At 51.0% G+C, this 57671-nt stretch carries 51 protein-coding genes and 1 pseudogene (2 of these 52 cut by a window edge); 27 read left to right on the top strand and 25 right to left on the bottom strand.

Annotated elements, in window-relative coordinates; genetic code table 11:
- The 10 genes from rimP to ACJJIO_RS05680 all read left to right on the top strand — a co-directional run.
- Window positions 1-125, top strand: the final stretch of a protein-coding gene (gene rimP / locus ACJJIO_RS05725) for a ribosome maturation factor RimP (protein ID WP_252083179.1). 340 nt of this gene lie to the left of the window's left edge; only the last 125 of its 465 coding nucleotides appear in the window; its start codon lies off the left edge, out of view; its stop codon occupies window positions 123-125.
- 42 nt (window positions 126-167) lie between these two features.
- Window positions 168-1670, top strand: coding sequence for a transcription termination factor NusA (nusA, locus tag ACJJIO_RS05720; protein ID WP_444899942.1), 1503 nt, complete (start codon window positions 168-170; stop codon window positions 1668-1670).
- A gap of 64 nt (window positions 1671-1734) precedes the next feature.
- On the top strand, window positions 1735-4608 hold the full coding sequence (infB, locus tag ACJJIO_RS05715; RefSeq protein WP_444883900.1) for a translation initiation factor IF-2: 2874 nt from the start codon (window positions 1735-1737) through the stop codon (window positions 4606-4608).
- Between the two features lie 90 nt (window positions 4609-4698).
- Window positions 4699-5094, top strand: a complete 396-nt coding sequence (gene rbfA / locus ACJJIO_RS05710) for a 30S ribosome-binding factor RbfA (RefSeq protein WP_252083176.1) — start codon at window positions 4699-4701, stop codon at window positions 5092-5094.
- Between the two features lie 3 nt (window positions 5095-5097).
- Entirely contained in the window at window positions 5098-6039 is a 942-nt protein-coding gene (gene truB, locus ACJJIO_RS05705) for a tRNA pseudouridine(55) synthase TruB (RefSeq protein ID WP_252083175.1), read from the top strand.
- 144 nt (window positions 6040-6183) lie between these two features.
- The gene (gene rpsO, locus ACJJIO_RS05700; protein WP_252083174.1) at window positions 6184-6453 is read left to right on the top strand and encodes a 30S ribosomal protein S15; all 270 of its coding nucleotides are present in this window, start codon (window positions 6184-6186) and stop codon (window positions 6451-6453) included.
- A gap of 263 nt (window positions 6454-6716) precedes the next feature.
- Entirely contained in the window at window positions 6717-8840 is a 2124-nt protein-coding gene (pnp, locus tag ACJJIO_RS05695) for a polyribonucleotide nucleotidyltransferase (RefSeq protein WP_444899944.1), read from the top strand.
- A 139-nt stretch (window positions 8841-8979) separates the two neighbouring features.
- Window positions 8980-9630 carry a hypothetical protein gene (locus tag ACJJIO_RS05690; RefSeq protein ID WP_444910395.1) on the top strand — a complete coding sequence of 217 codons (651 nt, stop codon included), beginning with the start codon at window positions 8980-8982 and terminating at the stop codon, window positions 9628-9630.
- Window positions 9623-10033 (top strand): GFA family protein, encoded by a 411-nt coding sequence (locus tag ACJJIO_RS05685; protein ID WP_444910394.1) that lies wholly within the window; start codon window positions 9623-9625, stop codon window positions 10031-10033. The genes ACJJIO_RS05690 and ACJJIO_RS05685 overlap by 8 nt, the downstream gene beginning before the upstream one ends.
- Window positions 10034-10154: 121 nt before the next feature.
- Complete coding sequence (locus ACJJIO_RS05680; RefSeq protein ID WP_444910393.1) at window positions 10155-11123, top strand: zinc transporter ZntB; 969 nt, start codon at window positions 10155-10157, stop codon at window positions 11121-11123.
- A 40-nt stretch (window positions 11124-11163) separates the two neighbouring features.
- On the opposite strand, the gene ACJJIO_RS05675 is transcribed toward ACJJIO_RS05680, so the two are convergent.
- The 11 genes from ACJJIO_RS05675 to dksA all read right to left on the bottom strand — a co-directional run bounded on the left by ACJJIO_RS05675 (window position 11164) and on the right by dksA (window position 23960).
- Window positions 11164-12201, bottom strand: coding sequence for an endonuclease/exonuclease/phosphatase family protein (locus tag ACJJIO_RS05675; protein WP_444910392.1), 1038 nt, complete (start codon window positions 12199-12201; stop codon window positions 11164-11166).
- A gap of 432 nt (window positions 12202-12633) precedes the next feature.
- Window positions 12634-13425, bottom strand: a complete 792-nt coding sequence (locus ACJJIO_RS05670; RefSeq protein WP_444910391.1) for an acyl-CoA thioesterase — start codon at window positions 13423-13425, stop codon at window positions 12634-12636.
- An 89-nt stretch (window positions 13426-13514) separates the two neighbouring features.
- Window positions 13515-14327, bottom strand: coding sequence for a 3-methyl-2-oxobutanoate hydroxymethyltransferase (gene panB / locus ACJJIO_RS05665; RefSeq protein ID WP_252083167.1), 813 nt, complete (start codon window positions 14325-14327; stop codon window positions 13515-13517).
- Window positions 14328-14332: 5 nt separating this feature from the next.
- Window positions 14333-15019 (bottom strand): deoxynucleoside kinase, encoded by a 687-nt coding sequence (locus ACJJIO_RS05660; protein ID WP_252083166.1) that lies wholly within the window; start codon window positions 15017-15019, stop codon window positions 14333-14335.
- A 108-nt stretch (window positions 15020-15127) separates the two neighbouring features.
- Complete coding sequence (gene folK / locus ACJJIO_RS05655) at window positions 15128-15604, bottom strand: 2-amino-4-hydroxy-6-hydroxymethyldihydropteridine diphosphokinase (RefSeq protein ID WP_444903053.1); 477 nt, start codon at window positions 15602-15604, stop codon at window positions 15128-15130.
- Window positions 15604-16983, bottom strand: coding sequence for a polynucleotide adenylyltransferase PcnB (pcnB, locus tag ACJJIO_RS05650; protein ID WP_252083164.1), 1380 nt, complete (start codon window positions 16981-16983; stop codon window positions 15604-15606). Before pcnB ends, folK begins: the two co-directional genes overlap by 1 nt.
- 856 nt (window positions 16984-17839) lie before the next feature.
- The gene (locus ACJJIO_RS05645) at window positions 17840-19231 is read right to left on the bottom strand and encodes a sigma-54-dependent transcriptional regulator (protein WP_252083163.1); all 1392 of its coding nucleotides are present in this window, start codon (window positions 19229-19231) and stop codon (window positions 17840-17842) included.
- A gap of 127 nt (window positions 19232-19358) precedes the next feature.
- Window positions 19359-22319 (bottom strand): ATP-binding protein, encoded by a 2961-nt coding sequence (locus tag ACJJIO_RS05640; RefSeq protein WP_444903052.1) that lies wholly within the window; start codon window positions 22317-22319, stop codon window positions 19359-19361.
- Window positions 22309-22485, bottom strand: a complete 177-nt coding sequence (locus tag ACJJIO_RS05635) for a hypothetical protein (protein ID WP_252083161.1) — start codon at window positions 22483-22485, stop codon at window positions 22309-22311. The genes ACJJIO_RS05640 and ACJJIO_RS05635 overlap by 11 nt, the downstream gene beginning before the upstream one ends.
- 86 nt (window positions 22486-22571) lie before the next feature.
- On the bottom strand, window positions 22572-23492 hold the full coding sequence (gluQRS, locus tag ACJJIO_RS05630) for a tRNA glutamyl-Q(34) synthetase GluQRS (protein ID WP_444910390.1): 921 nt from the start codon (window positions 23490-23492) through the stop codon (window positions 22572-22574).
- Between the two features lie 30 nt (window positions 23493-23522).
- Window positions 23523-23960 carry an RNA polymerase-binding protein DksA gene (dksA, locus tag ACJJIO_RS05625; protein ID WP_152454721.1) on the bottom strand — a complete coding sequence of 146 codons (438 nt, stop codon included), beginning with the start codon at window positions 23958-23960 and terminating at the stop codon, window positions 23523-23525.
- Between the two features lie 254 nt (window positions 23961-24214).
- Between dksA and sfsA the strand changes: the two genes are divergently transcribed.
- Window positions 24215-24913, top strand: a complete 699-nt coding sequence (gene sfsA, locus ACJJIO_RS05620) for a DNA/RNA nuclease SfsA (protein ID WP_444910389.1) — start codon at window positions 24215-24217, stop codon at window positions 24911-24913.
- A 49-nt stretch (window positions 24914-24962) separates the two neighbouring features.
- Here sfsA and ACJJIO_RS05615 read toward each other — a convergent pair whose 3' ends face one another.
- The 4 genes from ACJJIO_RS05615 to ACJJIO_RS05600 form a co-directional block, all read right to left on the bottom strand.
- On the bottom strand, window positions 24963-25307 hold the full coding sequence (locus ACJJIO_RS05615; protein WP_252083158.1) for a Rieske (2Fe-2S) protein: 345 nt from the start codon (window positions 25305-25307) through the stop codon (window positions 24963-24965).
- Window positions 25308-25404: 97 nt separating this feature from the next.
- Window positions 25405-26460 carry a S1C family serine protease gene (locus ACJJIO_RS05610; RefSeq protein ID WP_252083157.1) on the bottom strand — a complete coding sequence of 352 codons (1056 nt, stop codon included), beginning with the start codon at window positions 26458-26460 and terminating at the stop codon, window positions 25405-25407.
- A gap of 124 nt (window positions 26461-26584) precedes the next feature.
- Complete coding sequence (gene htpX / locus ACJJIO_RS05605) at window positions 26585-27469, bottom strand: protease HtpX (protein WP_444910388.1); 885 nt, start codon at window positions 27467-27469, stop codon at window positions 26585-26587.
- A gap of 205 nt (window positions 27470-27674) precedes the next feature.
- Window positions 27675-27959: a TfoX/Sxy family protein gene (locus ACJJIO_RS05600; RefSeq protein ID WP_252083155.1), complete on the bottom strand. Its 285-nt coding sequence runs from the start codon at window positions 27957-27959 to the stop codon at window positions 27675-27677.
- 243 nt (window positions 27960-28202) lie between these two features.
- On the opposite strand from ACJJIO_RS05600, the gene ACJJIO_RS05595 reads away from it, so the two are divergent.
- The 3 genes from ACJJIO_RS05595 to ACJJIO_RS05585 all read left to right on the top strand — a co-directional run bounded on the left by ACJJIO_RS05595 (window position 28203) and on the right by ACJJIO_RS05585 (window position 30426).
- The gene (locus tag ACJJIO_RS05595; protein WP_444910387.1) at window positions 28203-28919 is read left to right on the top strand and encodes a M15 family metallopeptidase; all 717 of its coding nucleotides are present in this window, start codon (window positions 28203-28205) and stop codon (window positions 28917-28919) included.
- 142 nt (window positions 28920-29061) lie between these two features.
- Window positions 29062-29886 carry a serine O-acetyltransferase gene (cysE, locus tag ACJJIO_RS05590; protein WP_252083153.1) on the top strand — a complete coding sequence of 275 codons (825 nt, stop codon included), beginning with the start codon at window positions 29062-29064 and terminating at the stop codon, window positions 29884-29886.
- 51 nt (window positions 29887-29937) lie between these two features.
- On the top strand, window positions 29938-30426 hold the full coding sequence (locus ACJJIO_RS05585) for a hypothetical protein (RefSeq protein WP_444910386.1): 489 nt from the start codon (window positions 29938-29940) through the stop codon (window positions 30424-30426).
- Between the two features lie 120 nt (window positions 30427-30546).
- Here ACJJIO_RS05585 and ppa read toward each other — a convergent pair whose 3' ends face one another.
- On the bottom strand, window positions 30547-31083 hold the full coding sequence (gene ppa, locus ACJJIO_RS05580; RefSeq protein WP_020412430.1) for an inorganic diphosphatase: 537 nt from the start codon (window positions 31081-31083) through the stop codon (window positions 30547-30549).
- A gap of 162 nt (window positions 31084-31245) precedes the next feature.
- Between ppa and ACJJIO_RS05575 the strand changes: the two genes are divergently transcribed.
- The 6 genes from ACJJIO_RS05575 to ACJJIO_RS05550 all read left to right on the top strand — a co-directional run bounded on the left by ACJJIO_RS05575 (window position 31246) and on the right by ACJJIO_RS05550 (window position 37799).
- Window positions 31246-32619, top strand: coding sequence for a glutamine synthetase family protein (locus tag ACJJIO_RS05575; RefSeq protein WP_444910385.1), 1374 nt, complete (start codon window positions 31246-31248; stop codon window positions 32617-32619).
- A gap of 81 nt (window positions 32620-32700) precedes the next feature.
- Window positions 32701-34089 (top strand): aldehyde dehydrogenase family protein, encoded by a 1389-nt coding sequence (locus ACJJIO_RS05570; RefSeq protein ID WP_444910384.1) that lies wholly within the window; start codon window positions 32701-32703, stop codon window positions 34087-34089.
- Window positions 34090-34113: 24 nt separating this feature from the next.
- Window positions 34114-34578, top strand: coding sequence for a hypothetical protein (locus tag ACJJIO_RS05565; RefSeq protein WP_444910383.1), 465 nt, complete (start codon window positions 34114-34116; stop codon window positions 34576-34578).
- Between the two features lie 233 nt (window positions 34579-34811).
- Window positions 34812-35996, top strand: a complete 1185-nt coding sequence (locus tag ACJJIO_RS05560) for an iron-containing alcohol dehydrogenase (protein WP_444889528.1) — start codon at window positions 34812-34814, stop codon at window positions 35994-35996.
- Window positions 35997-36059: 63 nt separating this feature from the next.
- On the top strand, window positions 36060-36656 hold the full coding sequence (msrA, locus tag ACJJIO_RS05555) for a peptide-methionine (S)-S-oxide reductase MsrA (RefSeq protein WP_444887072.1): 597 nt from the start codon (window positions 36060-36062) through the stop codon (window positions 36654-36656).
- A 132-nt stretch (window positions 36657-36788) separates the two neighbouring features.
- Window positions 36789-37799: an alpha/beta fold hydrolase gene (locus ACJJIO_RS05550; RefSeq protein ID WP_444910382.1), complete on the top strand. Its 1011-nt coding sequence runs from the start codon at window positions 36789-36791 to the stop codon at window positions 37797-37799.
- Window positions 37800-37914: 115 nt separating this feature from the next.
- Here ACJJIO_RS05550 and pdxR (ACJJIO_RS05545) read toward each other — a convergent pair whose 3' ends face one another.
- Window positions 37915-39396, bottom strand: coding sequence for a MocR-like pyridoxine biosynthesis transcription factor PdxR (pdxR, locus tag ACJJIO_RS05545; protein WP_444910381.1), 1482 nt, complete (start codon window positions 39394-39396; stop codon window positions 37915-37917).
- A gap of 345 nt (window positions 39397-39741) precedes the next feature.
- Between pdxR (ACJJIO_RS05545) and ACJJIO_RS05540 the strand changes: the two genes are divergently transcribed.
- Window positions 39742-42162 carry a ricin-type beta-trefoil lectin domain protein gene (locus tag ACJJIO_RS05540; RefSeq protein ID WP_444910380.1) on the top strand — a complete coding sequence of 807 codons (2421 nt, stop codon included), beginning with the start codon at window positions 39742-39744 and terminating at the stop codon, window positions 42160-42162.
- Window positions 42163-42819: 657 nt separating this feature from the next.
- Here ACJJIO_RS05540 and ACJJIO_RS05535 read toward each other — a convergent pair.
- Both ACJJIO_RS05535 and ACJJIO_RS05530 read right to left on the bottom strand, forming a co-directional pair.
- Window positions 42820-43261: pseudogene (locus ACJJIO_RS05535) on the bottom strand (IS30 family transposase); the annotation flags it as partial.
- Window positions 43262-43930: 669 nt separating this feature from the next.
- Window positions 43931-44092, bottom strand: coding sequence for a LysR family transcriptional regulator (locus ACJJIO_RS05530; RefSeq protein WP_444910974.1), 162 nt, complete (start codon window positions 44090-44092; stop codon window positions 43931-43933).
- A 135-nt stretch (window positions 44093-44227) separates the two neighbouring features.
- Here ACJJIO_RS05530 and ACJJIO_RS05525 point away from each other — a divergent pair, with 135 nt between their 5' ends.
- Window positions 44228-44605 carry a YybH family protein gene (locus tag ACJJIO_RS05525; protein ID WP_444910379.1) on the top strand — a complete coding sequence of 126 codons (378 nt, stop codon included), beginning with the start codon at window positions 44228-44230 and terminating at the stop codon, window positions 44603-44605.
- Between the two features lie 11 nt (window positions 44606-44616).
- A complete protein-coding gene (locus tag ACJJIO_RS05520; protein WP_444910378.1) occupies window positions 44617-45528 on the top strand; it encodes an alpha/beta hydrolase in 912 nt (303 codons plus the stop codon).
- Window positions 45529-45933: 405 nt separating this feature from the next.
- Here the strand turns inward: ACJJIO_RS05520 and ACJJIO_RS05515 are convergent, their stop codons facing one another.
- A complete protein-coding gene (locus ACJJIO_RS05515) occupies window positions 45934-47274 on the bottom strand; it encodes a hypothetical protein (RefSeq protein ID WP_444910377.1) in 1341 nt (446 codons plus the stop codon).
- Window positions 47275-47588: 314 nt separating this feature from the next.
- Window positions 47589-49061 (bottom strand): MocR-like pyridoxine biosynthesis transcription factor PdxR, encoded by a 1473-nt coding sequence (gene pdxR, locus ACJJIO_RS05510; protein ID WP_444910376.1) that lies wholly within the window; start codon window positions 49059-49061, stop codon window positions 47589-47591.
- A gap of 103 nt (window positions 49062-49164) precedes the next feature.
- On the opposite strand from pdxR (ACJJIO_RS05510), the gene ACJJIO_RS05505 reads away from it, so the two are divergent.
- Entirely contained in the window at window positions 49165-49764 is a 600-nt protein-coding gene (locus ACJJIO_RS05505) for a pyridoxamine 5'-phosphate oxidase family protein (RefSeq protein WP_444910375.1), read from the top strand.
- On the opposite strand, the gene ACJJIO_RS05500 is transcribed toward ACJJIO_RS05505, so the two are convergent.
- The 3 genes from ACJJIO_RS05500 to ACJJIO_RS05490 are packed head-to-tail and all read right to left on the bottom strand — an operon-like array spanning window position 49757 to window position 51775.
- On the bottom strand, window positions 49757-50227 hold the full coding sequence (locus ACJJIO_RS05500) for a GNAT family N-acetyltransferase (protein ID WP_444910374.1): 471 nt from the start codon (window positions 50225-50227) through the stop codon (window positions 49757-49759). The genes ACJJIO_RS05505 and ACJJIO_RS05500 overlap by 8 nt on opposite strands.
- Window positions 50228-50282: 55 nt before the next feature.
- Complete coding sequence (locus tag ACJJIO_RS05495) at window positions 50283-51239, bottom strand: S41 family peptidase (protein WP_444910373.1); 957 nt, start codon at window positions 51237-51239, stop codon at window positions 50283-50285.
- A complete protein-coding gene (locus ACJJIO_RS05490; protein WP_444910372.1) occupies window positions 51236-51775 on the bottom strand; it encodes a MarR family winged helix-turn-helix transcriptional regulator in 540 nt (179 codons plus the stop codon). Before ACJJIO_RS05490 ends, ACJJIO_RS05495 begins: the two co-directional genes overlap by 4 nt.
- A gap of 195 nt (window positions 51776-51970) precedes the next feature.
- Between ACJJIO_RS05490 and ACJJIO_RS05485 the strand changes: the two genes are divergently transcribed.
- The 3 genes from ACJJIO_RS05485 (at window position 51971) to ACJJIO_RS05475 (ending at window position 55858) form a co-directional block, all read left to right on the top strand.
- Window positions 51971-54817, top strand: a complete 2847-nt coding sequence (locus ACJJIO_RS05485; protein ID WP_444910371.1) for an ExeM/NucH family extracellular endonuclease — start codon at window positions 51971-51973, stop codon at window positions 54815-54817.
- 265 nt (window positions 54818-55082) lie between these two features.
- Window positions 55083-55457 carry a hypothetical protein gene (locus tag ACJJIO_RS05480; RefSeq protein ID WP_444883934.1) on the top strand — a complete coding sequence of 125 codons (375 nt, stop codon included), beginning with the start codon at window positions 55083-55085 and terminating at the stop codon, window positions 55455-55457.
- 35 nt (window positions 55458-55492) lie between these two features.
- Window positions 55493-55858, top strand: coding sequence for a VOC family protein (locus ACJJIO_RS05475; RefSeq protein ID WP_444910370.1), 366 nt, complete (start codon window positions 55493-55495; stop codon window positions 55856-55858).
- Window positions 55859-55974: 116 nt separating this feature from the next.
- On the opposite strand, the gene ACJJIO_RS05470 is transcribed toward ACJJIO_RS05475, so the two are convergent.
- Window positions 55975-57671: the 3' portion of a hypothetical protein gene (locus ACJJIO_RS05470; RefSeq protein ID WP_444910369.1), read on the bottom strand. 115 nt of this gene lie beyond the right edge of the window; the window shows 1697 of its 1812 coding nt (coding positions 116-1812); its start codon lies beyond the right edge, outside the window; it ends in the stop codon at window positions 55975-55977.

Below are 57671 nucleotides of genomic sequence, written 5' to 3'. Positions count from 1 at the left end.
GGCGCGGCCTGCTGGCCGGTGTGGAAGGGGATGAAGTCGTTCTGCGCGTGGACAGTGAAAATGAATACCTGCTGCCGATCGACAGCATCGAGAAAGCAAATATTATTCCCCAATTTACCAAGTAACCTGTAGGAGCCTGAGCTCAGGCGATTTTGAGGCACAGTTGCATGAACAAAGAGATCTTGCTGGTAGCCGAGGCGGTATCCAACGAGAAGGGCGTTGACCAGGAGATTATTTTCCAGGCCATCGAAGCGGCATTGGCAACGGCCACGAAGAAGCGCTACGACGAAGATTCAACCATTGAGGTTATCATTGATCGTCGTTCGGGCGATTACGAGACTTTCCGCAGCTGGGAAGTAGTCGGTGATGAAGTCCTGGCGGAGCTGGGTACCCAGTTCACCCTGGAAGAAGCCCATGAAAAAGATGCTGAGCTGAAGGCCGGTGATATCTACCGCGAGCAGGTAGAGAATGTAGAGTTCGGCCGTATTGCCGCGCAGACCGCAAAGCAGGTTATCGTGCAAAAAGTACGTGAAGCCGAGCGCGCCAAAGTTGTAGACGAGTACCGCGATCGCGTAGGCGAGATGGTCAGCGGCACTGTGAAAAAAGTGACGCGCGACTTTATTGCTGTGGACCTGGGGAATAACGCCGAAGCGCGCCTGCCCCGCGACCAGTTGGTTGGCCGTGAAATTTTCCGACTCGGTGATCGTGTGCGCGCAATTCTGTTGGAAATCCAGCCGGAAGCCCGGGGCCCTCAGCTAATGCTGAGCCGCTCTTGCCCGGAAATGATTATCGAATTGTTCCGCATTGAAGTGCCGGAAATCTCCGAGCAGGTAATCGAAATTAAAGGCGCGGCCCGCGATCCCGGCCTGCGTGCAAAAATCGCAGTAAACACCAATGACGGCCGTATCGATCCTGTCGGTGCTTGTGTGGGCATGCGCGGTGCGCGTGTTCAGGCAGTCTCCAATGAGCTGTCTGGTGAGCGTGTAGATATCGTGCTGTGGGACGAAAATCCGGCCCAGTTTGTAATCAACGCCATGGCGCCGGCGGAAATTGAATCCATCGTTGTCGACGAAGACACCGGTTCTATGGATGTGGCGGTAGCTGAGGAAAATCTCGCTATGGCTATCGGCCGCAGTGGCCAGAATGTTCGCTTGGCTTCAGAGCTGACTCAGTGGCAAATCAATGTCATGAGTTCCGACGAGTGGCAGAATAAGCAGGAGGCTGAATCCAGCTCCATCATGCAGGTGTTTATCGATCGCCTGGATATTGATGAAGATGTCGCCGCTGTACTGGTGGAAGAGGGCTTTACCTCCCTAGAGGAAGTGGCTTACGTGCCCATCGAAGAGATGCTCGGAATCGAGGGCTTCGATGAGGATATCGCCGAAGAATTGCGCGCCCGAGCCAAGGATTCCCTGCTCACCCAGGCCCTGGCCTCTGAAGAAAAGCTGGATGCTTCTGAGCCCCAGGAAGATCTGTTGAATATGGATGGTATGGAGCGCCACCTGGCCTTCCAGCTGGCCAGCCGCGGTATTTCCACGATGGAAGACCTGGCGGAACAAGCGGTGGATGACCTGCTCGATATCGAGGGTCTCGATCAGGAGCGCGCCGCAGCGCTGATTATGAAAGCGCGTGAGCCCTGGTTTGCCGACGATGATGGCGAGCAGGCTTAAACACACCGCAACAAGTATTACGTATAAGTAACCCCCTCCGACCAAGTGACTTTTAGGAGAGAGAATGGCCGAAGTAACAGTTAGCGAACTCGCCAAATCGGTTGGTGCCACCGAAGACCGTCTGCTCAAGCAGATGAAAGAAGCGGGTTTGCCTCACACCTCTGCGAATGCAGTGGTGTCAGATGAGGAAAAGCAGGTCCTGCTCAGTTTCCTGAAAAGCAGTCACGGGGAGCAGGGCGCTAGCCCACGCAAGATCACCTTGAAGCGCAAGACCACAACCACGCTGAAAACCGGCTCTGGCACCGGCCGTAAAACTGTAAACGTGGAAGTGCGCAAGAAGCGCACTTATGTGAAGCGTCCACAGGCTGAGCTTGAAACAGGAGCTGGTACCGAGAGCGCTGCCGAGGTGGAAGAGGCTCTTCAGGGCGCGGATGCTACTGCTATCACAGAAGCGGAAGCCAAAGCAGCCGCTGAAGCTAAAGCAGCAGCGGAAGCCAAGGCTGCCGCTGAAGCTGAGGCCGCTCGTCGCGCTGCTGAGGAAGAGGAAGCACGTTTGAAGGCTGAGGCAGAGGCGAAGGCCGCTGCCGAGGCAGAAGAGAAGGCTCGCGCGGAAGCTGCCGCAGCGGAAGCCGCTAAAGAAGCACAGAAAGCCGATAATAAGGCAGAGGGTAAACCCGTAGATAATGTAGCGAAAAAGGCGGAACCCGCCGCACCCATCCGCTCAACGTATGTAGACGATATTGAGGCGATGCGTATCGCCGCGATGGAGCGTCGCAAGCAGCAGGCTGAGCAAGAGAAGCGCGAGTTAGAAGAGAAGAAGGCGAAAGTAGAAGCCGACCGACGCGCCGCCCAAGAGAAAAAAGAGAAGGCTGCTCAGGCCTCTCAGGCTGCTAAGGCGAAGCCCACCAAAGCTACGGAGAAAACCGAAGAGGTTAAACCCTCTTTGCGCCGCAAGCTAGAAGCCGCCCCAAGCGAAGCTGCTCGTGCTGAGGACGAGCCCCGCAAGCGTCGAGGTCGTCGCTCCAAGTCCGGCCCGAAGAAGTCCAGCAAAACCTCTCTGTACGAGCAGGCACTGGAAGTATTTGAGGAAGATGAAGCCAGCAAGCGCAGCACGCGCTCCCTGTCTCGTCCGAATCTGAAAATTAAACCGACTCATGGGTTTAAACGGCCCACGGAGAAGCAGGTGTACGAAGTACAGTTGGGCGATACCATCACCGTCGCAGAACTGGCCAAGCAGATGAATGTGAAGGCTGGGGAGCTGATCAAGCGCCTGATGAAAATGGGCGAGATGGCTACCATCAACCAGAGCCTGGACCGTGAGACTGCACAGTTGATCATCGAGGAAATGGGCCACAAAGTCGTAATGCGCTCCGAGACCGAGCTGGAAGACAGCTTGGTGGCGCATGCCAAGGCTCAAGAGGGCACCGAGGTTACCCGCGCACCGGTAGTAACCGTAATGGGGCACGTCGACCACGGTAAAACCTCTTTGCTCGACTATATCCGCAAGACCAAGGTGGCTTCTGGTGAGGCTGGTGGTATTACCCAGCATATCGGTGCCTACCGAGTGAAAACCAGCCAGGGCGAGATCGCCTTCCTAGATACTCCGGGACACGCCGCCTTTACTGCCATGCGTGCCCGCGGTGCTCAGGCCACCGACGTGGTAATCCTGGTAGTGGCCGCCGATGATGGCGTTATGCCGCAGACCGAGGAAGCCGTGAATCACGCCCGCGCCGCCGGTGTACCGCTGGTTGTTGCCGTGAACAAGTGCGACAAAGAAGCCGCGGATCCCGATCGCGTGAAAAATGAGTTGGCCGCAAAAGACGTAATCCCAGAAGACTGGGGCGGCGATACCCAGTTCATCAACGTATCCGCGCATACTGGCCAGGGTATTGATGACCTCCTGGAAGCGGTGTCCCTACAAGCGGAAATGCTGGAGCTGAAGGCCAAGGTAAATGTACCGGCCACTGGCGTTGTGATTGAGTCCCGCCTGGAAAAAGGCCGCGGTGTTGTTGCTACCCTGCTGGTGCAGAATGGCGAATTGAAGCGCGGCGACATTATCTTGGCTGGTCAGAGCTATGGTCGCGTACGTGCCATGACCAACGAGCACGGCAAGCAGGTGAAGGAAGCTGGTCCGTCCACCCCAGTAGAGCTGCTGGGTCTGGATTCCACCCCGAATGCCGGTGACGAGTTCATGGTGGTTGCCGATGAGCGCAAGGCCCGTGAGGTGGCTGAACAGCGCGCTGACAGCGAGCGACGCGATCGTATGCAGCGCCAGCAGGCAGCCAAGCTGGAAAACATGTTTGCGGATATGGAAGCTGGCGAGCGCAAGGTGCTGCCGGTTGTCATCAAGGCCGACGTGCGTGGTTCCCTGGAAGCTATTCTGGGTGCACTGGCGGATATCGGTAACGAAGAGGTTTCTGTAAATGTAGTCTCCAGTGGTGTGGGTGGTATCGCCGAGAACGATATCAACCTGGCACTGACCTCTGGTGCTATCGTACTGGGCTTTAACACCCGTGCCGATGTTGCAGCGCGTAAAACTGCAGAGACCGAAGGCGTAGAGATTCGCTACTACAGCGTGATCTACAACCTGCTCGACGAAGTGAAGCAGGCACTGTCTGGTATGCTGGAGCCGGAAGTTCGCGAAGAGATTGTGGGTATTGCCCAGGTTCGCGATGTATTCCGCTCACCGAAGTTTGGCGCGATTGCCGGTTGTATGGTTACCGAGGGTACCGTTTACCGCAACAAGCCGATCCGCGTGCTGCGCGACAACGTTGTAATCTACCAGGGCGAGCTGGAATCCCTGCGCCGCTTCAAAGACGATGTGCAGGATGTGCGCAACGGTATGGAGTGTGGTATCGGGGTGAAGGACTACAACGACGTTAAGTCCGGTGACCAGATCGAAGTTTACGATATCGTCAAGGTTGCCCGCGAACTGTAAAGCGTTCCGGCACCTAGTGAAGGAAAACCCGCGCGGCTTTGGCCGTGCGGGTTTTCCTGTCTTTAAACCGCCATTCTCAATAGGTAAACAATGGCAAGAGAATTCCAACGCGCCGACCGCGTCGCCGATGCTATGCGTCGCGAGCTGGCCCAGCTGATTCAGCAGGAAGTGCGCGACCCGCGTCTGGGCATGGTCAATATCAACGATGTTGAAGTCAGCCGTGATCTGACCACCGCAAAAGTGTTTGTCACCTTTGTGGGTGAGGACGACCGCAGTAAGATCAATACCTCGATGGAAGTGCTTAACAAGGCCGCAGGTTTTCTGCGCAGCCAGTTGGCGCGCGCCATCCAGATACGCACCATCCCGCGTCTGTATTTCCGCTACGACGAGACCTCGGTGCGCGGCCAGGAGCTCTCCGCTCTGATCGACAAGGCGGTGCGCGCCGATCGCAAGCACCAAGACGACAGCGACTCTAACGAAGATTGATCCATGGGCCGCAGACCAAAATGGGGCCGGCCGGTTCACGGCGTGCTGTTATTAAACAAGCCCGCCGGTATTACCGCCAATGACGCCCTGCAGAAAGCCAAACGACTCTTTTTTGCCAATCGCGCCGGTCATACCGGGGCCTTAGATCCACTGGCAACCGGTGTGCTGCCGATCTGTCTTGGCGAAGCCACCAAGTTTTCCCAGTACCTGCTCGATGCTGACAAGCGTTACCGCAGCACCTTTGTCTTCGGTATGACCACTGCCAGTGGCGATGCCGATGGTGATGTACTGGAAACCAAAGATGCTTCCGGTTTGACCGAAAAAGCAGTGCTCAAGGCCATGGAAGCCTTTCGCGGCAGCATCAAACAGGTGCCCTCCATGTATTCCGCCCTTAAGCACAAGGGGCAGCCCCTATATAAGCTGGCGCGCCAGGGCTTGGAAGTGGAACGCGAAGCGCGTGAAGTGGAAATTTTTGAGTTTGAACTGCTGAGCTTTACGCCGGGCGCACAGCCTCGTGCGGAAGTTGAGGTGCACTGCTCCAAGGGAACCTATATTCGCAGTATTGCCGAGGACCTGGGTCAAGCTCTGGGTGTAGGCGCCTATGTGGAAGTACTGCACCGCAGTGCCGCCGGCCCCTTCGATGAAGCCGACGCAGTGACCCTGGATGAGCTTACAGAAGAACGCGGTGAAGATAAGGCAGAAGTGCTTGATCACCACTTGTTGCCGATGGATTCTCCAGCGTCTTCACTGCCCAAACTCGTCCTGCCGGACGACTCTGGTTACTATGTGCGTCAGGGGCAACCGGTAATGGATTTGCAGGTCTACCGTATCGGTACAGAAGGTGATATGGTGCGCCTCTTCCTGGAAAACGGTGATTTTCTGGGCGTAGGAGAAATTACCGACGAAGGGTGCGTGGCACCACGACGTCTGGTAAGTGGCACCTGAATGGAAGCTGCTTTTTGGTGAAAGCCAACATTCGGTAACCCGCAAGGTGCCCGCGCGGCGCAGCCGCATTCACGATTAGCTGGTCTGTAAATATGCACGGGCCAGCCGAATCTTTTAAAGCATATTACGACGAGGTAATTCGTTATGGCACTGTCTGCAGTTGAAAAAGCAGCCATCCTGAAAGAGCACGGCCAATCTGAAGGCGATACCGGTTCTCCGGAAGTCCAGGTAGCCCTGCTGACCGCTAACATCAACAAACTGCAGGGTCACTTCTCTGCGCACAAGCAGGATCACCACTCTCGTCGTGGTCTGATCCGCATGGTAAACCAGCGCCGTAAGCTGCTGGACTACCTGAAGCGCAAGGATCTGAATCGTTACGCACAGCTGATCGCCAAGCTCGGCCTGCGTCGCTAAGACCCTGGAATGCCCGCCTCTGGCGGGCATTCTTTTTTAATGCTTGCTGAAAAGTGGCCTTACTGTCATTTTTCAGAAGTCGCACTGCACAGGCCGGCGGAAAACAACCCGAGCTGGATGTGTAGTGTTTGCACCGGCCACCCCAGGTCGGTGGTGGCACATCCCCGTGCCGCCTCGGGTGAGGCTTTCGGAACTCTCTCCCGGGCAACTATGTAGGGGTTACTGGAATGGGCCAGTAACCGTAAGGAAATAGGAAAAAACTAGTGAATCCAGTAAGCAAAACTTTCCAATACGGACAACACCAAGTCACCATCGAGACCGGCCGCATCGCGCGCCAGGCAACCGGTGCTGCCCTGGTTAGCATGGGTGAGACCGTCGTCCTGTGTACTGTTGTCGGCGCTAAAGAAGCCAAGCCAGATCAGGGCTTCTTCCCGTTGTCCGTGCATTATCAAGAAAAAGCCTACGCGGCTGGCAAAATTCCCGGTGGTTTCTTCAAGCGTGAAGGCCGTCCGTCTGAAAAAGAAACCCTGACTTCCCGTCTGATCGATCGCCCGATCCGCCCGCTGTTCCCGAATGGCTTTATGAACGAAGTTCAGGTGATGTGTACCGTTCTCTCCGCTGAGAAGGACATGGATCCGGATATCGCTGCCATGATCGGCACTTCTGCAGCGCTGTCTGTTTCCGGTATTCCTTTCGCAGGCCCAATCGGTGCTGCGCGCGTGGGTTACACCCAGCAAGACGGCTACCTGTTAAACCCGGGTTATGAAGCTCTGAAGACCTCCGAGCTGGACATGGTCGTTGCCGGTACCAAAGACGCTGTGTTGATGGTGGAATCTGAAGCGCAAGAGCTGCCGGAAGACATCATGCTCGGTGCCGTACTCTACGCACACCAAGAGATGCAGGCCATCATCAAGGTTTGTGAAGAACTGAAAGCGGAAGCGGGCAAGCCCCAATGGGACTGGCAGGCACCTGCAGAAAATACCGAGCTGAAAACTGCCCTGGAAGGTCAGTTCGGCGAGAAGGTTGCCGAAGCCTACCGCATCACCAACAAGCAAGAGCGCAGCACCCGCCTGGCGGAACTGCGCAGCGAAGCCGCTGAAGCCCTGGCTACTGAAGAAATTAGCGCCGATTTGGTAAAAAGCTACTTCGGCAAGCTGGAGAAGAAACTGGTGCGCGGCGCTGTAGTGCGCGGCGAGCCCCGTATCGACGGTCGCGACAGCAAAACTGTACGCTCGATCGCAGTGGAAGTTGGTGCTCTGCCCAAGTCCCACGGCTCTGCGTTGTTCACCCGTGGTGAGACCCAGGCTCTGGTAGTGGCTACCCTCGGTTCCACTGGCGATGCACAGATCATCGACGCCCTGGAAGGTGAGCGCAAAGACTACTTTATGCTGCACTACAACTTCCCTCCCTACTCTGTAGGTGAAGCGGGTCGTGTAGGTGCTACCGGTCGTCGCGAAATCGGTCACGGCCGCCTCGCTCGTCGCGGTATCGCTGCAGTTCTGCCGAGCCCGGACAGCTTCCCCTACACCGTACGTGTGGTTTCCGAGATCACTGAATCCAACGGTTCCAGCTCCATGGCTTCAGTATGTGGTTCCAGCCTGGCGCTGATGGATGCGGGTGTTCCGCTGAAGGCACCGGTAGCCGGCATCGCTATGGGTCTGGTGAAGGAAGACGAAGGCTATGCGGTTCTGACCGATATCCTCGGTGACGAAGACCACCTCGGCGATATGGACTTCAAAGTAGCGGGTACCGCCTCTGGTGTAACCGCGCTGCAGATGGACATCAAGATCGAAGGTATTACCGAAGAGATCATGGAAACCGCTCTGGAGCAGGCCCTGCACGCACGTCTGCACATCCTCGCGGAAATGAACAAGGTGATCGACTCTTCCCGTACCACCGTGAATGAGAACGCACCGCGCTACGCGACCCTGAAGATCCATCCGGACAAGATCCGCGACGTGATCGGTAAGGGTGGTGCGACTATCCGCTCCATCACTGAAGAGACCGGCGCCTCCATCGATATCGAAGATGACGGCACTATCAAAGTCTTCGGTGAAGACGGTGAGAGCCTGGAAGCGGCGGTAACCCGCATCGAGGAGATCACTGCGGAAGCTGAGATTGGCGCTATCTACGAAGGTACCGTGGTACGCATCGTAGACTTCGGTGCATTCGTTAACTTCCTGCCGGGCAAAGACGGTCTGGTGCATATCTCCCAGATCGCTGAAGAGCGTGTAAATGCCGTAACCGATTACCTGAGTGAAGGTGAGAAGATTAAGGTTAAGGTGCTCGACGTTGACCAGCGCGGACGTATCAAACTGTCCATCAAGGAAGCCAAGGCTGACCAAGCCGCTTCCGAAGAGGCGAAACAGGGTTCCGAAGAGGCGTAAACCTCTCGAGCTGATGAAGCCTGAAAAAACCCGGCCCAGTGCCGGGTTTTTTTGTAGCTTTTCAAAGTGGCTTCACACGGAATAAAGGCACTTGCCCCAGGGATTTTTCGGTTAGAATTTGTCGAAAAAGGGGAAAATTTTGCACAACTACTGGCTTCTCGATGCACTCCTTGGTCTCGCTAGCCTACTGGTTGCCAACCAGTATTGGTATCTCACCCGCGCGCGCTTTCAATCGGCAGCTCTGATAATCGTGGCCGCCCTGATGATTATGGCCCTGGCCGCCCTGGTGGGCGCTTATCGCTATGGCATCGATCCCGGAGTGACAGAGCTGCATCGGGCACTTGCGCAGATCTCCGGTTTTGCCTCTTTCCTGTTGATCGGCATAGGTCTTGCCTGGGCACGTCTGGAAATCTCTTGGGGCCGAGATACTCGCGCGCCGGCTTATCTGGTAATGGTTTTGATATTGGCTGGGGCAATTGGTCTCGCGCAAAGTAGCAGCATGTCAGCCCTTACAGTGATCGACCTCTTTTCTACTGTGGGGCTGGTACTGTGGTTATTGGTAGCATTATTGGAGCTGATAGCGCCGCGCCGGCTCAAGCGCAACCAAGCCCTGGTAATTGGCGCTGGTGCACTGTTAGTGGTGTTCAATGGGCTCTTTATTGGCACCGGAGCTTCACGACTGTTGGGCCTTGCCCGTACTAATTGGTTCCACCTACTTCTTGCCCTCTCAATTTTATCCCTATTGTGGGCACGTCCATTATTTAATCTGGATCAATCTAATAATGAGTGAAGTTACCTTGCCACTGCAGGGCGGTTGCCACTGTGATGCTGTGCGCTTTCGTGCGATACATCGTCGCCAAAATGGAGAGCCGCTGGTGGCGCACGCCTGTAATTGCTCTATGTGCGAAAAGGTGGGTTACTTACATCTGATCGTACCTGCGGCAAACTTCCAGCTGGAGCGGGGAGAGGAAGCCCTCACTTGTTACACTTTTAATACGGGTGTGGCAAAACACTATTTTTGTCGTCATTGCGGTGTAAAGCCCTTTTACATACCGCGCTCCAATCCCGATGGTTACAGCCTCAATGCGCGTTGTCTCGATATTGTGCCGCAGGAATTAGAGGTCGAGCCATTTGATGGGCAAAACTGGGAACAGAATGCTGCCGGATTAGCGCACTTGAGTCAGGCCGAGTAATCCGTATGCGTTATGTCTGGATGTTCTTGTAACTTAATTTTGTTTGTTGGGTGAGGTTTAAGAGCGCTCCTATGGGGTGCAATTTTTTAAATGAAAGTTCAGTAAATGGAAGTCTATGTCCATGGAATCTGAGCACGTTCGTGCAACCTTGCTCGATCGAAATGGATCGGGCCGAGAAGTGGCTTGGCCGGAGGTGGAGTCTTGGCATCCCCGCCAGGGGGTGTTGTGGCTCCATTTTGATAGTGCTTGCGAAGAGGTTTTAACTTGGATAAGCGATAGTAGTGAATTGCCTACTGTGGTTAAAGAAGCATTGCTGGCCAAAGAGGTGCGACCGCGTACCCTGGCTGTAGGTGATGGATTATTTCTAGCTTTGTGTGGAGTCGATCCAAAGCATAAAGCACGGAGAGAGAGCCGGGTCTCTATTCGAATATGGGTGGAAGAGAATCGTGTCATCAGTATTGGTAAGAGACGCCTGTTGGCCGAGGAGGATTTGATCTCCCGGTTGTGCAGTGGTTGTGGGCCACGGGGGACAGCGGCATTGGTAGTGTCCCTGGCAGATTTACTCGTGCTGCGTATGGGAGACCGGGTTGATGACTTTGAGGAAAAGGTCGATGAACTTGAGGATCAATTACTCGAATGGTCGGTGAAAGATCTGGGGGCGAACCTGGTTCAGTTTCGTAAGAGGACAATAGCATTGCGCCGATACCTCTGCCTACAGAGGGAGGTTTTAACTCGTATGCAGCAGGAGTCGGCTCCCTGGTTTGATGAAGGGAGCCATATCCTACTAGCGGATATTAATGAGCGCCTGCAGCGGCATATCGATGATATAGATACAATTCGTGAACGGGCGGCAATTGCTCAGGAGGAACTACTAAGCCGTAGCTCCGAACAGCTGAATAGTCGTATGTATGTATTGTCGATGGTTGCAGCAATTTTCCTGCCTCTGAGCTTTTTAACTGGATTGTTTGGAATTAATGTTGGTGGGATTCCATGGGCTCAAGCTCGAGAGGGATTCTTGGTATTTTGTATTTTGTTAGTAGCTGCACTTGCCGGACAAATCGCCTTTTTTTATTGGAAAAAATGGCTCTAAGGCTCCCTCCACGTTGCAGTGGAAGGAGCCCTTTTAGGGATTAGTTTTTAACCCAGGAAAAATCTACAAAAACTGGGTCGTGGTCGCTTAACCCAGAATAAGTTGCAGAACCGATAAAATAATCAGTGACTTCCAGTGTGTAGTTGGGATTATTGTTGATGATTACTACATGGTCTGTGTCATTTTGTAGCTCATCGGAGCAGGCTTCCAGGCTGGTGTCATTGCCAGAGAGCATATATTGGCAGGCGTGCTTACCGCCGGTTTTTTCGAAAAAGGCCTTCCAGGTTTGGTAGTTAACGCCGCGCCAGCCATCATCATTTTCATCGAATGCCATATTGAAGTCCCCTGCCAAAATAACAGTGGCATTATTTGAGTGGGAGACAATCATATCGGCGATTTGATCAAGTTGCTTTGCCTTGGCGTTTAGGTCGGCATCTTGATGGCCCGCATCCATGTGGGTGTTATAAATATGTACATGATAGTTCTCCGTCACTTCAACGTTGGCCACGGTGAAACCTTTCTCGGTATCACAATCGTTGCCTGAGCATTTATCAAAAGTTTCCTCTTCATAAGTGGCAAAGGAATAATCGTTATCGTCGCGATTGTCCCGGTCAAAGGGGAATTTGGAAAAAGTCAGCAAGCCGTTACCAAAAGAGGTGCCGCCACCTTTCCAGTGTTTTGAACGATAGGGAACCGTATCGTTGCTCAGTTTGTCATCGTCATCCAGGAAGTTGGCTTTGGTTTTACTCCACACCTCCTGCATTAACCAGAGATCCTTGGGGTCGTCATTAAAAGTGCGGATAATTTGTTTGAAATCTGACTTACTGTTGCCACCAATACATTGTAAAAATCCATCCATGTTATACACCATCATGTCAAAGTTGCCTGAGTTGGCATCTTCGAAGCTGGTGTCACCATACTCGTAGCCATCCAGATCTTTTGAGCCCGTGTCATCCACATCATCGATAAATTCGAACCAGTTGCATGAGGTGATCGCATCCCATACATCTTCAAAATCTGCTGCGCTAGCGGGATAGCTGATCAGTAGAGCAAGGGATATACAGATTTTTCTTATCATTTTTTATTCTCCATGGTTCTTATCGCCGGTGGATTGAAATTAAAAAGGCGAGGCCTTTTTGTCTCGGTCTTTGATTTTTCGAGGGTGGGATGATGGATAGCGTAGATTACAAATTGGAGTAAGGAAGGTTTTTTTTATTTTATTTTTTACTTTAATTGACGTTAATTTGTACGCTTTGCCAGGAAAATACCCAGCGTCAGAAAAGTTAGACACTAACAGGCCGGTCAGTTGAGATTATCCTGACAATAAAGCGGCGCCAGCTACACGATTGCTCACAGGTTTTTCTGCATCAGTATTTTCTGGTTGGCAATTAAGTAAAGAACTTAGTCGCAGAGCACTTTCTTTAACTTTATTAGAATATGGCCCTGCGTGGTATTGGGTGTGGTTTCTATATGGCGCGCCTAAAAGAAGGGAAGTCAGTAGTGAGTTTGCTTAAGCAAAAATAGTCACCATTTGCCGGGATAAAGCGACGAGTCTGCCCGCGTTATCCCAAAGGCGCGCCTGGATCACCGCATAGCCATCTTCAGCCTGCTCCACCTCTGCCAAATATTGCCACCAATCCGATGCGCTGCGTTGTGGTAGCGGTTCCATCAGCTCCAGCGTCCAGGTGAGCGAGCTGGCCGGTGCTGGAACTTTTAGCATCGGTAGAGTAGCTGGTGGCCAGGCGTCGATGAGTGTGAGTAGATGGCTAATACCTACAGTAGATTCGCTGCCGTCTTTGAAACGCACCCAACCACCCAGTTGCCGCTCCGTGGTGCCGCTGAAGGGGAGTTGGCCACGAGCGATGCGATAGTCATATTTCTGAGTGAATTCTGGCACCACACCCTCGATATAAGGTAGGGCGATACATTTATCCGGGCTGGCAAACTCAGGAGCGGCAGGGGTGTCGACTTTAACGGAGGATTCCCTGCTGCTGCCAAAACTGGCAAGTCCAGCGAGTACAGTCGCGTTATTTTGCAGTAATTGGCCCTGCACCTGGGTGACAGAGCGGCCTGCGCGCAGTAGCTGCGCTTCGACTTTTACCGCATCCGCGCTAACCGGGCTGACGAAGGAGAAGGTGAGTGAGCGTAAACTGCTTTCTGCAATCACCTCCGCTGCCATTTTCTCATAGAGCATGGCAGCAACCAGGCCGCCAAAAGTAGCGCGGCCCTGGCTCCAGCCTGTCGGTACCACATTGGCGCCATGTTTATCGCGCCAATCAAGGAGAAGTTCATCAAAAGTCATAGTGTTACCGCTGGGAGAGCGGGCTTTGTGCAGTCCGCGGGAGGAGATGTCTGGGCCACTGCACTGTCGTTAAGTGGCCCCGTAGAAACTTAATTGAAAGTGTGGCTGTCTTCTGGGAATACGCCGAGTTTAACGTCCCCTGCATACTTGCGCAGGGCACCGGGGATATCGCCGGCCTCCACTAAAAAGTTCTTGGAAAATTTCGGCGGCTGTTCGGTAAGGCCAAGGATATCGTTGATAACCAGGACTTGGGCATCGGTATCGCGCCCAGCGCCGATGCCGATTGTGGGCATGGAAACTGATTCTGTGATGCGTTTGGCCAGGGCGCTGGGCACGCATTCGAGCACGAGCAGATCGGCGCCAGCCTGATCTAGGAGGATCGCATCTTCCAACATTTGTTCGGCGTGTTTTTCGTCGCGCCCCTGAACCCTATAGCCGCCCAGCTTGTGAACGGACTGAGGAGTGAGCCCCAGGTGAGCACAAACAGGGATACCGCGGTCTGTCAGCATTTTGACTGTGTCGGCAAGCCAGGCGCCGCCCTCAATCTTCACCATATGGGCGCCAGCCTGCATGATACGGGTGGCGTTTGTGAGCGCTTGCTCCGGTGTGGCATATGTCATAAATGGCATATCACCCATGATCAGGGATTTTTTATTGCCCCTTGCCACTGCTTCCACGTGGTAGATCATCTGTTCCATGGTGACCGGCACTGTGCTGTCGTAGCCCAGTACGGTCATACCGAGGGAGTCGCCTACCAGCACGGTTTCCACTCCGGTTTTCTGCGCCATGGCCGCCATGGGCGCATCGTAGAGGGCGACGGTAATAAATTTCTCGCCGTTCGCTTTCATTTTGCGCAGGGTTTGCACGGTAACGAGCTTTTCTAATTCTGAAGGTGCATACATAGCGGTTAACTTCCTGGGTTGTAGTAATGACGGCCCTTGGTGACGGTGAGCATATACTCCACCAGTTGTTGGTAATCCTCGGGGCTATCGACGATATCGATTTCCTCACTGTTGACAATCAACAGCGGTGAGCTGTCGTAAAAGTGGAAAAATTGCGTGTAGGCGTCATTGAGTGTGGCCAGATATTCGGTGCTGATAACGCGTTCAGCTGGGACGCCTCGATTGCGGATACGAGCCTGTAGGACTTCCAGTGGGGCCTGTAAATAAATAACCAAGTCGGGCTTGGGGGCCTCTAGTGTGAGGTGCTGAAATACCTGTTGGTAGAGCGCGAGTTCATCCGCGTCCAGCGTGACTTGGGCAAACAGTTGGTCTTTCTCGATAAGAAAGTCTGCCACCCGCACGGGTTCAAACAAATCATCCTGGCGCAGGGCCTGAATCTGTTGAGAGCGTTGCAGCAAAAAATGTAACTGGGTGGGTAGTGCGGCGTTTTTGGGGTCGCGATAGAAGCGTTCGAGAAAGGGGTTTTCCTCGGGTAGCTCCAACAGAGTGTCGTAATTGAAGGTACAGGCCAGTTTTTTGGCGAGGGTAGTTTTGCCCACTCCGATATTACCCTCAACGGCAATAAATTTCGGTGGCGTTCTCTCCGGCTGGCCAAACTCACACGAACTGGTTTCGCTGTTGTCGATAACCACGTGCTTGACTCCTCTGGTTGGGGCGTCTTCCCTGATGGGTTACAGGCGCCAAAATACTATCAAGCGGGGCGGCCAGTCGAGTACTTTTAGCGCTGTATTTGAGGCTGTTTAGAATTTCTCCAGGCGGTTTTGTGGGCAATCCTGCAGCAACTGTTGCAATAGCTCCCCCGATGGCAGTTGCAATTGTGGATCGAGCTCAGCGAGTGGCTGCAGTACAAAATTGCGCTCAGCCATACGCGGGTGCGGTACCTGCAGACGCGTCTCGTCTAATTGCTGTTCGCCAAACAAAAGTACATCCAAATCGAGGGTTCGCGCTCCCCAGCGCACCGAGCGCTCGCGCCCGTGAGCCTGCTCAATCGTTTGCAGCTGGTCGAGTAACTCAATGGGCGTTAGTGCGCACTCCAGCTCAGCCACGGCGTTGACATAATCTGGCTGCTCGCCAGGGCCTATGGGCGCACTGTGATAAAAGCTGGAGCAGCGCAGCAGGCGGCAGTCGGGGATTTCCTCCATAGCCGCCAGGGCACTGCGCAGCTGCTTCTGTGGCTCAGACAGATTACTGCCGAGCCCGATAAAAACCCTTTCCATTATTCGGCAGCCTTTGGCTTGCGTCGGCGTCCGCCACGGGAATTGCGGCCACGTCGATTGTTGCCGCCGCTGCGCTGGAGTTTGCGCACCATTTGCTGGCGTTGTTCATCATCGGCTTGCTGAAAGTCGGTCCACCAGTTACCCAGACCGGGTTCAATTTCTCCACACTCTTCGCGCAATAGCAGGAAGTCGTAAGCGGCGCGGAAGCGGGGGTGCTCCAGCTGGCGCTGGGCGCGACTGCCGCCGCGTTGTGGCAGGCGATGCTGGAGATCCCATATCTCGCGCATGGGGATAGAAAAGCGCTTGGGAATAGCGGTGTGGGCCAGTTGGTTACTGGTAATTTTTTGAGCCGCCTGGGCCAGTGCCGGCGCCGGTGGAATCCCTTTCTCGATGAGCTTTTTCTGCTCCTCGTCCACAGCCGGCCACAACAGGGCAGCGTATAGGAAGGCGGGGGTCACGCGCATATCAGCCTGGATGCGCTGGTCGGTATTACGAAGGGCGCGCTTTGTCAGCTCCAGTGCTGCGGGGTTCTTTTCAATTTGGGCTGCATTATCTGGGAACAGGTGCTGCCACAGATGATAGCGGCGCAATAGTTCGAAAGTGCGCTCGCCCTGGCCGCTCATCAGCAGTTTGAGGATCTCGTCAAACAAGCGCGCGGGGGCGATATTGCGCAGTAGAGGAGCCAGCTCTTTTAGCGGGGCCTCGGTAGCGGGTTCGATGGCAAAATCCAGTTTGGCTGCGAAGCGCACCGCACGCAGCATCCGCACAGGGTCTTCTTTATAGCGGGTAGCGGGAGCCCCGATCATGCGGATCAGGCGATTATTAATGTCCTCAACACCCCCGGTGTAGTCGTGAACAGCGAAGCCATCGGTGGTGTAATAGAGAGCATTGACTGTAAAGTCGCGGCGCATGGCATCGCTTTCCAGGTCGCCGTAGACGTTGTCGCGCAGCAACATACCGTGTTCGGATTGTTTTGCTTCGTGCGTCTCGCCATCGCTGTGGTGGCCCCGAAAAGTGGTGACCTCAATAACCTCGCGGCCAATACGAGCGTGCAGGATTCGAAAGCGCCGACCGACAATGCGTGCGCCGCGAAACAGTACTTTAGCCTGTTCTGGTGTAGCGTCAGTGGCAACATCGAAGTCTTTGGGGTGGCCGCCGAGCATTAGATCCCGCACGCCCCCCCCGACAATGTACGCTTGGTAACCTGCTTCCTGTAGGCGTTTCATGACCGTTAGGGCTGCGCGGCTGATATCCCGGCGGGATATATTGTGGTCGTTGCGGGCGATAACCCTGGGGCCTTTCTTGGCCGGCTTGCGCCAGCGTTTGATACTACTAATCAAATTATTGAGCATACGGCTGTCTGTCTTGACTGCTGCCATCTGTTGGTGACCGAAAATGCCCTGTTGGTGCTGAGGCCACATCTCCGGTGGCGACAGGCATTACACCTGCACTTTCCTCCCCAACGAAGTTGGGGCATGTTGTTGCACTACTGGGGCCTCTGTACCTGGGCGGGCCCAGGGGGCGAAGTCCAAAACAGGGGGCGGCAATGGCATCTGCTGTCAGTGTGGAGGACTCGCTGGCGCGATTCTAACACACGCAAAGCAATGCGCCCGCAATCTGCGGGTGCCGGAAAGTTGGGGAAAAGTTTGGGAATTATTATTACAGGTATGAAGGCAGCGGCTTCCTTGCGCTCTTAATTTGCTATCAAGCAAACACCCTCTCCCAGGTATAAATCAGTCAGTTTGCAACGCGCTTGTTGTTATTTTTATTCTTCTTTCGAAATTATTGTTATTGTTTATTGTTGTTCTTGCGGTTTTGGCCACTCATTGCTTTTGTTATCGGCCGCCCCATTATTTTTATTGTGTTTCGCCCACTTATTTTGAGTAGTTATAGGGCTTTTAACGGTCATTTATTTTTATTGTTGGCCGTTTTTAATTTTTGTACTAAGAGTAAAGCATTTAGTGTGCCAACTTTTAAAAACCCTTATAAATCAACAGCTTATAATCTTTACGAAAATTGATGGAACTTTTCTGGGTGGCATTGCGTTACGTAAGGTGCGGCAACTGTTACTTGAGGTAGGTCTTGGGTAACACTTCCCTCTGTTACCGGTGATGTAACAAAGTGGGACAGCGGTAATGGACGCGGCTAAAGCCTGTTGAAGAGAAGTTTAAGGGGCTACTTGTTAAGGAAGTGTGGCGTAGGTGAGGGAGGGGGCTCAGCCCCCAAGAAAGTTGATCAGGCTTCGGCAACCGCGCTGCGGCGGGTTTTCTTGCGGGGAATGCCCAGTTTTTGGCGGCGCTCCCACAGGCACTTGCGGCTGACCCCCAGCTTTTTCGCCAGCTCGGTCTCGCTCATGGTGTCCTGGTGCTCGATTACGAAGCGAGCGAAGTAGTCCTCCAGCGAGAGATCCTCGCGGGGATCAGTATGCAGGCTGCGCGGGCGAGGCTCGCCGATGGCCTCCTCCACGGGGACCAGGTCCAAGTCTATATCTAGGGTTTTGTGGTCGATTTCCCGGCTGTCACGGTCGGTGAGGATGACCGCGCGTTGTATGGCGTTCTCCAGTTCGCGAACGTTACCAGGCCAAGTGTACGTGGTGACTGCCTGAACTGCCTCGGGAGAGAGGCGCAGCAGTGGGCGCTCAATTTTGGTGCAGAACTTTTCCAGAAGGTGCTCTGCCAGTGCAAGGACATCGCGGCCGCGCTCGCGCAGCGGTGCCAGAGTCATCTGCACCACGTTGATGCGGTAGTAAAGGTCTTCGCGGAACTTGCGTTCAGCGGCGAGTTGACGCAGGTTGCGGTGGGTGGCCGTAACCAGGCGCACATCCACTTTGTGCGACTCGATAGAGCCAATCGGGCGCACCTCCCCCTCTTGTATCACCCGCAATAGCCGTGCTTGAGCCTCTAGCGGGAGTTCACCGATTTCATCGAGAAACAGGGTACCGCCATCAGCGGCGGCAACCAGTCCCTCGCGGGCACTCTGGGCGCCGGTAAAAGCGCCTTTTTCGTAACCAAACAGCTCCGATTCGATCAATGTCTCAGGAATGGCGGCACAGTTGACCGAGATCAACGGCTTGCCAGCGCGGCGGCTCTCTTCATGGATAGCTTTGGCCACCAGCTCTTTACCGGTGCCGGTTTCTCCATGTACCAGTACGGTGGCGTCTGTGGGTGCCACTTTGTGAATGCGCCTGTAGAGTTCGCGCATAGCCATGCTGTCGCCAATCATTCCGGCGATAGTGCCTGGGTTACTTTTATCCAAAGGCGCTTGGGCGCGACTTTGTTCGGCCTTGCCGATGACGCGGCGCACGGTGGCGAGCATCTCGTCGTGGTCGAATGGCTTGGCGATATAGTCCGCGGCGCCCATGCGCATGGAGTCCACAGCGGAGCGCAGGCTGGCGTAACTGGTCATGATCAATACCGGTACTTCACCGGCATGTTTGAGCAAGTCGGTGCCCGGTGCACCGGGTAGGCGCAGGTCTGAGATAACCAGGTCAACTTCATTGACCCGGTGCTTACTAAGGGCCTCCCTAACTGAGCCCGCCTCACTGACCTTATATCGGTGCCGCTCTAACAGTTTGCGCAGCGCCGTTCGAATAATGGCTTCATCTTCGACGATCAGGATGTGGCTCATATGTTACGCCTGGTTACAAAATGCTCAATAAACGCCTAGTTTTACCCGGCCGCCGTTTCGATGCAACTCAAAAACGGATAACCGGGTTATTTTTGCCCAGTTCCTGGCCGGTTTGCCGGCTGGAGTCTTAGCCTGCCAAGGGCAGCTGTACAGTAAATCTGGCGCCGCGGCCGGTCTCCGGATTGGCTGGGCTCTCCAGTTCTAGCTGCCCTCCGTGCTCCTCAACAATGCTGTACACCATGGCCAAGCCCAGGCCTGTACCTTCTCCGGGTTCCTTGGTCGTGAAGAAGGGTTCCAGAATACGCTCGCGGTGTTGGGCAGAGATACCGGGGCCGTCGTCGGTGACTGACACACAGGCACAACCTTTGGCTTCTCGACCTTCAATGCGGATGAGCCCGCCATCCGGGCTGGCGTCGCGGGCATTGCTGAGCAGGTTGATAAATACCTGGATCAGACGCTGGTTATCCCCGGGGGCGATCAGATCTGCTGGGACTGCATTTTCGAAGCGCACCTCGGTTTTATCCCGTTGCAGGGATAGCAGGTGCACCGCTTCCTGCACACAGGCGTAGAGGTCTACCGGAGCCCGCTCGCTCTCTTGGCTGCCACTGTGAGAGAAATTCACCAGTGAGTGTACGATGCGGCTGATGCGCTGGGTCTGGCTGAGGATTTGGTCGGCGGTTTCCAGCACTTCCGGGTTGTCGCAATCGAACTGGAGGTTCTGTGCCAGGCAGGCGATGCCGGTCACTGGGTTGCCCACCTCGTGGGCGACACCGGCGGCGAGGCGTCCTACCGAGGCCAGGCGCTCGCTGTGAATCAGCTCCTGCTCCAGAGTCTGGGTCTCGGTGATGTCCTCGAGCAGTAACATCTGCCCATCGCCTCGCTGGTTGCGGGCCCGCCCGCTGCGGCTGCGTTTCTGCCGGGTTTTGTGCAGGTTGAGCCAGTGGCTGTTGCCGCCGAGACTGACTTGCTGCTTGAAGCGGCTGGCATCGCTGGATTCGGCAAACTCCGCGAGCAGACTCCGCCAGGGCTCTGCCAGATATTCCAGCTTGGAGCCAATTACCTCAACGGCGGCAATCCCGGTGAGATCCTGCATGGCGTAATTCCACAACAGTATCTCGCCGTCGCGCCCCAGGGAGCAGGCGGCCATGGGCAGCTCCTCCAGCATTTGCCGGTGGTACAGCCGCAAATTGTTTAGCTCTGCGGCCAGCCCGGTCAGCTGGTGCTTGTAACGCCCCAGGCGTGTCTCAATCAGGTGGATATCCTTGTTGGCCGGTTGATCGCTGTTCTGGAAGGGAAAGTGGCGATCGATAATCTGGCCGGCCAGTACCCGTCCGAGCAGTCCGGACAGGTTGGATTCAATACGATTGCGCAGCTGGCGCAGGGCGTAGGGGCGACGCTCGTTATCGGGCAGGTTGAGCTGATTGAGGGCGCGCTTCACTTCGGTGTTGGCGGTGGCCGCCCCTAGGCTCTCCGCCAGGCGCAGGCGAAAGTCCGCTGCGGACTGCACATCGAGCCCCAGGCGCAGAGCCTGGGCGATGGTGTCGTCACTGCATAGGTCGGCGGCATATTGCTCCAGGCTGCTCGTTGACGTGAACAGTGAGAGGCTGACGAATAGGAGTATGTTGACACCGAGAGACAGGGTAGTGACCTGGGTCCAGATGGACATGCCCAGGGGTATCTGCAGAGAAGTACCCGGTAGGGTAATACCGGTTAGTTCGAACACCGATGGCAGCAACAGGCCGCAACCCCAGATCAACATCCCCGCCAGAAGTCCGCCAATCAGTCCGCGTCGATTGCCTCGCGGCCAGTGAATAACAGCGAAGATACCCGGTAGGAATTGAAGGGAACCGATAAAGGCCAGCAGGGCTAAATCCGACAGGGTTAGGCGATTGTCCAGCAGCAGATAAAAAGCAAAACCCGCAATAAACAATGCAGCGATTAAAGCGCGACGCAGCCACACCAACTGGCGGTACATATTGTCTTCGGAGTCCCAGCGAGTGCCCGGTAGCAGCCAGTGATTCATGACCATGGTAGATAATGCCAGGGTGATCATAATCAGTGCGCCGGTTGCGGCGGAGAGCCCGCCGATAAAGGCCAGTGTTGTGAGCAACGCTGAGCCACTGGCACGCGGCACCGCCAGCGAGAAGTACTGTACCGGTTCAGCCACATCCAGGGCGAAGCCCGCCCACATAATCGGAAAGATCGGCAGCGCCATTAGCAACAGGAAAAGCGGAAAACCCCAGCTGGCGGTGCGCAGGGCCTGACCGGTGGGGCGCTCGGCGATGCTGAGGTAAAAGATATGTGGCATGGCCACGGCAGTAGCGATAAAGACTAACAGCAGCGTATGCGAGGAGCCCTGTTCAATGGGGGTGTAGAGCAGCTGCTGCATATCATTGTTTTCCAGCAGCCACTGGTCGAGCCCCGAGAAACCGCCGAACACACCGTAAACGGCATAACCACCGACCGCGGTCAGTGCCACCAGTTTAACCAGGGATTCCAGTGCCATGGCACTGGCGAGGCCCTCACCGCGCTCGCGGGTGGCGCCGTACATACTGGTGAAGACTGCCAACAGCACACAGTAGAAAAAGGCGATCAGGTTTTTACTGGAAACACCACTGTCGGGTAGGCCGAGGGCAGCGACGCTGTCTCGTGACAACAGTGCCAAGGTTTCCGACACCGCCTGGATCTGTAGGGCGACCAGTGGTAGCAGCGCCAATAGCATAAACAGGGTGGCCAGGGTGCCCACCTGGCGGCTGTGGTAGCGGAAAACCAGTAGATCTGCGGGGGAGTAGAGCTGGTAGCGTTGGGCCAGGCGCGCCAGGGGCTCCAGTGCCACTGGCGCAAATAAGAACATGGCACCGGTGCCCAGGTAGTAGGCAAGCACCCCGTAGCCGTATTGCCAGGCGAGGTCGACAATGCCATAGAACGTCCAGGCGGATAGAGAGACCCCCAGCGAGAGTACGTACACCAGTGGATGGCGCACCCAGCGTGCGGGCAGCCAGCCCTTGGAAGTGGCGAAAGCGACAAAGAACAAGGTAGCGATATAGGCAACCCCGATCAGGGCGATATGGGCGATCTCAAAGCTCATTCGAGTTGCGCCTCCACTGGATAAAAATCGCCAGCAGGATCAAAACGAACCAAAGGATAAAGGGCCGGTACCAGGCGCCAACGGGGTTGATCATCCAGGTAAATATGGTGGGGGAGAACACATAGCCCACCAGCACGAGCAGGATTAGCAGGGTGCGGTTGCTCATAGGTTGTTATGTAAATCCGCGTGGAGGGTGAAAAGTTAAATGGCGAGCCTGTCGGCTGGCGCAAAAATGTTAATTGCCTCCAACGATCAGTGCAATTGTCGGTCGCGTTTATCGATCTGATGACGCTGCCAGCGTGCAGCAGCCCACTTGAGAATATGTTCTGGCGCCTCGCCCTCCAGCCCATCCGCGACATGAAAGCCGAGAAAATCCAGTGCGGAGCAGAGATTGTTGGCGGCTCGGTTGTCGTCGATGGCCGGAGCGTGGTTTTGTTTGCTGAGTTTTTGCGCCCCCCCCGGCCCCATGACCAGCGGCAGGTGGCCGAAGATCGGTGCTCTGTTATCGAGCAGGTGAAACAGGCGAATTTGTGCAGCAGTGGTGTCGAGCAGGTCCGTTCCGCGCACGATATGAGTAATGCCCTGGGCAATATCATCGACCACTACCGCCAGCTGATAGGCGTAGAGGCCATCGCGGCGCTTGAGAATGGTGTCTTCACGCACTGGCTGGGATTGGGGCCCGCGCCAGATATCTTCGAAGTGCTCCTCACCTCCGGCACAGGAGAGGCGCAGGGCGCAGGCACCTGTGCCCTCGTCTTTTATCCGGCAGGCTTGATTGTCGTGCCCACCATTTTGACGGATCTGGCTGCGTGAGCAATAACATGGATATAGGAGTCCGCGTTGGCGTAACTGTGACAGAACTGCCTCGTACTGGGCGTGGCGCTTACTTTGCCACACCACAGGGCCGTGCCAGTGCAGCCCATGGGATTCCAGGGATTTCAGTATTCGAGTGGCTGCGCCGGGCTCCTCGCGCGGGGGGTCGAGATCTTCCATACGCACGAGCCAGTGCCCACCATGCGCAAGGGCGTCCAGATAGCTGCCGAGAGCGCACACTAGCGAGCCGAAATGCAGAGGACCGCTCGGCGAAGGCGCGAAGCGACCGAAATAGGGCGTTTTACTATTCAAAGTGATAGGGGCGGTCCCGTCGACCGCCCTGTCGAGCTGGGCGATCAAGGGTGATCGCCGCAATACGATGGGGAAAAATCAGCCGGAAAGCTGTTTTTCTTTGATTTCCGCCAGGGTTTTGCAGTCCACACACAGGGTTGCGGTGGGGCGCGCTTCAAGACGGCGGATACCAATATCGACCCCACAAGCTTCACAGAAACCGTAATCATCCTGGTCGATCAGTTCCAGGGTGGCGTCGATTTTCTTAATCAGCTTGCGCTCGCGATCGCGGGTGCGAAGTTCAAGGCTGAACTCCTCTTCCTGGCTCGCACGATCAGCGGGATCGGGAAAGTTTGCAGCCTCGTCTTTCATGTGGGAAACGGTGCGGTCCACTTCCGCCATCAGTTCGGCCTTCCAGGCCAACAGCAAGTTGCGGAAATGCTCCTGCTGCTTCTCATTCATGTACTCTTCGCCCTTAGTCTCCTTGTAGGGCTCAAAGCCGTGCAGAGAATCGGTGCTCGCAGCAGTTTTGGGCATAGTCGTTGCCTCTCTTTCTTTACGGGCCCCCGATAATGGGGGCGATACCACCAAATTCAATCTAGCCTAGACCGGAATCTTTTTGGGTGATGCTTTTTTCACCTATCAAATCAGTTGCGGTGGCAGGCTAATCCTTGCCCCGATTGCCGGTACCCCGGCGACCGAGAGCGAGGAAGCTATCAAATCTGCGCGATTCGCGCCACAAATAGTTGTCTGCTATTTTGTGGCGCTGAAATGTACAAGAGTGCCAGCCAGTGAAGTTTTCCCCTGAGTTACAAAAGGCCACCCTGTTGCGTCGCTACAAACGTTTCCTCGCTGATGTGGAGACGGCTGATGGCGAGAAATTTACCATCCACTGCCCAAATACCGGTTCTATGAAAAATTGCTGGATCGAAGGCGGCGCCTGTTGGTATTCGGACTCGGGCAATCCCAAGCGCAAGTACCGCCACACGCTGGAAATTTGTACAACACCGGATGGATCTCTGGCCGGCGTTAATACTGGACGCGCGAATGCCCTGGTGGAAGAGGCAATAAATTCCGGTGTGGTTAGTGAGTTGCAAGGGTATGAATCCCTGCGTCGGGAAGTGCGTTATGGCGAAGAAAACAGCCGCATCGATTTTCTGTTGTCTGGCGATGCTGGCGACTGCTATGTGGAAGTTAAGAATGTCACCCTGGCGGATGGTGCGCGGGGTTATTTTCCCGATGCGGTGAGTGCTCGCGGTGCTAAGCACCTGCGTGAGTTACAGAAATTGGCTGAGAGCGGTGTACGTGCAGTGCTTTTTTACTGTGTACAGCACAGTGGCATAGATAGCGTAGAGGCAGCGCGAGAAATCGACCCGGCTTATGGTAAAGCCCTCGACAGTGCTGTCTCAGCCGGTGTGCAGGTGCTCGCTTACCGGGCGCGGATGAGCGCCGGTGAAATCGTTTTAGGCGAAGCTCTGCCGTTTCGCTGAGGGAATTTAGAGTAACTGGCCGGGTGGGGGCCACCCAGCCAGTAAAATCTTATTCAGGCAGCAGGGCGTAGAGGCCGTCTTGGGCGTATTCCACGGGTATGGGAGTCAGTGAATCGCCGGTGCAGGGCCCGGCAATACACTCGCCGGTTTCAATGGTGAACAGCGCCCCATGGGAGGCGCATTGGATCAGTGCGCCATCGGGATCGAGGAACTGGTCTTCCTGCCAGTCGAGATTGATGCCGCGATGGGGGCAGGTGTTTTTATAGGCGAAAACCTCGCCCCCTTTCATTACCGCAAACACATTGTCGGTGCCGGCGGCGGTGTCACCGAGGGAGAAGCCCTTGGATTGCCCTTCCGCTAATTCCTCGTAACGGCACAGGAAGTATTTCTGCATAACTGGTCGGCCTTAGGCGCAATTATTTATTCGTTATTGCGGCGCCTTCTCTCCAGATAGGTTGATTTGGGGAAGCTGCGCCAGATTCTGCCCCGATTTATTGGGGCGCCGCGAGTGTAATCGAGGTGTAGCGGATTGTCCCGTTGCGCATTATCCCCAAAGTGATCTGGTCGCCGGCGCGGTACTTCTCCAGTGCGTTGAGCAGGTCGTCGTAGCTGCGGACGGGTTGCTGCTCGACTTCCACGATAACGTCTCCGAGCTGCCAGCCCCCTTGGCGTGTGCGATAAATGCCTTGCAACCCGGCTTTTTCCGCCGGCATACCAGGGGCTGTGCGCAGCACCGCCACACCTTCAAAACCGTAGCGGCTGCTCCACTGATCCGGTGCGGATTCAATGCCGAGAATCGGTCGCACCAGGCGGCCGTAGTTAATCAGTTGCGGCACTATTTTCTTTACAGTATCCACAGGAATAGCAAAACCGATGCCCACACTGGCACCGCTGGGGCTATAGATGGCGGTATTTACCCCGATCAGACGGCCGAGGGAATCGAGCAGAGGACCGCCAGAGTTGCCGGGATTAATGGCGGCATCAGTTTGAATCACATTGCGAATGGTGCGGTTGTTGGCGGCCTCGATTTCACGCCCCAACGCGCTGACCACTCCGGTGGTTAGGGTGGTATCGAGGCCAAAGGGGTTGCCGATGGCGAGTACTTTTCGGCCCACAGAGAGTTCACTGGAAGTACCGGCAACCAGTGGTTTAAGTAATTTTTTCGGAGCCTCGATTTTCAACACCGCCAGATCTTTTTCTGGAGCGGAACCCACTACAGTGGCGGGCCACTCACTGCGGTCCTGCAGGGTGATTGTGACTTTACGCGCGCCCTCGATGACATGGAAATTGGTCACAACGTGACCCTGTTCATCCCAGATAAATCCACTGCCGGCGCCTTTGGGTACTGCGTGCAGGCGCAGGGTTCTGCGATCGCGAACCAGGGTTTCATTGGTGACATACACCACAGAGGGGCTGGCAAAATTAAACACCTGCATGGTGTTGCGTTCGTCATCTGTGGCGAACTCCTGTACCTCTGCGTACAGGGGAGCACTGAGAATGAATAAAAGGATCGACAGAATAGTGGGCAGAGTTTTAAGCGGTGTCATGGTCGCTGTCTTCGCTTTAGCACTTTAATGAAAAGTTTACTTTGCTCGTTGTGAGGGAGTGAAGATGGGGGCGCGGCAAAGAATTAAAACCCGCCCCTAAAACGTGCCAACAGCAATGAGGGTATTACTTACGGAAGTTTTGTAGGGCCAGGATACGATCATCCAAGGGCGGATGGGTGGCTAATAGTGCGCCCATATTGCCGAAAATACCGAAGGCTTTCATATTGCCTGGCAGAGGTTCCTCATGACCCCGTTCAGATTCCACTTTGAGCCGTTGCAGTGCGGCGATCATTGAATTGGGACTGGCGAGGGTGGCGCCGGCGTGGTCTGCGCGGTACTCCCGACGGCGGCTGAACCAAGCGATGATAAACATGGCGAGGAAGCCAAAAATTATATCCATCACGATAGAGGTAACGTAATAGCCGATGCCAAGGCCTTGCTCATTGCGCAGTATCACCCGGTCGACAAAGAAACCGACCAGCCGTGCAAAGAACATCACAAAGGTATTCACCACTCCCTGAATCAACGCCAGAGTTACCATGTCGCCATTGGCCACGTGACCGATCTCATGGCCGATCACCGCACGGGCCTCTTCGCGGCTGAAGCGCTGCAGTAATCCGGCGCTTACAGAGACCAGGGCATTGTTGCGATTCCAGCCGGTGGCAAAGGCGTTGGCTTGGGGCATGGGAAAAATACCCACATCCGGCATACCGATATTGGCCTTGCGCGAAAGCTCCCGCACAGTCTCCACCAGCCATTGCTCATCGGCGCTGCGCGGCTCGGTGATAATCTGGGTGTGGGTACTCATGCGGGCGATGGTCTTGGAGAGAAACAGGGATATAAACGAACCACCAAACCCAAAAAGAGCGCAGAGGAGTAACAGTGCCCCCAGATTCAGGTCGACCCCGTTGGCCTGAAGGATGCCCCCGATGCCAAAAATATTGAAGATGATGCCAACCAGAACTAATACCGCAAGGTTGGTCAGCAGGAATAGCCCAATGCGCAACATCGGCTCTCTCCGTCTCTTTGCCCTTAGACAAGTTTAGATAGGTTGTGGTGGTTTGTGTGTCAAAAGCTCGAGTTATTGCGTAGCCGTAGCATGGGGTAAGGCATTAAGGGCCTGTGCGAACGTCTCGGTACATCTTGCGCAGGCACTCAGATGCGCAAGGGCCCCAGCGTAGCTTTTCCCTTTCTAAAATTGTTGGTGACAGGCTTTAGTTTGAATTCTGTGTAGCCAGCAGGCGGTCGGCTTCAGTGACCAATTGCTGTTTAAGATCTGGGTCCAGATCGTTCCAATGCACATCGAGTAGAGCACCTTGCAGTGCATAAAGCATGACGCGCGAGGCGTTGATCCCGCGGTTGCGAATACTGATAAAGGCCTCAACCGGGCCAATACGATGGAGGTCTTCGTAGGTGCGAATACCAATGGAGTGAAGGATGTTAACGGAGGCGAGCCCCAAATTTTTCAGCTTAAGTAGTTCTGATTGACTTGGGTGCATTCAGTTTTCCCTGCAAGGTTTTCCGTCCAGTAGTCACGATCAATCCCCAATCGCGGGGCTGAACTTAACATAAATTAGCAAGCTGCCAACAAAGATAACCGCCGCATGGCCTAAGACAGCGCCTATTACTTTGCCTAGCATTTCCATTGGCCACTTATTCCATGCCGCTCTTTGGTAGAGTAATAGCTGGGGGTTTACTCACTTTAGCCCGCCTTTTGAAAATCGCCTGTCTATAGGAGCCAAATGTTATCCACACCGCTTAAGAGTATGCTCTTCGGGCTAACCGATATGCACGTTATCCTCGATCCACCCTCAGGACAGCTGCTGCACCCTGAGGCACTGGTGGCATTCCAGCGCCTGCGGCGCGATGCGCGAGATGCCGGTTTTGACCCCAAGGTGGTCTCAGGTTTTCGCAGCTTTGAGCGCCAGCGCACCATCTGGAATAACAAGGCACAAGGCCTGCGTCCAGTGCTGAACACCGATGGTGTAGAGCTTGAAGTCTCTAGGCTGCCACCGCAGGAGTTAGTGCTGGCCATACTGCGTTGGTCGGCACTGCCCGGTGCCTCGCGCCACCATTGGGGTACTGATTTCGACATTATCGATGCCGCCGCTGTAACCGAGGACTACCAGGTACAGCTCACCCCACAGGAAGTGGCCGATGATGGGGTTTTTGGCGCTTTTCACCAATGGCTGGATCAGCGTATAGCCGCGGGGCAAAGTTACGGCCTGTTTCGTCCCTATGCCGAAGATCTCGGTGGCGTTGCACCTGAGCGCTGGCATTTGAGTTATGCACCGCGAGCCCTGGAGCTACAGCACCTGCTGACACCCGAACGCCTGGAGGCGCAGTTGCGCTCCTGCGACTTGGCGCTGTGTGACACGGTTTGCGAGCAGCTGGAGCAAATCTATACGCGCTTTGTATGGGTTCCGGATCACTGTTATCCAACAGATATGCCGCTCTGAGCAAAATCTACGTAAATCGGTACGCTTTATTTTCACCGCCGGATGGCGCTTGAAAGGCCCTGGTATTCCTGCGAAGCTGCGCGGGCCCAATGGCGCAAAGTTGTGTGAGACAAATCAAATACATTAGGAAAGCGTCGGGAAAATGAGTACGACAGGTGAGGAACTGAATATCGACAGCCAAACTGAGCCCAGAGACGTATGGAGTGCTATGCGCGCAGAGGCTGCCGCAGCCGCCAGGGATGAACCGATTCTGGCGAGTTATTTTCACAATACGGTGCTGCGCCATAAGTCGGCGGAGCACGCAATCGCAGACCAGTTAGCCTCAGTCCTGGATCACAATGCACTCACCTCCACCGCTTTGCAGGAGGTGATCGCTTCGGCCTTGCAGGCTGATACAGGGATATCCCGCAGTATGCTGGCGGATATCTGTGCCTGGTACGATCGCGATCCCGCCTGTGATCAGTACCTCACCCCCTTTCTCTACTTCAAGGGCTTTCATGCACTGCAGTCGCACCGAATTGCCCACTGGCTGTGGAAGCAGGGCCGCACGACGCTCGCGCTGTACTTCCAGAGCCGTGTGTCGGAACAGTTTTCTGTGGATATCCACCCCGCAGCTCAATTTGGCAGCGGTATTATGATTGACCACGCTACGGGCCTGGTCGTGGGAGAGACCTCGGTGGTGGGCGACAACGTCTCTATTTTGCACTCAGTGACTCTGGGCGGCAGCGGTCGCGGTTCCGGGGATCGCCACCCGAAGATTGGTCATGGGGTTATGATCGGTGCCGGCGCCAAGATATTGGGGCCTGTGCGGGTGGGTGAGGATGTGAAGATTGCTGCGGGTAGCCTGGTTCTACAGGACGTCCCCGACCACACCACAGTGGCCGGTGTCCCCGCGCGTCAAGTCGGTGGCCGGATAGAAAAGGCCCCCGCCTTTACCATGGATCAAACCCTGGATTCCGAAGAATAAACTGGCTGCAGCAAGTATTATCCAACCAGCATTACACATAGGGATTGAGTGATGACCCAAGCCACCTATAGCCTGATTTTCCGCGGCGACCTGATTGCCGGGTTTACTGCCGGAGATGTGAAGGCCAATTTGGCGCGCTTGTTTAAGAGCAGTCCGCAGGCAGTGGAAAAACTGTTTAGTGGTCGACCGCTGGTGCTGCGCAAGGGATTGAGTCGCGCCCAGGCGGAGCAATTTCAAGCGACCCTGGCCAAGGTTGGGGCTCAGGTCAACCTGAAAAGCGAGGGGGGCCCTGAAAACATCCCTCCGGTGCCCGAGCCGAGTCAAACACCTCAGCCAGAGGGCCCTCGCGTTCCAAACTGGACGCTCGCGCCAATGGAGGGCAATCTGATTAAGGACCACGAACGTGAGCAGATAGCGGAGGTGCAGGTGCCCACCGAACATATCAGCCTGCGCGCGGCGGAGGGGTTGTTACTGGATGAGAGCGAGCGGGCCGAAACAGTTGCTGCACCAGTCAATATTCCCCAATGGGATCTCAATTAGATCTTCTGCGATTCGCGTTGATTACAGCGCCCAGGTATAAAAAACCGGCTAGATGCCGGTTTTTTTATACCTGTCAGCCCGGCCAATACAAAATCGTGCCGGGCTTAAGAGAAGCTGTGATTAGCCTTCTTCTTTCAGGTAGCGCTCGCGAGAGGAAAGCACTTCTTTGCGCGCTTCTTCAGCGTCGGCCCAGCCTTCCACTTTCACCCACTTGCCGGCTTCCAGAGCCTTGTAGTTCTCGAAGTAGTGTTCGATCTGCTTGAGCAGCAGCTCGGGCAGGTCGCCAATTTCCTGAACGTGATCGTACAGCTTGGTCAGCTTGGTGTGAGGTACCGCCAGCAGCTTGGCGTCAACACCGGATTCGTCGGTCATTTTCAGAACGCCGATCACGCGAGAGCGGATTACGGAGCCAACCATTACCGGGTAGGGTGCCACTACCAGTACGTCCAGGGGGTCGCCGTCTTCGGACAGAGTCTGGGGTACATAACCGTAGTTGGCTGGGTAGAACATGGGAGTGGCAACGAAACGATCCACAAATACGGCGTCTGAGTCCTTGTCCACCTCATATTTGATGGGGTCGGAGTTGGCAGGGATCTCGATGATTACGTTGATATCGCTGGGCAGGTCTTTACCTGCGGGGATCTTGTCGAAGCTCATTGCTGGTCCTGAACTGGGTAAAACGAAAAATTTGGAGCGCGGATTATATATGCAGTTCGGCACGGCTGAAAGTCACGCCCTTAAAGGAAATATGGGGCGTCAAGGCTCGGCTGGCGGGTCTATCCTGTAGGACATTGATAACAACAATGGGCAGGGATGGCCATGATCAAAGCGCGGGAGGTAAAAACCGTTCAGGAGGCTCGTGCCATCGTTGAGGGGCGCGGTCTCAGTCATGTGAAAGTGGGCCTGTTTGATTTGGATGGGGTCATGCGCGGCAAATATATGAGCCGTGAAAAATTCTTCTCTGCCCTGGAGCAGGGGTTTTCCTTCTGTGATGTGGTGCTGGGCTGGGATGTCAAAGACCAGCTCTATGACAATACCCGTTATACCGGCTGGCACACGGGCTACCCAGACGCGCCGGTGCGCATCCTGCCGCACAGCTGTCGCGATATTCCCTTTGAAGACAATATGCTGTTATTTCTGGCGGAGTTTGATGAACGTGCTCAGGTCGTGTGTCCGCGTGCGGCTCTGCAGCGGGTGGTAGACCGTTGTCGGGCTATTGGATTTGAGCCCTTCGCAGCTTTGGAATACGAGTTCTTTTTATTTGATGAGACACCCGAGTCGGTACGGGAAAAGGGCTTTCGCAATCTGAAGCCTTTCACGCCGGACTGGTTTGGCTATTCAATGCTGCGCAATTCGGTTCATGCCGAACTCTACCGGGAAATCCTCGAAATGGGTGAGTGTATGGACTTCCCTTTGGAGGGGCTTCATACAGAAACCGGCCCAGGGGTTCTCGAAGCGGCAATCGCCGTGGATAGGGTCGAGGCTGCTGGGGATAAAGCCGCACTGTTTAAAACCTTTATGAAAGTACTGGCCCAGCGTATGGGCCTGATGGCGACTTTTATGTCGCGCTGGTCTAGCGATCTTCCCGGGCAGAGTGGCCATATTCATTTATCGCTGCGCGATTTGAATAACGGCAATGCCGCGTTTTTCGATGGCTCTCAGCCCCAGGGAATCAGTGAGACCATGCGTTACTTTATCGCCGGCCAACAGCGCCTGATGCCAGAATTCCTGGCTCTGTTCGCGCCAACTATCAACAGCTACCGTCGCCTGGTTCCGGGTTTTTGGGCGCCTACCGATGCGAACTGGGGCGTGGAAAATCGCACCACGGCCTTGCGTGCCATCCCCGGCGGGGAAAAATCACAGCGGGTGGAATACCGCCTGGGCGCTGCAGATGCCAACCCCTATCTGGCGCTGGCCGCCGCCCTGGGCTCCGGCCTTTACGGAATCATGCAGCAGTGGCAGCCCAGTACGCCCATCGAGGGTAATGCCTATGCACTAGCGCAAGAGGCACAGCAGGCGTTGCCTACCACTTTATGGGATGCCACCCAGCGTCTAAAAAATTCCGAGACGGCTCATGAATTATTCGGCAGTGAATTTATTGAGCATTTCGCCGCCAGCCGGGAATGGGAGGAGCGCGAGTATCGCCGCCATGTTACTGACTGGGAGCTGGATAGGTATTTTGAAATTATTTAAATGGCCCTTTTAAAAGCCCGCTTTTGTGATTTTTTGGATGGTAAGGAAATCAAAATAAGCCGTGGATAAGGAATATTTAATATGCACCACCTGCGCTGTATTTCCCCTGTCGATAACAGTGTATATCTGGAGCGGGCCCTGGCCGGCGAGGCTGAAATTCGTGTGGCCCTGGATAGGGCGGCGGCTTCACAAAAAGCCTGGCGATTGACCCCTCTGGTGGAGCGTATTGCCATTGTCCACCGTGCAGTGGAGTTTTTTACCGAGCGCAAGCATCGTCTGGCTGAGGAACTCTGTTGGATGATGGGCAGACCCATTCGTTTTGCACCGGGCGAAATAGACGGCTTTGCAGAGCGCGCTACGGCCATGGCAAATCTGGCAGAGGAGGCCCTTGTAGATATCCATTTGCCAATTAAACCAGGATTTTCCCGCTTTATACGCCGTGAACCGCTGGGGGTTTCCCTGGTGATCGCCCCCTGGAACTACCCCTATTTAACCGCGGTAAATGCACTGGTGCCATCTTTGCTGGCTGGCAATGCGGTCATATTAAAACATTCGGCACAAACGCCCTTGTGCGCCGAGCGTATGGTGGAGGCTTTCAGGGAAGCGGGTCTGCCCTACGGAGTATTTCAATATTTGCATCTCAATCATTCCAATACGCAACGTTTAGCCAGTGCCGAAGAAATCCAGCATATTGCTTTTACCGGATCTGTTGACGCCGGGGCCAATATAGAGCGTATTGTTGCCGGCCGATTTATCCAGTTGGGACTGGAGTTGGGTGGTAAGGACCCCGCTTATGTGCGTGAAGATGCGGACCTTGAACTGGCGGTAGAGGCTGTAGTGGATGGTGCTTTTTTTAATTCCGGCCAGTCTTGCTGTGGTATTGAACGTGCCTATGTGCAGGAAAATCTATTCGAAGAATTTGTCGAACGCGCCGTGGCACTAGTGGGTGATTACCAGCTGGGGCGCCCCGATGATCCTCAAACAACCCTGGGTCCGTTGGTCAATGCGGAGGCTGCCGACAAAGTGCGCACTCAAATTGACGAAGCTGTGGCCCAGGGCGCCCAGCCCCACCTGCACAGCAGTAAATTTTCCATGGACAGGCGCGGTACTCAGTATATGGCACCACAATTACTTACTGGTGTGCGACAAAAAATGCGGGTAATGCGCGATGAATCTTTTGGCCCGGTTTTGGGGGTGCAAAAAGTCCATGACGATGGTGAAGCTCTAGAATTAATGAATAACAGCCCTTTCGGTTTGACGGCAGCTATTTTTTCACAGGATGAAGAAACTGCCCTGGCAATTGGCGATCACTTGCGAGTGGGCACAGTGTTTCTCAATCGCTGCGACTATTTAGACCCGGAATTGGCCTGGAGCGGCGTTAAACAGTCTGGCAGGGGATGTACTTTGTCCAGAGTCGGGTTTGAGCAGCTAACCAGGCCCAAATCATTTCATTTTAAAGTTGGGGGCTAGTAAACCAGTAAAGAGGGAAAATTTGTGAGGTGGATTAATTGTTGTATTTATGGATTGTTTTTAATTTGCCCTCTGGCGTCAAGTGCGGAACCTTACCTTTATGAAAATATTACTTTAGAGATTCCTGATGGCTGGTCGAAATACAAAGATCCTTACAATAATAATGTAGGGGCTAGTTTTAGACAGGAGCGCACGGGTAACCTGATGTTCTTAATTCTTAGGAAGGGGTTGTTGGTTAATGGAGGAGACCCCAGTGCGTTCTTAAAAATGCACCCATTGGAGCATCCAGTTTCTTCGGTACAGATTGGCAAATATTCAGGTTACTTTGTCACTTTTACATCGGAAGGGAAGTGTTCGGCAAATTGGTTTTTGGGGGATGGGAGCGATCTACTGATTGCGTCCTATCAAGGTGACTGTCATTCAGTGGATTTTACTCCAGTGATTAAGTTGGTTGAATCTGTCGAGCCCTTAGAAGATGTAGTCGATTAATGATGATTCTGCTGGTTTTATAGGTCCAATTACTAAAATGACAATCGCGCTTTTTTTAGCTGTAGTTTGGCCTATGGATAATAACCCCGAGCTTTTACAGGTGGGATATCCAGATAGCGTTGAGGTCATGAATAGAAAATTTGTTTTTAACCTTATCCTATCAGTTAAACGCATAGAGACTGTGGATAACTAGAAATTTTAAATGGTTAAGCGGTAAAGGCAGAGAGGATAATGTGGATAAATACCGGGTAAACTGGAATTTTCCTACCAATATTTGGGTTGGTCCCGGCCGGATATCAGATCTTGCCAAAGCCTGCTCTGATCTCAATATGCAGCACCCCTTACTGGTAACGGATCCCGGTATTGCAGGCATACCACTGCTTCAACGCGCATTGGTGCCTTGTAAGGAATACGGCCTGGAGGTGGAGATTTTCTCCTCAATCAAGGGGAATCCCAACGGTGAGAATATTGACAGTGGTGTCGAGCTGTTACGAGATAAAAATTGCGACGGCGTAATCGCCTTCGGTGGTGGTTCAGCCATAGATGCCGGTAAGGCGATTGCCCTAATGGCCGGGCAGCGTCGTCCCATTTGGGATTTTGAAGATATTGGCGATAACTATAAGCGGGTTGACCTCGACGGCATGCTCCCAGTAATTGCCGTGCCTACAACCGCGGGCACTGGCTCGGAAGTCGGGCGGGTGGCGGTCATAACCGATGAGCAGGCGAAGGTAAAACGCCTGATATTTCACCCCAAACTATTGCCGGATATCGTCATACTGGATGCCGAGCTGACTCTGGATCTTCCCCCCCAGATTACTGCAGCCACTGGCATGGATGCACTCTCGCATAACCTGGAAGCTTATTATTCCCCCATTTACCACCCCATGGCAGAGGGCATCGCACTACAGGGGATGCGTCTGATTAAGAATTATCTGCCCCGTGCTTACATGATTGGCACTGAGTTGAAAGCCCGTCAACAGATGTTGGTAGCCTCCTGTATGGGAGCCACCGCATTTCAGCGTGGCTTGGGAGCTATTCATGCCCTGGCACATCCGCTCGGTGCCCTATATGACAAGCACCACGGTTTACTCAACGCCATATTGATGCCCTATGTGCTTGTAGCCAACCGGCCCGCTATAGAGGTTCCCATGGGGCAGTTGGCCCTCTCACTGCAATTGACCGGCAAAGATAGGTTCGAGAGCGGTTTCGATGCCGTACTGAATTGGATTCTCGGTCTGCGTCAGCAATTAAATATTCCCCACACCCTGGTTGAAATCGGTATCAAAGCCGAAGACGCCGATAGAATCGCTCATATGGCTGCGGCAGATCCCTCGGCAGCCAGTAATCCTATGTCGTTTAGTGCAGTGAAATATCGCGATATTTTCCTGCGTGCTTGCCAGGGTAGTGTCACACTGTAAGAGTTTACCTCTATGAGTCGACAGAAGAGTAACCATCAATAGAACATTCCATAGGAATTCGTTATGCGCGGTATTTTTACTCTGTTTATTCTTCTGGCAGCCACCCTCGGATATGCCCAGGATTCTCCTGATATACGAACCGCTATTTTTGCTGGAGGCTGTTTCTGGTGTATGGAACCGCCGTATGACAAAGTGAATGGCGTGCTGGAAACCACCTCAGGTTACAGCGGTGGTCATGTAAAGAACCCCTCCTATGATCAGGTCTCTGCCGGTGGCACCGGCCATGCCGAGGTGGTGCAAGTTAAATATGATGCAAACAAAGTGAGTTATTCCGAGTTACTCAATATTTTTTGGCACAACGTGGACCCCTTTGATGCCGGTGGCCAGTTTTGTGACCGGGGCGATCAGTACCGTGCTGAGATCTTTTACGGTAATGAAGAAGAGAAAAAGCTGGCCGAAGAGAGTAAGAAGAAAGTAGAGGCCGAGCTGGGTAAGAAAGTTGTCACCCAGATAAAGCCTGCCGCTACTTTTTATCCGGCAGAGGCTTACCACCAGGATTATTATCAGCGCAATCCCCTACGCTATAAATACTACCGCTTTCGCTGCGGGCGGGATCAGCGGCTTGAGGAAGTTTGGGGAAAAGGTAAGAGCAAGAGCTGAAGAGTTTGGGGTGTTTTTTGATCTCTTAAATAGAGGTGCCCTTAAGCGAATAAGTCTGCTGACTAGGATAATTCAGATGTGGTAAACGGCATGGGGAACACCGAATCTGGCAGGTTGCAAGAAGGGGAGGTAATGAGCACTGCAGCAGGATTCCCCGTTCTTTATCGCTATATTGCTGCAGATAAATCCAAACCTCTAATGGTATTTGTGCCGGGTAACTCTCACTTGGCACGTATCTTTTATGGCTGCCCCGAGGCAAGGGAAGAAGACTTTATCAGTTATTGGGTACATCGTTCAGGCCACCCCTTCCTTGCTATATCCTTCCCCATCGCCAATAAGGCCTTTGAGGGATATTATCCCAATTTCACCATCGCAGATTGGGGTAAGCAGGTCGCGGAAGTAATTGACAAGATTGTCACTGAGAATAACTTACAAGGTGAGGTAATCGTTTGTGGCTGGAGTATGGGATGCAAGATTGCAGGAGCTCTTGGGAAGGAGGCGATTGGTAAGAGCTTCTCAATAGTGATGTTTGTTGCCATGTCGGGAGATCCCGCTGTTCCAGGCTTCTTGCCAAAAGCAAATGCTGAAAATATCGCTATGACACCAGAAGGGCTGGCAAACCGGGAGAGCTTATACCCCTGGTTTTTTCAGGCACTGGAAGATCAAAGTACCTATAACGGCCATACTATTCTCCCAAAAGATATTTATCGGCAGAGGATCCTGGGGGCCACCCCTGTGGGATTGATTGGCACGGGCCTGATGTATAAGAACGGCCAATTTGTGGAAGACTTAGAATGGAGTCTTAAGTCCGCGAACACTTTCAATTACGACGATTATCCTTTTCCTGTGGTTATTCATGGTAATTCGATATCTGATGGGGAAAACGTATTACTGAATACCTCTAACTGGGCGTTTATTAGAAATAGAGTGCTTATTAAGAGGGTGCTTGGGGATAATGCATTGAAGGACCTGTCTCCTGCTCAGTGGGAGCGTCTTCAAGAACTAGTTGAATGCTCTGGTAGCCACTTTTCGCAATCCCTTCCCGGGGGGCACTTCTTTTTTTGGGGAGAAGTTAGTGCGAGGGATGTAGTCAGAAAGTTATTAATGTTATTGTCGCGCGTCAAAAATTTGATAAGATTTTAATGGGTGATTTTTATTCGACATTTATACTTTGATGATATTGTTTAATGGATTTGCGGAGTTTAATTCGGTAAGTGAGCGCAAATCCATAAGGGTCTTTCTAAGAATGACCATTAATTCAACTGGTGGGGCGTTTGTCACTGTTTAATAGGTGTGCCAAATAATCTACAAAGTTTTCACGTTGAGAAGAATTTGTATTTGCGCAACCTAAAATCAAACCAGATATTTTTTTTTCATTAGCATCAGATAGTGAAAGAGGGGCGTTGCCAAATCCTTTTTTGTGTAGTTTTTCTGAAAGCCATTTATCATCGTGATGTGGCGTAGAAAGAACAGCAAACATAATCCCACTACCTGTAATCAAATTTACATTAGGTTCAAGTCGGTTTTGTGTTAATCTGTGAAAGTGTTCCCATTTTTTTTGGTATTTTTTTTGCATTCTACGAGTGTGTCGAACAAAGTGCCCTTCATTCATAAAATCAGCGATGATTGCTTGAGGGAGTAGCGTGGATGGCCCTGAAATAACAGATTTCACACTTACAAAGCTAGAAACTACAGGTTTTGGTACTACTAGATATCCTAATCTCAGGCTAGGTAATAAAGCCCTATTAAAGCTTCCAATGAATATTACTGGAGTGTTATTTCTCATCCCTTGTAGCGCCGCATATGGGTTCCCATTGAATGAAAATATACTGTTAGATTCATCCTCAATGATCCAGCATTGATTTTTATCGGCCCAATCTAATAGCTTATTCCTTTCTAAAGGTGGAAGAATCCCACCCATAGGGTATTGATAAGTTGGAGTTGTATAGAGGAGCTTTTCACTTACATTAATTTGTGGTAATAAATCAACGTCTAGATGATTATTTTTCAAACCAACTAAGTTGATTTTTGCATTCATCGATTCAAATGCTAATTTTGCTCCCCAAAAACCAGGGTTTTCCATTAAGATTGAATCATTTTGCTCTAAGAAGACTTTGGCGCATATATTTAAGGCTTCTTGTCTGCCATTGGTAATAATGATTTGATCTGGAGCACATCTTACGCCTCGAGTGATCAGTAAGTACTCTGCCAGCCATTCTCTTAAAGGTAAATATCCAATAGGATTCCCATATCCATTAATTGGTATTCTATCTTGATGCTGTCGGTAAAGTTTGTTCCAGATAGAAAAAGGGAAAGCTTTTAAATCTGGTACACCTGGTGAGAAGGGTAGGAGAGTAGGCCACTGTGACATAAAACGAGGATAAGAATTTAGCATTTGGCTGTAGACCGACAAACTCGGTAAAGGTGTTGCACTATTAAGCGTGTCATTGTGGGGGTGACGTTCATCGGGATAATTTGCGAAGGACGGTAAATTTTTAGAAACAAAAACTCCTTTTCCTACCCTGCTGGTTAAAAATCCTTCATTTTTAAGTTGCTCTATTGTTTGTGTAACCGTATTACGGCTGATGTCCAAACACTCAGACATTCTTCTGGAAGAAGGTAGTTTTACTCCCGCTAATAACCGTCCATTGATAATTCGTTCAATTAAGGCTTTATAGAGTTGTTTCTGGAGAGGCTTGTTTCGATTTATAGATAAGTCAGATAAGTCTGGGGCGTTCACCGCTGGTACCATATAATATAAAAGCTGAATCTTACTTATTTTGACATTACTATCAATATGGTGTCACCAAAGAGTTAGATCTAGAAAATGAAAATTCATTTTTAAAATGTAATTATCTAAAATAAATCACGCTTTCCCAAGCAAGGCTGGTAGATGGTTTCATTTGTAATCATTTCGTTGTTGCTTAAAAAAATATATTGTGAATTTTACAGCCTTTTCTGTTGATATGTATGCTGGCACCATGGTTTTTTCAAAACTGGACCTAACTCTTTAATACTTTTTCCAGCTATATTTCTAGGGTCAATTTTGACTTTATTTAAATGCAGATTTTCTAGGAGTAAAGATATGAAAATTATGAAGAGGGTTACCTTGTGTGCAGGTATCTCCCTGGTAGCCGCTAATGCATCTGCGAATGAGCTTAGCGGTGCTTGTTATGATTATGCTTCAAGAGAGGCCAGCTCTGCTGTCTCTTACGATGGTCAAAGTGTAGGAATTTTACTTGCAAATAATGTGATATCTACGGCACTCGGTGTGCCGGAATCCTTCTCTCTTATTTCAAAAGCGTACCCTTTTATTTATAGTGCTGTAAAAGGTGGAGTTGTTGAAAAAATGACTCCGGGGGCTGATCCTCAATTGGTAAGTTGCTTGGAAGAATTTAATAGCCGCATTTCAAATTTAGAAGGAGCTTACCTTGGTCAAGATCTAACAGATCTCACCGGCTTGGTTAGTCTTATTCAGCAAGAAATTGTGGATAATGGAATTTTATCTAGCCATGCTAATATTGCTTCCAAACTACAGTTGTTAGCAGTAAGCCTTGGGGAGAAAATAGATAAGGAATTGGATGCCGATACACCAACATCAGCTAAATATAAAGCTCTGATTGATGAAGTTATACCAGGATATATAGCGATCATTCAGATGGAGTTTATGCACAGAAAAGAATGGAATCGCTATTGTTATAATAGAGGCTCCTATGCGTCCTGGAAGAATGTGGAGGATGATGAGTTAATTTCTCCCTCGATATTGAATTCAATTAAACACGATGATGAAGTTGTACTTACAGACTACTTAATTGAGCCAGAAGATGCCCTGGATGCATGCAGGGGCGGTAATGATACTTACTTGACGTATAACCGGGTTAAGGATGTCAATGAAATTGGCTCTTATAAAAAAATATTAGATGATGTTGGTATTAAAGTTAACGAAAATAATTTATTTCCGGGGCTAGTTTCAGTAGAATTAGATTTTCGTGAATCTCGACTAGGAGCTTATAGGGAATCCTTCGTAAGAGAGTGCTCTGGTGGTGGTGTTAGATATTCATATATAGATAATTATAACAACTTTACTTCACAAGCTGTCCCTGAGAGTCAATGTAATCAGTGGCGTGATGAGTATATTGATGATCTTTATAGCAATAGTCAATTCGCAAGTGAATCGAAAAGAAACTCTATCTTTCATAGCCTTGCATTTATTGTGGATTCCTGGGATTGGTATAACCACGCTTTAAAAATAACTGACGCCCAGGCTGATGAAGATCTAATCGAGATAAAGGATGTCTTTGATCTAGAAACTTACAGGGGAGTAAGGCTTAAATATAAGTCTACTGACAAATGTGCCAGTATGGATGGTACAGTAAAGCTAAATTGTGATGTTGGTGCCAGCCAATTTATGATCAGGCCCTATCAGGATGGTTATACGATCTCTAGGCTTGCTGATAATCGTAACTTTAAAGATAAAGGTGAAGATTCAGATGGCTTTGTTATCCGGTCTAGTGTTGGGAGTGACTCTGTTTGGCAGTTTAAGAAAAGACATTTTTTGGACACTGAGTACCAGATTGTGAATTCAAATACAGAAAGGTGTCTAATTGTTGATGAAAACGACAGGCTCATTATGGGAGGGTGCGAGAACGATGACAGGTGGGAAATCGATGGTACAGATATCCCCGAGGGGACCTTTATTCGCTTGCGTCATGTGCCCGATAACACCTGTTTTGGTCGCTTTGGGGCAATTAATTGCGATGAAGAATCCTATGTTTTTGAAGTTGCGAAATATCAAGATGGGTATCGGATAACGGTTGATAGCAGGAGCTTAAAGCAAAAAGATGATGGCCTTGGATTTTATAGTGGGCTTGGAGATGATGCCATCTGGGTTATAAATGATTTTGATGGTGATGGTCTTTTCCGGTTAGCAAACTATACTACCGGTCATTGCTTGAGCAATGAAAATGGAGTGCTGACTACCGTTGCTTGTGGAATTGCGCCATCTGATATCGAGATTTTTGCACTGGAATTTATAGAACTCCCTACAGCAGCGAGTGGTAATCACACAATAATTGCCCCAGAAGGATTAACAGGATTTAATGGTTGCATCAGTTCATTTCACAGCGCAAGTTCAACTTTCCCTGCAGGATATCGTGGTAGCAATTTATCGTGTCAAATAGCCTTATTACCACATAATGGTGGATATTTGATTTGGGACACTGAGGCAAATAATGAATCTTATGTGAGTGATATAGATTTGGGCTTTGGCCATCATAGCATACGTCCTGATACGGAAAAAACTGATGCAACAACTTGGGACTTTATTGGTCCTTATCGTTTTTCCGATGATAGTAGTTTTTATCAAATTAAAAACAGACTCACAGGCCATTGCTTGGCTCCACAGTTCCAAAATGCTCCTAACTGGTTGGTTGGAAAAGTTGACTGTGAAGATAACTCTTCAAAAGTTTGGACCATTAAAGAAGATTCGTTTTCAGATGGCGAATAGGATTAATTGACCTCCTTGAGGTTCTTTAAGGGGCTTAATTTAAGCCCCTTCATTTCACTACACTAAATGACTATTCGACACCTAATCAAGATTGTAAGATGATGGTAAAGAAGTAAAGAAATTGGTCAACATCATTTTTGTTATAGGTAAAATCACTAGTGCACAAAATAGTTTTTCTCTGAGTTCGTCTTGCACAGCTAATGAAGGTCAATTGATTATTTTTTCTAAAAATATAGATCACCATATGTTGAACATGGTGTTGTTAGGTTTGAATTTAATCCATAAAAGAGTAAATTGTATTTGTAGTAGTCGTTGGGTGTTAGGTAGGTTGTTGTCTGGTGATTCTAGGTGATGTCAACTCATAAATATATCCTTTTGGGCTAGGAATCATTTTTTAATTTGATTGCGTTCTTTCTCAATAGTGATATTTAATGTGTCAATCTTCTAGGTCATTTTTCAGAAGGTTTATATTGGTGTTGTCGGGTTTAATGATGGAGTTGGGGGTGCTGGTAGCTCTAGGCTATATAGTTTGTGAATCAGCTTGATACTTGTCCGACCATGTTATTATTAGGGTGTTTGAAAGGTTGTTGCTAAATACTATTTGCTTCTTGGTTTCAAGTAATAGCTGCAATTCTTCCATGCTGCAAGAAGATTATCTTACAGCCCCATAAATTGCTCATTCGGAGACCCTCCACCCAGACTCGCTTTTGATCTACTGTTTAGGTGATCTATTACAAATTGAATCTGCTCCTCTGTTACTTTATTGAAGTAGGTATTCTTTGGGAAATACTGCCGAATGAGGCCGTTAATGTTTTCATTAATTTCCCTCTCCCAAGATGAATATGGGTGAGCAAAATAAATATCAGCTTCCAAGCCTTCTGCAATCGTTGTATGGCCAGCGAATTCAAGACCATTATCAAATGGTAATTGTTTTTATTTTTCCGTGTCGATCATACTTACCGTAGCACTTACGATGGTGCTTTGATGCACTCCTAAGATACTTGTATAAGTCCTCACCAATTGTCTGATCTAAGTAAATTAGCTGATAGATCATTTCATGATGTAGCGTTACACCCGTATGTTCCTTTAAATGGCTTGCAGCCTACTTAATGCTTTTAACGAAGTACTGAACATTCGCAGGAGGTCTTTTGGTGAAAAGATAGATATAGTGTATTGGTGTCAAGGCTACTGTTGTTACTGTTTCCAGAACCCCCTCTTTGACAAGCTTAGCTGCCGTAATATCCGCGTGCCTCTCAATCTTCAAGCCCATTTCTGTTATTTGAAAAAAACTGCGCAAAGAGTTACCGCGGACTTTGGTGTGGCTCGTATTGTGTCTGCATTAAGAAACTTACATTTAACCGGAATTCCCTGCTAATCATTGGCGATATGACTCCATTGGTGTAAATAATAGCGATTCTCTAATAAATTACCTTACCTATCTATTTACTCTCTATTTGGATTAAGGCTTTCACGGAGCACACCTAGATTGGACACTTTGGTTGATTGCATATCCAGGTTGCCTAGGCGAATTGCAATATCTACCTGTAATTCAATCAGGTCGATAGGGGTATCGTTAGCGAGTAATCGAACACTAAGCTGTGTATGCTGCTCTGTGAGCTGGCTGGAACAATAACCGGCTCGAAAAGTGCGTGAGACGCAGTAATTGTCAGTGTCCCCGAGAGTTTTTCACAGGTGCTTTTTAAGTCTGCCAGGGCAGTGCTATAAATATCTATGATTTATGGCAAGAAATGTAGAACTGCGTGCCTGCTTACGTTAACGAGAGCGCTCGGGTACTTCGGTATAGTAGCCTTATTCCCAGACCTTTTTCCAGTTGGGTTACCGTCTGGCTTATTGCCGATTTAGTACGGGCCAGGCTATTAGCCACTGCCATAAAACTGCACACTTTAACAACAGCTAGAAATACTTGCATATCTTCTAGATAGGGTTTCATTGTTTAATTCTTCTAAACACTAATTTAACTTTATGGCTGTTTATCAAAAGGCGGTGTCTGGGGCACTATGCTTGCAGAAAGTTAATACTTAATTATCGTGAAGAGGAATCTGATTTGAATAAGGCATTAATTGAAAAAACTGTAGTAGCCAGCGAGCGTTGGAAGTCATTTTTCAACCAAGGAAATGCAGAAGGTTGCGCTTCTATGTACGAAAAGGATGCGCAAATGATGGCCAAGCCATTTGGGCTATTCCAGGGGCGGGAGCAGATACAGGCTTTCTGGGAAAATCTTGTGGCTCAGGGGTTCTCAGATGTGACTTACCTGGATACAAAAATCGAGGCAATAGATGACACTTCAACCGTACTTTCCAGCAACTGGAGAATGAATAACGCGCAAGGAGTAATTACACGAGAGCTCTGGGTTCTCCAGGAGGACGGCACAATGCGCCTGCGTGAGGACCATTTTGAAGCCTTGGACAAAAATGCGAAGTGAAAGGATATAACATGAACGAATATTGGAATAGTTTTACTCGGGAAAAAACTGACGAACAGTACAATCCGACTCTGTGGAATCATCGTTTGCCGCCAGAAAAATTGTTACCAGCTCATGTAGAATTCACAGAGAGTCACAGCTCCAATTACCGACAGGCGATCAAAGGTGGACTGCAAACAGTTAGTTTTGGGGAAGGGGAATTATCAGGCTCAATGGATATTTTTAGGCCTGAGAATGTTGCTGAAGATGCACCCATAGTCATTTATATCCATGGAGGTTGGTGGCAATGGTTCTCAAAAGAGCAGTTTTCTTTCCTGGCTGAGCCTTTTAATAGAAAAGGGATTGCTGTTTATATGCCTGGTTATCGTATGGCCCAGGATTGGAATAATGGCGTGCCTATGGAGTCCATAGTAAAACAGACACAGTATGCAATGGCTAAGGTACTTAAGGAGGCAAAGCTGAGAGGTGCGCCTGCAGTTTACCTGATGGGGCACTCGGCAGGTGGTCAGTTAGTAGGGATGTTACATCAGACAGATTGGAGCCAGTTTGATATTTCAAAATCTACGCAGGATAAGTTCAAAGGCGCATTTTCTCTGGCTGGGCTTTTCGATATCCGTCCACTGGTGAATAGCTTTGTCAATGACACGATTAATATGTCAATGGAGTCAGCGGAGAAGGTAAGCCCACAGTTAATGCCGCTAAGTGAAGGTAGAAAGCTCTGTCCACTACATTTAATAGTACCTGAATTTGATACTCCTGAGTTTTTTCGTCAGACAAAGGAGTATCAAGAAAAGCTATTAAAGTCCGGAAATCCCTGTCATTTTATCATTGCAAATAATCGTGATCATCTTGATGTGCTTGAAAGATTAGTTGTCGAAGATGATGAGGTGCTAAGTTATCTCTTGAATCATATTTTGGTTTAGTTCTAAAACTAGGGTATGACAAGTAATGTCCATGTCCTCCTGTCTAAACAGTATTTAAAGTTTTGAAATAAATTGTAGAGAAAACCTTGGTGGGGTATCTTTTAAATAAATGGCTTAATTTTTCTAGCTTGGTTTCAAGTAGTAAAGATAAGCCTCTATTGACAACCAAGTTGTATGTCTCAGAGTATGTCTGTTTTTTTTAATATGAAAATGCTGTGTTCAGCTTTAATAAGCTTTTAATTCTTTAGTAATCTGTTTTTGATATTGAATTTTTATCCAAGCCTTTGGTTTAGGTTTTTCTGATTCCTGTGCTAAATTTTTGTGTGAATAAATTATGTGGATAAAAGAGTAGAGAGCCGCGAATGGACGCTTATCAGTTTAGCCAAGATTAAGTCTGATTGATGATTAGTGTTTTGTGCTGTCTTTTCTATAAATATCTATAAGTATCAATATATAAAATAAAGGAATCAGTGTGAGTGCTGCCAAGTGCAATGCTATTATATCGTTTTCTTTGCTGGATGGGCTCACTGAAAATACAATTATTTCCAGGATGAAAAACAAGATAAACAATAGATATTTATCCAGCTTAGATATGGATTCAAACACCTTGGAACCAAGCAGCCAGTAACGCCAGGATTTGCATTTCAAAGCATCAAAAAGATAATAAAGGCCACAGGTTAAGCTTACTAAAGTTGTGAGTAGTAGCTCAAACACCCAGGCCGGGGGCTTGCCAGGGGCTGGGGGCCAAACATTGGTTACTCCAAATTCGGTAAAGGAGAGAATGGCGAATAGTCCGGTAGTTAATAGAACAATAGGGAACCGAAAAACTAATATGACCATACAGATTGCGGCAGAGACTTCGAAAATCCTTTGAATGGGCATAAAAATATTGGCATGCTCTGTAACCCAGGCTAATGCGTTGCGAAACCATAGCGGGGTGTTTCCGTATTCTACATAGGAGTTCACCAGCCCTCTATAGCCCTCTACGGTAAACCAGTTCAGTAAGCTGTCTTCATAAACCTGGAAAATCAACATAACACCTATGGTGATGGTGAACAGGTTAATCCACCGCCCTAGCAGTAGGTTGGATTGTTCTGTCTGTAAGACCATGCGATATCGGTCTAAAAATTTTGAAAGTATTGCTAGGGCGGCAATGGTGATACTGGATAAAAGGCTGGCTAGAAGTATGTGATTACCGCCGTTGCGCGACATCAAAAATATCGCAAACAACACGCTAGATGCCACAATCACCCAGAGGCACCAGGACAAAAAGCTTATATCGGGTGCCAGAATACTACCCAATAGACGCTGGTGATAGGGCGTAGGATGAGATGAGGCTTGATCGGATGGTTTCTGAATGTTTGGGGTGAAGCTACAGCTACTTACCGCTAAGACTAATGCATATAAAGCCGGTGATAAAAACTCAAAGAACCAGCTATTTTCGCCCATATAAGTAAAGCCCCATAATACTATGAAGCTCACAAACATGAGTAGGGCGCCTAGGGTCATTAATACCCGCAATATTAAGAGTACCCCGGCAAGTAGAATGACAAAATGCAGTGAGTAAGTCAGGCTGGTGATGTGCGGGGTGAAAAATATGGCTAAAGATTGAATAGCTGCGGGGACTTCTTCCGTTCGAATAAGCTGCTCTAATACGGCTGCAAAGGCCTGCGGAGCCATCTCGCCATTCAGGTAGCGCATAATGACCAGTTGGATACAAGCGGCGCCTAAAAAAAGGCTTATCATGGCTAGCCATGCAGTTTGCGAGGTTGCCGCTTTTGTTTGGCTAGTATCTAAAGTTTGACTGGAATTGTGCATAAACCCAGCCTAGTTGAATTCGACCCCCATAGATCAATCCTTGTGCCAAAAAAAGTTCGCTATTTCAGCGTGTTTCCATCCAAGTTGTTGTCTTTATCGGCAATAGGAAAGCGTGGATAACTTCAGGCTAGGGCTGGCCAGGCATATGCGGGGTGAGTGTATATAAGAAATACACTAACAATATTTTCTACTGACCATGGCATAGAAATGCTGTTGCCAATAATAATGATATTGAAAGTTTGCTAGCTGAATGAGTGTGTTAAAAAACTCTGCAGAAGATCTATACAGTCCTCTCGTTGTTGTTTACTGGTATTGGCAAACCCTAATACCAGGCCATGGTTCAATGATTTATCGGGGTAGAAAAAAGAAAGTGGCGTGCTACCGAAGCGGTGCTGGGCTAATTGCTTTGACAGTTCTAGGTCATTCCTGCCGGGCGTGGCGAGTACCAAGTGCATTCCGGCACTACTTGCGATGAGTTGCGCCTGGGGTTCCAGTTTATCTCGTGCCAAGTCGCAAAAATGCAGCCATTTTTCCCGATAGTTGATGCGCATTTTGCGCAGGTGTCGTACGAAGTGTCCCTCGTCAATAAAGTCGGCAACAACCGCCTGGGCAAGTAGGGGGGAGTGGCCGGAGAGTATTTCCTTTGCCCGAGCAAATGCCTGTACAAAGGGTTTGGGAACGATCATGTAACCTAAGCGCAGGCCGGGCTGCAGGCTTTTACTGAAGCTGCCCATATAGATAACCGGGGTATGCTCTGCCATTCCCTGGAGAGCGGCGACAGGTTTGTGCTTAAAGGAAAATTCGCTGTCATAGTCATCCTCTAAAATCCAGCATCGCGTCTTGCTGGCCCAGTCCAACAGCTTTAGCCGTTCACTGGCAGGCATGACTCCGCCCATGGGGTACTGATGGGTTGGCGTGGTGTAGAGGACTTTGCCGTGCAGTTGGCTTTTGATCAGTGCATCCACGTCTAAATAGCCGCTTTGCAATTCGGCCAATGCCAACTTGGCGCCGCAGGCTTGAAACACCCAGCGGGCGCGGCGGTAGCCAGGGTTTTCCATGATGGCGGTATCGCCGGGGCTTAGTAGCACTTGTGCGCACAGGCTCAAGGCTTCCTGGGCGCCATTGGTTATGATGATCTGGCTTTCATCACAGAGCACTCCGCGGCAGCTGCGCAGGTATTCTGCCAGTGCCTGGCGTAAGGGTGGATGGCCCTGGCTGTGCCCATAGCCAAGCAGTGGAAACCTATCTTTGTGGCGCCTGTAGAGTCTGGACCAAATAGCTAAAGGAAAGGCATTGAGATCCGGTATACCCGGTGAAAAAGGTAGAGATACACCGCTGTCGGTTTTAAATGCCGTTGCAGTCTGCAGCTTTTGGCCAAGGGCTGAGAGCCCTGGTAAGGGAGCTGTACTATCGGAGCCTTGGGAATGCCATGCCTGGTGCTGTGGTTTCTGTACGTAAGCGGGTAGGGCGCTAGATACAAAAACGCCCTGTCCGACACGGCTGGTAACAAAGCCCTCTGCTTTGAGCTGCTCTAACACCAGTGTGACCGTATTGCGGCTGATATTCAGGGTGGAGGATAGTCTACGAGAGGAGGGGAGCTTGCTCCCTGCTGCGAGACGGCCGCTGCAAATCCACTCCACCAGGCTGCGGTATAACTGGCTTTGTAACGGTTGCCTGGGGTCCAGGGTTAAGTCGGCAAAATCGGGGCTGCTCAAACTGGCACCATTAACTGATTAAAACTGGATCTAATCAGAGTACCAGCAACTCCCTATATTGGCGATATCTGTTGTTGATAAATCGTTGTGGGAGTTTTTAAGAATGGTAGTTTTAGATTCCGCAAAGAGTGAATTGCCGGTAACTGCGAAAAGCCGGGTGCGCCGTGCTGCCAAGAGGGCCAGTTATCGCCGCGAGGATATTTATCGTTTGGTCGATGAACTGAAGCTGGGGCATATTGGTTTTACTCAGGATGGTGAAGTGATTGTTATTCCCATGACAGTATGGCGCCATGGGGACTTTTTGTATTTTCATGTGCTCAATAAAAGCCGCCTGCAGAAATTACTGGATTCGGGGCAGCAGGTGTGTATTTCCTTTGCCCACTATGACGAATGGGTCCTGGCTAAATCCGCCTTTCATCACAGTGCCAACTATCGCTCGGCAGTTTTGTTTTGCCGCGGTGCGCGGGTACAGGACCCAGAGGAGTTTGATGCGGTTTTCAAATCTATTATCGAAGATATCGAGCCTGGCCGCTGGAGCCAGGTGCGCGCTCCAAACCCTCAGGAGCGCAAGGGTACGGCCCTGATGCGCCTGACCATAGAGGAAGGTTCTTTCAAGAGTCGCACAGGGGCGCCATCAGACAATAAAGAAGATCTCGATTTACCGGTTTGGAGTGGCACTAAGCCCGCCTGCCCGTTTAGATAGCATCAGCCTCTTCAGGAATTTTATTGGTGAGGTTGATAATGGCAAGCATATCTTCGTTGTCCTTATCCATACCCACTTCAGTAAAACCAAAACTGGAATAAAAGTCTTTAGCCACTGGGTTTTTGGGGTTGTAGCAGATTTCTATTTGCTCGATATTGGGTGTTTGCCGGATTTCTTGTAGGGCTAGCTGAAGCGCTGCCCTACCTATCCCCTTCCCCTGCTGCTTCTGGTCAACCATAAATCTCCAAATGGAAATTTTTTCACGGCTCTCTTTCACCCACATAAGAAAGCCAACGGGCTTTTCTTCCGTATAAATCGCACGGGTTTCATATCCAGAATTGAACTGTGCCTCCACCAGTGACCACATATTGCAGGCGACGTATTCTTGCTGTGCTTCGGCGACATCCAGATCGCAGATCGCCTCATAGTTATTCTGGGTTATAGGTTGTAAAGAGGTACGCATTGTTGAGTTCTACATTTCCATTGCTTTAAAGTTTGGGTGTGCTTTAAAACGCAGTTTATTTTTTAAGAACCTTTAACGCCACCTGTAAAATTTCTTGCTCGCTGCTTTCAATATTCGGCCTCACCCCCTGACCCTCCCAGTTAACCAGCTCCTTAGATAAAGTCGAAACCGGGCGACTAGAGGGAATTCCAATTTCAAAGTTAAATGGCAGGGTCTGAGGCGCATCCATCATATGGGCTCCGCCGGCGCTGGCACTACCGATAATAGTGGCTCTACCCAGTTGTTGCAGCGAGAAGGCGATGCTTTCTGATGCAGAGAAGGAGCGCCCATTGATCAGTACTACCATGGGTCTCTGGGTGCCATAGGCTGGCCAGGGAAGTTCTTTGATGCGTTCAGGGGAATGTTGCTTCTCTCTGGTTTCAATAACATATGGCAGGGGGGTAGTGGGGTCCACAAAGGATTCGAGGATAGCAGTGGCTGTATCACTATCACCACCGCCATTATTGCGCAGGTCTAATATCAGACCGTCACTGTGTTGCAACAGGGTAAACGCCGCGGCCAGGCTTTGCCGGGCATTTTCAAAAGTATGGAATGAAGAGAGTTTGAAGTAGGCAATATTACCGGGCAATAACTCTAGTTTCTTTACACCATAGTTGTTCTTGGGCGCCTCGGCTCGCCACTGTGCTATCCAGTTGTTGGAATCTTCATTAGGGCTTACCGGCTCCAAATAGAAATGTTTGTCTCCGGACAGTGTTCGGATTTTCTCGGTAATTAGCTTGGCAAAACTTTTGGAGTCCCGACAAAAGCGCAAAGCTTCAGGGCTACTGGCCATCTCAAACAACGCCAGGGAAACGCTCTGGGCTTTGTCTGCGAGTACATAAGTTTCTGCAATAGCGCTGGCGGCGGATTGGATAACTACGGTGGGATTAAACTGGCAATCCTCATCGCTTGCGTAAGTCGCTGAAGAGATGGTGTGGCATAGGGCCAGGCTGAAGGCGGCAATCAGTTTCATGGCTTTCTATTCTCCTTGGCAATGCACTGTTGAATGCGATCGAGATAGGGGTGTTCCTGCAGAGCGGTAATCGCCTCTTCGGCGAGTGCTGTTAATGGTGTAGACAGTTGCCGATTTAATGAACGTTCCGCTTCAACTGTGGCTTGCCAGTGGACTTCAAGCTTTGGTAGTAAGCGCTGGCCTTTACGGCTGAGGCGGACCTTGCGCTGGCGTGCATCCTCCCCGGTGAGGATTTCTAACAATCCCTGCTGGACCATATCTCTGACTGTCTGGCTAACCGCCGGCTGGGAGATTGCGGCACTGGCCGCGATTTCATTGATGGTGACCGGGCTCTTGTGGATAAGGGCTCGCATCACCGGTGTATAACGCGGCTTGTAGTTTTTAATACCGCAGGTGCGGTAACTATCTGCGACATCGCCGTCCAGTAATTCGATTAAATGCCTGAGGCGAGTACCCAACTGGCTGTATTTCATAGTGTTGAATTTATATAAGTGCTTATATAAATGATTGTAGAGTATCTCCCTACGCTGTGGCATTTCCTCAACCTCCTGTGAACCCGTTAACCCTTCGCTTGATCGCGGACACACGTTTTTAGGTTGCCGGCAAATGCCAAGCCTTTCCAATCACCACACATTGAAACCGAAATTTAACATTTGTTTCATCGAAATTTAGGAATTCCCCGCCACTCTTTGCGCCGCTTAATCCGTATCAGGCAACTGGGAATAACGACGATGAAACAATTTGGCTTGGCTGCTCTGGCAGCCCTGGGTCTTCCACTGATGGCTGCAGAGGTCCAAGCCAGCGACCTCATTATCTCGGAGTACATTGAGGGCAGTGGTAACAATAAAGCGCTGGAAATTTTTAATGGCGGTGAAACTGCGATTGATCTGAGTGATTACGCCATCCAGCTTTTTTTCAATGGTTCCGATAGCGCCTCCGCGAACATTGCTTTGAGTGGCACCCTGCAGGGCGGTGCGGTATTTGTTCTGGCCCACGGCAGTGCCGATGCGGCGTTGCTGGATCAGGCCGACCAGATTTATACCAGCGGCCTGTTTAATGGTGATGATGCCGTAGCGCTGGTAGGCCCCAATGGTTTTGTTGATGTGATCGGCCAAATTGGTACTGACCCCGGCAGCCAGTGGGGCAATAGCAGCCTCGGCACACAAAACCAAACACTGGTACGCAATCTGGATGTGCAGACAGGCCGAACCGATGGAAGCGGCATCTTCGATCCTGCTCTGGAGTGGTCCAGTGAGGGGTTGAATAACTTTGATCACCTGGGCTGGCACGGCGCCGATGGTGGCAATGGAGATGGTGACGGTAATGGCGGTATTGAGCTTGGGGCCTGTGGCGATGCGTCAACCTTAATCAGCCAGATACAGGGCAGCGGCACCGCGAGTGCGCTTGAAGGCGAGCGCCACGAAATTGAGGCGGTGGTTGTCGGCAATTTCCAAGATCCCAATACCGGCTTGGCCGGTTTCTTCCTTCAGGAAGAGGACAGCGATCAGGATGGCGTGGATGCGACTTCAGAAGGACTGTTTGTACACGACAATGCTTTCGGTGTGAGTGTGCAAGTTGGCGACCTGGTGCGCGTGGGGGGTATCGTCGATGAATTTTTTGATTTCACTGAGTTGAATCAGGTTGATGGTGTCAGCGTTTGCGGAAGCGGTTATCAGGTAACGGCGGCTAATGTACAGATGCCGTTTGGCTCTGTGGCAGAGCAGGAGCAGCTCGAAGGGATGTTGGTTGAGTTCCCGCAGAGCCTCACCGTTAACGGTCATTACAACCTGGGCCGCTATGGCGAAGTGATCCTATCCAATGGCCGCCTGTACATCCCCACCCACAACAACATGCCGGGCGCTGCAGCGGCGGCTCAAGTGGAAGCCAACGCACTCAACCAGATTATTCTGGACGATGGTTCCACAGTGCAAAATCCCGAGACAATGCCATATCCGGCCTCGGGTCTCAGCGCTTCTAACACCTTGCGAAGTGGCGATACTCTGGAGGGGCTTACCGGAGTGATGGGGTACGGCTTCGGTGCCTACCGTGTTCACCCTGTGGAAGTCCCCCAATTTACCCCGGTCAATCTACGCGATGAAGCGCCCATCTTACCGGGTGATGGCAGCCTGCGTGTTGCCAGCTTTAACGTGCTGAATTACTTCAATGGTGACGGCAACGGAGGTGGCTTTCCCACTTCGCGCGGTGCCGATACTTTGGAAGAGTTTGAGCGCCAAAGAGAGAAAATTATTTCTGCAATCTTGCGTATGGAAGCCGATATTGTCGGATTGATGGAACTGGAAAACGACGGCTACGGTGTCGATAGTGCCATCCAGGATCTGGTCAATGGGCTCAACGCAGCAGCATCAGGACAGAGCTACCGGTTTGTGCAGCCGGACCTCACGCAGCTGGGCAGTGATGAAATCGCCGTGGGCATGATTTACCGCAGCGACCGTGTTATGCCGATTGGCAGAGCCGTTACTCTGCAGGATTATCCTTTTGATGACGGTAACCGCCAGCCGCTGTTACAGGCATTTGCCGAACTCTCCTCCGGTGAGCGTCTCGCCGTGGTGGTGAACCACTTTAAATCCAAGGGAAGTTGTCCAAATGATGGCAGCCTGAACAGCGATCAGGGGGATGGTCAGGGCTGCTGGAATGCTCTGCGTACTCAGGCTGCCGATGCCCTGGTGAGTTGGGTTGAGAATGACCCCACCGGAACTGGAATTGACCGTGTTTTAGTGCTGGGCGACCTCAACAGCTACGCCATGGAAAATCCAATTACGGCTCTTGAAGGGGCGGGTTATACCGACCTGCTGGAATGGTACGGAGCGGGACAGGCTTATTCCTATGTCTATGACGGCCAGTCTGGCTACCTGGATCATGCGCTGGCCAGCCCTTCACTGGCTCCGTTGGTTACTGCCGCCGTGGACTGGCATATTAATGCCGATGAACCGCGAGTGTTGGATTACAACCTTGAACACAAGAGCCTAGAGCAGCAGGAAAACCTCTATTCTACAGGCCCCTTCCGTGCATCCGATCACGATCCCTTAATTGTTGAGCTGGATCTGAGTGCAGATAACCTAGCGCCCACGGCAGAATTCAGCTGGGAGTCTGAAGGGTTGTTGATTAATTTTATCGATAACAGCAGTGATGCAGATGGTGAGCTGTTGAGCTGGTCCTGGGATTTTGGCGACGGCTTAACCAGTAGCGAGCAAAATCCCAGCCACACTTTCGATGTGCCGGGTAATTACTTGGTACGTTTGCAGGTAAAAGACGATCGCGGTGCGGTATCCACACAAGAACAGATTGTTGAAGTGATGGATGATGCGATTTCATTGCAGGCTAACTTTAAACTACATCGCTTTTTCCGTTGGGTATGGGTAGAAGATCGCAGCCAATACAGTGGTGATAATAAACTGCAATACCACTGGGATTTTGGGGATGGAGTGCAGCGCAACGGTCGTTGGGCGTTACATCGCTACGCACAAACGGGTAATTACGAAATTACCCTCACAGTGACTGATGGTGAGGACGCTGAAGATAGCGCCTCCCAAGTAGTAAAAATTTCCTGGCCACGATGATATATGTCAATTTTTGATTAATAATAAATATTCTGGTTGCCCTGGCGCCGGGGTTTTGAATTCCCTGTCGTCGCTTCACCAGGATTCTTTGAGTTGATAGCTTTTCCCTAGAAGCGAATGGCCGCACCCTGGTGGTGCGGTCTTTTTTATTTCGCTCTCCTTAAAAAATTAACTGCCCCCATTTGTTTTTAAGCTGATGACCCCCTTTGGGAGAAAGAAGGACCATACTAGGTTCTGTCTTGTTGGGTTACAGGGGCGCCGCTTTATGTCGTGTGCATTCAAAAATCTCGTAGGTTTAAGCCTGGAGTGGACTGGCACCCATTATTCCGAGGTGGGAGATTTCCCTGATCTCTCCACCTATGTTGTCAGTTATGAGTCAGAATCCAACTGCTATATCACTGCCGGTGGCAAGCTGGTATGTGAAGCCAGTTACTCGTATGCGCCTATGGGAGTACGTATGGCAGCACTGGTTTATCGGCCGAATATCTACCAGGGGCGGCGTGGAGTTGTTCTTTACGCCATGTTGGATTTTGACCTGATGATGGATCGCGCCGTTATTATGCATAACGATCAACCCCTCGCGCTGGCCAATGGCAGTTTTCGGGTGGTTGATACACCGGAAAAACCCGTCGTTGGTTAGGGGAGAATTAAATTAAAATATCGGGAGAGCTTGGTATGAATAATCATGAAAAAATTAATTATGTAGAGTTCCCATCTAAGAGTCTGGCAAAGACCAAGGCTTTTTTCACTGAGGCCTTTGGCTGGGAATTTACAGATTATGGCCCCGAGTACTCCGCTTTCTCCGGCGCAGGCTTGGACGGTGGCTTTTTTCAGGCGGATATGCACAGCTCAGCAGTGAATGGTGCCGCGTTGGTAGTGCTTTATAGTTCTGACTTGGAAGATACGTTACAAAAAGTCGAGCGGTGCGGAGCTAAGGTGGTCAAACCTATTTTTTCTTTCCCCGGAGGAAGGCGCTTTCATTTTGCCGAGCCCAGCGGCAATGAATTTGCGGTTTGGTCAGATATCGGAGAGAAACAGTAATTTTTAGGTTGCACCAATCAATAAGCCCCCGAGGGGGCTTATTGATTGGTGCTAAGAAATTTTCACTGAGCCCTCAAGCTGATAATTCAGTTTGTTTCTCATCGGCTAATTAAGCGCTAATAGATATATACTGCTCCGCTAGAGTATGCCGAATTATCTTGCTGATTGCCGCCGATGCCCGTGGCGCCACTATCTTCATGAAAGGCCCCTACCGCCAAGGTCTGGCCATCTGCGCTGAGGCTGATATTACCAAAACCAAAATAGTCTCCCTTTTCGGTATTACTGGCTTTTAGGTAGGCCTTCTGTTGCCAGTTGTCCTCACTTCGGGCGAAGATATACACGGCACCAGACCAATCTGCACTATTATCGCCTTCATCGCCATTAATGCCAATGGCACTGCTACCCTCCCGAATGGCTCCTACCGCTAGGGACTGGCCATCGGCGCTAAGACTGAGAGATCCACCAAATCGGTCATAAGAATTTGTATTACTTGCCTTAATATAAGCTTGTTGCTGCCAAGTATCGTTGTTGCGAATAAAAATATAAGCTGCGCCAGCACCCGTTGCCTGGTTGTTATTTGCATCGCCATTAATACCGGAAGCATTGCTACTCTCAGCTGTAGCTCCTATGGCCAGGACCTTGCCGTCTGCGCTTAAACTGAGTGAAGAACCAAAATAATCACCTTCATCAGTGTTACTAGCTTTTATGTAAGCCTGTTGTTGCCAGTCGGTGTCACTGCGGGCAAAGATATACACCGCACCAGAATTATATGTACGATTGTTACTTTGATCGTTGTTAATACCGGTAGCACTGCTATTTTCATTTGGTGCGCCCACTCCGAGTATCTGGCCATCGGCACTGAGGCCGACAGTATAACCAAAAAGGTCATTTTCATCGCTATTGCTAGCCTTTATGTAGGCCTGCTGTTGCCAGGTGCCTTTATCTCGGGTGAAGATATAGACTGCTCCGCTATCCTCTCTTGAAGCCCCAACAGCTAAAGTTTGGCCATCGCTACTAAAGCTGAGTGAATCACCGAAGTTTTCAGAGGCATCTGTATCACTGGCCTTAAGGTAGGCTTGTTGCTGCCAGTCATCTTCATTGCGGGCGAAGATATAAACACCACTATCAGTACCTACTGCGAGAGTCTGGCCATCGGCATTCAGACTGAGTTCTGAACCAAAATACTCCCACTTTCTATTGTTGTTGGCTTTAAGGTAGGCCTGCTGTTGCCAGCCGCTTTCACTGCGAGTAAATATATACACCGCACCGGATTCATCTGCATCATTATTGCTTCCATCTCCATTAACACCTGTGGTGTTACTATCCTCTCTAGGTGCCCCTATTGCTAGGGTCTGGCCATCAGCACTAAGGCTGATTGCTTTGCCGAAATCATCGTGGGCATCTGTATTACTCGCTTTGAAATAGCCAATGCTTCCGGTCAGTAAAAAATCGTCAACAGAAAGTATCGTTGAATCACTACATCTTTCTTGAGATCCCTCACCGTTGCAGGCCTGTAGAATATATTGCGCATTAGTTCGGGAATAGAGTGCTGTTTCTAGCTTGAGTGTTAGGGATTCATTACCTTGGGGAATATATTCAGCAACCCGTCTAAAACCGGAGACCCCATCGGGGTTTTCCAGTAAATGATAGTGGCTGGCATTTTCAGCATCAATCCACGCGAAGCGGAACTTCTTTATTGCCTCAAAACTTAAAGCAATTAGCTTTACTTGCTCTGGTGCAATAGAGGAGTCACCTCCATTTGAGGGATCTTCTGTTGCCGGTGGAGTACCGTTTCCTGTTGAAGGGGTACTTG

The organism is Microbulbifer mixtoriginis (SeqCode), from assembly GCF_052467235.1.
Note: the sequence above shows the minus strand (reverse complement) of the source record. Positions and strands in the feature narration are given on the sequence as shown.

What these genes read in the sequence shown, in the direction of transcription:
- cysE (WP_252083153.1), top strand. Translation starts at nt 29,062, where the DNA reads ATGAGTACGACAGGTGAGGAACTGAATATCGACAGCCAAACTGAGCCC.
- ACJJIO_RS05685 (WP_444910394.1), top strand. Translation starts at nt 9,623, where the DNA reads ATGAGTGAAGTTACCTTGCCACTGCAGGGCGGTTGCCACTGTGATGCT.
- rbfA (WP_252083176.1), top strand. Translation starts at nt 4,699, where the DNA reads ATGGCAAGAGAATTCCAACGCGCCGACCGCGTCGCCGATGCTATGCGT.
- ACJJIO_RS05675 (WP_444910392.1), bottom strand. Translation starts at nt 12,201, where the DNA reads ATGATAAGAAAAATCTGTATATCCCTTGCTCTACTGATCAGCTATCCC.
- ACJJIO_RS05550 (WP_444910382.1), top strand. Translation starts at nt 36,789, where the DNA reads ATGAGCACTGCAGCAGGATTCCCCGTTCTTTATCGCTATATTGCTGCA.
- ACJJIO_RS05530 (WP_444910974.1), bottom strand. Translation starts at nt 44,092, where the DNA reads ATGCAAGTATTTCTAGCTGTTGTTAAAGTGTGCAGTTTTATGGCAGTG.
- pcnB (WP_252083164.1), bottom strand. Translation starts at nt 16,983, where the DNA reads ATGGCAGCAGTCAAGACAGACAGCCGTATGCTCAATAATTTGATTAGT.
- msrA (WP_444887072.1), top strand. Translation starts at nt 36,060, where the DNA reads ATGCGCGGTATTTTTACTCTGTTTATTCTTCTGGCAGCCACCCTCGGA.
- ACJJIO_RS05480 (WP_444883934.1), top strand. Translation starts at nt 55,083, where the DNA reads ATGTCGTGTGCATTCAAAAATCTCGTAGGTTTAAGCCTGGAGTGGACT.
- folK (WP_444903053.1), bottom strand. Translation starts at nt 15,604, where the DNA reads ATGGAAAGGGTTTTTATCGGGCTCGGCAGTAATCTGTCTGAGCCACAG.
- ACJJIO_RS05645 (WP_252083163.1), bottom strand. Translation starts at nt 19,231, where the DNA reads ATGAGCCACATCCTGATCGTCGAAGATGAAGCCATTATTCGAACGGCG.
- ACJJIO_RS05615 (WP_252083158.1), bottom strand. Translation starts at nt 25,307, where the DNA reads ATGCAGAAATACTTCCTGTGCCGTTACGAGGAATTAGCGGAAGGGCAA.
- ACJJIO_RS05495 (WP_444910373.1), bottom strand. Translation starts at nt 51,239, where the DNA reads ATGAAACTGATTGCCGCCTTCAGCCTGGCCCTATGCCACACCATCTCT.
- ACJJIO_RS05570 (WP_444910384.1), top strand. Translation starts at nt 32,701, where the DNA reads ATGCACCACCTGCGCTGTATTTCCCCTGTCGATAACAGTGTATATCTG.
- ACJJIO_RS05500 (WP_444910374.1), bottom strand. Translation starts at nt 50,227, where the DNA reads ATGCGTACCTCTTTACAACCTATAACCCAGAATAACTATGAGGCGATC.
- ACJJIO_RS05505 (WP_444910375.1), top strand. Translation starts at nt 49,165, where the DNA reads ATGGTAGTTTTAGATTCCGCAAAGAGTGAATTGCCGGTAACTGCGAAA.
- ACJJIO_RS05670 (WP_444910391.1), bottom strand. Translation starts at nt 13,425, where the DNA reads ATGACTTTTGATGAACTTCTCCTTGATTGGCGCGATAAACATGGCGCC.
- ACJJIO_RS05575 (WP_444910385.1), top strand. Translation starts at nt 31,246, where the DNA reads ATGATCAAAGCGCGGGAGGTAAAAACCGTTCAGGAGGCTCGTGCCATC.
- ACJJIO_RS05585 (WP_444910386.1), top strand. Translation starts at nt 29,938, where the DNA reads ATGACCCAAGCCACCTATAGCCTGATTTTCCGCGGCGACCTGATTGCC.
- ACJJIO_RS05515 (WP_444910377.1), bottom strand. Translation starts at nt 47,274, where the DNA reads ATGATAAGCCTTTTTTTAGGCGCCGCTTGTATCCAACTGGTCATTATG.
- ACJJIO_RS05635 (WP_252083161.1), bottom strand. Translation starts at nt 22,485, where the DNA reads ATGAGCAACCGCACCCTGCTAATCCTGCTCGTGCTGGTGGGCTATGTG.
- ACJJIO_RS05475 (WP_444910370.1), top strand. Translation starts at nt 55,493, where the DNA reads ATGAATAATCATGAAAAAATTAATTATGTAGAGTTCCCATCTAAGAGT.
- ACJJIO_RS05595 (WP_444910387.1), top strand. Translation starts at nt 28,203, where the DNA reads ATGTTATCCACACCGCTTAAGAGTATGCTCTTCGGGCTAACCGATATG.
- htpX (WP_444910388.1), bottom strand. Translation starts at nt 27,469, where the DNA reads ATGTTGCGCATTGGGCTATTCCTGCTGACCAACCTTGCGGTATTAGTT.
- ACJJIO_RS05540 (WP_444910380.1), top strand. Translation starts at nt 39,742, where the DNA reads ATGAAAATTATGAAGAGGGTTACCTTGTGTGCAGGTATCTCCCTGGTA.
- ACJJIO_RS05490 (WP_444910372.1), bottom strand. Translation starts at nt 51,775, where the DNA reads ATGCCACAGCGTAGGGAGATACTCTACAATCATTTATATAAGCACTTA.
- panB (WP_252083167.1), bottom strand. Translation starts at nt 14,327, where the DNA reads ATGTATGCACCTTCAGAATTAGAAAAGCTCGTTACCGTGCAAACCCTG.
- ACJJIO_RS05610 (WP_252083157.1), bottom strand. Translation starts at nt 26,460, where the DNA reads ATGACACCGCTTAAAACTCTGCCCACTATTCTGTCGATCCTTTTATTC.
- dksA (WP_152454721.1), bottom strand. Translation starts at nt 23,960, where the DNA reads ATGCCCAAAACTGCTGCGAGCACCGATTCTCTGCACGGCTTTGAGCCC.
- ACJJIO_RS05680 (WP_444910393.1), top strand. Translation starts at nt 10,155, where the DNA reads ATGGAATCTGAGCACGTTCGTGCAACCTTGCTCGATCGAAATGGATCG.
- truB (WP_252083175.1), top strand. Translation starts at nt 5,098, where the DNA reads ATGGGCCGCAGACCAAAATGGGGCCGGCCGGTTCACGGCGTGCTGTTA.
- nusA (WP_444899942.1), top strand. Translation starts at nt 168, where the DNA reads ATGAACAAAGAGATCTTGCTGGTAGCCGAGGCGGTATCCAACGAGAAG.
- rpsO (WP_252083174.1), top strand. Translation starts at nt 6,184, where the DNA reads ATGGCACTGTCTGCAGTTGAAAAAGCAGCCATCCTGAAAGAGCACGGC.
- ppa (WP_020412430.1), bottom strand. Translation starts at nt 31,083, where the DNA reads ATGAGCTTCGACAAGATCCCCGCAGGTAAAGACCTGCCCAGCGATATC.
- ACJJIO_RS05600 (WP_252083155.1), bottom strand. Translation starts at nt 27,959, where the DNA reads ATGCACCCAAGTCAATCAGAACTACTTAAGCTGAAAAATTTGGGGCTC.
- infB (WP_444883900.1), top strand. Translation starts at nt 1,735, where the DNA reads ATGGCCGAAGTAACAGTTAGCGAACTCGCCAAATCGGTTGGTGCCACC.
- ACJJIO_RS05640 (WP_444903052.1), bottom strand. Translation starts at nt 22,319, where the DNA reads ATGAGCTTTGAGATCGCCCATATCGCCCTGATCGGGGTTGCCTATATC.
- ACJJIO_RS05520 (WP_444910378.1), top strand. Translation starts at nt 44,617, where the DNA reads ATGAACGAATATTGGAATAGTTTTACTCGGGAAAAAACTGACGAACAG.
- ACJJIO_RS05485 (WP_444910371.1), top strand. Translation starts at nt 51,971, where the DNA reads ATGAAACAATTTGGCTTGGCTGCTCTGGCAGCCCTGGGTCTTCCACTG.